General features: G+C 65.3%; 56 protein-coding genes (2 of these 56 running past the window's edge). 28 read left to right on the plus strand and 28 right to left on the minus strand.

Going from position 1 to position 56,694, the window contains the following annotated elements; genetic code table 11:
* Window positions 1-462, minus strand: the 5' end (the start) of a protein-coding gene (gene hisS / locus LWC34_RS43965) for a histidine--tRNA ligase (RefSeq protein WP_233734039.1). It extends 801 nt beyond the left edge of the window; 462 of the gene's 1,263 nt are visible here — the first part of the coding sequence; its start codon is at window positions 460-462; its stop codon lies beyond the left edge, outside the window.
* 83 nt (window positions 463-545) lie between these two features.
* Here hisS and ligD point away from each other — a divergent pair, with 83 nt between their 5' ends.
* Window positions 546-1,550 carry a non-homologous end-joining DNA ligase gene (gene ligD, locus LWC34_RS43970; RefSeq protein WP_233731245.1) on the plus strand — a complete coding sequence of 335 codons (1,005 nt, stop codon included), beginning with the start codon at window positions 546-548 and terminating at the stop codon, window positions 1,548-1,550.
* 2 nt (window positions 1,551-1,552) lie between these two features.
* Here the strand turns inward: ligD and LWC34_RS43975 are convergent, their stop codons facing one another.
* A complete protein-coding gene (locus LWC34_RS43975; RefSeq protein WP_233734040.1) occupies window positions 1,553-1,813 on the minus strand; it encodes a metallothionein in 261 nt (86 codons plus the stop codon).
* A 267-nt stretch (window positions 1,814-2,080) separates the two neighbouring features.
* Here LWC34_RS43975 and LWC34_RS43980 point away from each other — a divergent pair, with 267 nt between their 5' ends.
* Complete coding sequence (locus LWC34_RS43980) at window positions 2,081-3,067, plus strand: ABC transporter substrate-binding protein (protein WP_233731246.1); 987 nt, start codon at window positions 2,081-2,083, stop codon at window positions 3,065-3,067.
* A gap of 42 nt (window positions 3,068-3,109) precedes the next feature.
* On the opposite strand, the gene LWC34_RS43985 is transcribed toward LWC34_RS43980, so the two are convergent.
* Both LWC34_RS43985 and LWC34_RS43990 read right to left on the minus strand, forming a co-directional pair.
* Window positions 3,110-3,847, minus strand: coding sequence for a class I SAM-dependent methyltransferase (locus LWC34_RS43985; protein ID WP_233731247.1), 738 nt, complete (start codon window positions 3,845-3,847; stop codon window positions 3,110-3,112).
* Between the two features lie 81 nt (window positions 3,848-3,928).
* On the minus strand, window positions 3,929-4,918 hold the full coding sequence (locus tag LWC34_RS43990; RefSeq protein WP_233731248.1) for a PHP domain-containing protein: 990 nt from the start codon (window positions 4,916-4,918) through the stop codon (window positions 3,929-3,931).
* A gap of 33 nt (window positions 4,919-4,951) precedes the next feature.
* On the opposite strand from LWC34_RS43990, the gene LWC34_RS43995 reads away from it, so the two are divergent.
* The 3 genes from LWC34_RS43995 (at window position 4,952) to LWC34_RS59135 (ending at window position 6,628) form a co-directional block, all read left to right on the plus strand.
* The gene (locus LWC34_RS43995; protein ID WP_308200228.1) at window positions 4,952-5,176 is read left to right on the plus strand and encodes a DUF8847 domain-containing protein; all 225 of its coding nucleotides are present in this window, start codon (window positions 4,952-4,954) and stop codon (window positions 5,174-5,176) included.
* A gap of 202 nt (window positions 5,177-5,378) precedes the next feature.
* Window positions 5,379-5,963, plus strand: a complete 585-nt coding sequence (locus LWC34_RS44000; RefSeq protein ID WP_233731249.1) for a DUF3558 family protein — start codon at window positions 5,379-5,381, stop codon at window positions 5,961-5,963.
* Between the two features lie 125 nt (window positions 5,964-6,088).
* Window positions 6,089-6,628, plus strand: a complete 540-nt coding sequence (locus tag LWC34_RS59135) for a DUF3558 domain-containing protein (protein WP_372496831.1) — start codon at window positions 6,089-6,091, stop codon at window positions 6,626-6,628.
* On the opposite strand, the gene LWC34_RS44005 is transcribed toward LWC34_RS59135, so the two are convergent.
* Window positions 6,530-6,808, minus strand: a complete 279-nt coding sequence (locus LWC34_RS44005; RefSeq protein ID WP_233731250.1) for a hypothetical protein — start codon at window positions 6,806-6,808, stop codon at window positions 6,530-6,532. The genes LWC34_RS59135 and LWC34_RS44005 overlap by 99 nt on opposite strands.
* Before the next feature lie 205 nt (window positions 6,809-7,013).
* Complete coding sequence (locus tag LWC34_RS44010) at window positions 7,014-8,471, minus strand: IS1380 family transposase (protein ID WP_233722402.1); 1,458 nt, start codon at window positions 8,469-8,471, stop codon at window positions 7,014-7,016.
* 324 nt (window positions 8,472-8,795) lie between these two features.
* Between LWC34_RS44010 and LWC34_RS44015 the strand changes: the two genes are divergently transcribed.
* The 3 genes from LWC34_RS44015 to LWC34_RS44020 all read left to right on the plus strand — a co-directional run bounded on the left by LWC34_RS44015 (window position 8,796) and on the right by LWC34_RS44020 (window position 11,436).
* Window positions 8,796-9,230 (plus strand): hypothetical protein, encoded by a 435-nt coding sequence (locus LWC34_RS44015; protein WP_233731251.1) that lies wholly within the window; start codon window positions 8,796-8,798, stop codon window positions 9,228-9,230.
* Window positions 9,231-9,303: 73 nt separating this feature from the next.
* Window positions 9,304-9,867, plus strand: a complete 564-nt coding sequence (locus LWC34_RS59140; RefSeq protein ID WP_372496832.1) for a DUF3558 family protein — start codon at window positions 9,304-9,306, stop codon at window positions 9,865-9,867.
* Between the two features lie 6 nt (window positions 9,868-9,873).
* Window positions 9,874-11,436: a hypothetical protein gene (locus tag LWC34_RS44020; RefSeq protein ID WP_233731252.1), complete on the plus strand. Its 1,563-nt coding sequence runs from the start codon at window positions 9,874-9,876 to the stop codon at window positions 11,434-11,436.
* Here LWC34_RS44020 and LWC34_RS44025 read toward each other — a convergent pair.
* The gene (locus tag LWC34_RS44025; RefSeq protein ID WP_233731253.1) at window positions 11,433-12,344 is read right to left on the minus strand and encodes an EamA family transporter; all 912 of its coding nucleotides are present in this window, start codon (window positions 12,342-12,344) and stop codon (window positions 11,433-11,435) included. The two genes, LWC34_RS44020 and LWC34_RS44025, sit on opposite strands and share 4 nt — an antisense overlap.
* A 118-nt stretch (window positions 12,345-12,462) precedes the next feature.
* Here LWC34_RS44025 and LWC34_RS44030 point away from each other — a divergent pair, with 118 nt between their 5' ends.
* Window positions 12,463-14,016, plus strand: a complete 1,554-nt coding sequence (locus LWC34_RS44030; RefSeq protein ID WP_233731254.1) for an alpha/beta hydrolase — start codon at window positions 12,463-12,465, stop codon at window positions 14,014-14,016.
* On the opposite strand, the gene LWC34_RS44035 is transcribed toward LWC34_RS44030, so the two are convergent.
* The 3 genes from LWC34_RS44035 to LWC34_RS44045 are packed head-to-tail and all read right to left on the minus strand — an operon-like array spanning window position 14,017 to window position 16,841.
* The gene (locus LWC34_RS44035; RefSeq protein ID WP_233731255.1) at window positions 14,017-14,997 is read right to left on the minus strand and encodes an LLM class flavin-dependent oxidoreductase; all 981 of its coding nucleotides are present in this window, start codon (window positions 14,995-14,997) and stop codon (window positions 14,017-14,019) included.
* A gap of 29 nt (window positions 14,998-15,026) precedes the next feature.
* A complete protein-coding gene (locus LWC34_RS44040; RefSeq protein ID WP_233734044.1) occupies window positions 15,027-16,079 on the minus strand; it encodes an ATP-dependent DNA ligase in 1,053 nt (350 codons plus the stop codon).
* Window positions 16,080-16,103: 24 nt separating this feature from the next.
* Entirely contained in the window at window positions 16,104-16,841 is a 738-nt protein-coding gene (locus LWC34_RS44045) for a pyrimidine reductase family protein (protein ID WP_233731256.1), read from the minus strand.
* 24 nt (window positions 16,842-16,865) lie between these two features.
* On the opposite strand from LWC34_RS44045, the gene zapE reads away from it, so the two are divergent.
* Together zapE and LWC34_RS44055 are read left to right on the plus strand one after the other, a co-directional pair.
* Complete coding sequence (zapE, locus tag LWC34_RS44050) at window positions 16,866-17,891, plus strand: cell division protein ZapE (protein ID WP_233731257.1); 1,026 nt, start codon at window positions 16,866-16,868, stop codon at window positions 17,889-17,891.
* Window positions 17,892-18,272: 381 nt separating this feature from the next.
* Window positions 18,273-19,268, plus strand: coding sequence for an ABC transporter substrate-binding protein (locus tag LWC34_RS44055; RefSeq protein WP_233731258.1), 996 nt, complete (start codon window positions 18,273-18,275; stop codon window positions 19,266-19,268).
* Between the two features lie 57 nt (window positions 19,269-19,325).
* Here LWC34_RS44055 and LWC34_RS44060 read toward each other — a convergent pair whose 3' ends face one another.
* Window positions 19,326-19,529, minus strand: coding sequence for a hypothetical protein (locus tag LWC34_RS44060; RefSeq protein ID WP_233731259.1), 204 nt, complete (start codon window positions 19,527-19,529; stop codon window positions 19,326-19,328).
* A 327-nt stretch (window positions 19,530-19,856) separates the two neighbouring features.
* On the minus strand, window positions 19,857-21,575 hold the full coding sequence (locus LWC34_RS44065; protein WP_233731260.1) for an acyl-CoA dehydrogenase family protein: 1,719 nt from the start codon (window positions 21,573-21,575) through the stop codon (window positions 19,857-19,859).
* Between the two features lie 86 nt (window positions 21,576-21,661).
* Between LWC34_RS44065 and LWC34_RS44070 the strand changes: the two genes are divergently transcribed.
* Window positions 21,662-22,243, plus strand: coding sequence for a TetR/AcrR family transcriptional regulator (locus tag LWC34_RS44070; RefSeq protein ID WP_233731261.1), 582 nt, complete (start codon window positions 21,662-21,664; stop codon window positions 22,241-22,243).
* 44 nt (window positions 22,244-22,287) lie between these two features.
* Here LWC34_RS44070 and LWC34_RS58385 read toward each other — a convergent pair whose 3' ends face one another.
* Window positions 22,288-22,962: a phosphatase PAP2 family protein gene (locus tag LWC34_RS58385; RefSeq protein ID WP_233731262.1), complete on the minus strand. Its 675-nt coding sequence runs from the start codon at window positions 22,960-22,962 to the stop codon at window positions 22,288-22,290.
* A gap of 64 nt (window positions 22,963-23,026) precedes the next feature.
* Here LWC34_RS58385 and LWC34_RS44080 point away from each other — a divergent pair, with 64 nt between their 5' ends.
* The 3 genes from LWC34_RS44080 to LWC34_RS44090 are packed head-to-tail and all read left to right on the plus strand — an operon-like array spanning window position 23,027 to window position 26,813.
* Window positions 23,027-24,646, plus strand: coding sequence for an ATP-binding cassette domain-containing protein (locus tag LWC34_RS44080; protein ID WP_233731263.1), 1,620 nt, complete (start codon window positions 23,027-23,029; stop codon window positions 24,644-24,646).
* Entirely contained in the window at window positions 24,643-26,112 is a 1,470-nt protein-coding gene (locus tag LWC34_RS44085) for a phytoene desaturase family protein (RefSeq protein WP_233731264.1), read from the plus strand. Before LWC34_RS44080 ends, LWC34_RS44085 begins: the two co-directional genes overlap by 4 nt.
* 29 nt (window positions 26,113-26,141) lie before the next feature.
* Window positions 26,142-26,813, plus strand: coding sequence for a hypothetical protein (locus tag LWC34_RS44090; protein ID WP_233731265.1), 672 nt, complete (start codon window positions 26,142-26,144; stop codon window positions 26,811-26,813).
* On the opposite strand, the gene LWC34_RS44095 is transcribed toward LWC34_RS44090, so the two are convergent.
* Window positions 26,803-27,330, minus strand: a complete 528-nt coding sequence (locus LWC34_RS44095) for a hypothetical protein (protein ID WP_233731266.1) — start codon at window positions 27,328-27,330, stop codon at window positions 26,803-26,805. The two genes, LWC34_RS44090 and LWC34_RS44095, sit on opposite strands and share 11 nt — an antisense overlap.
* A gap of 125 nt (window positions 27,331-27,455) precedes the next feature.
* On the opposite strand from LWC34_RS44095, the gene LWC34_RS44100 reads away from it, so the two are divergent.
* Complete coding sequence (locus LWC34_RS44100) at window positions 27,456-28,175, plus strand: AfsR/SARP family transcriptional regulator (protein WP_233731267.1); 720 nt, start codon at window positions 27,456-27,458, stop codon at window positions 28,173-28,175.
* Here the strand turns inward: LWC34_RS44100 and LWC34_RS44105 are convergent.
* Window positions 28,159-28,986 carry a polyphosphate kinase 2 family protein gene (locus LWC34_RS44105; RefSeq protein ID WP_233731268.1) on the minus strand — a complete coding sequence of 276 codons (828 nt, stop codon included), beginning with the start codon at window positions 28,984-28,986 and terminating at the stop codon, window positions 28,159-28,161. The two genes, LWC34_RS44100 and LWC34_RS44105, sit on opposite strands and share 17 nt — an antisense overlap.
* A 130-nt stretch (window positions 28,987-29,116) precedes the next feature.
* On the opposite strand from LWC34_RS44105, the gene rocD reads away from it, so the two are divergent.
* On the plus strand, window positions 29,117-30,322 hold the full coding sequence (rocD, locus tag LWC34_RS44110) for an ornithine--oxo-acid transaminase (protein ID WP_233731269.1): 1,206 nt from the start codon (window positions 29,117-29,119) through the stop codon (window positions 30,320-30,322).
* Window positions 30,323-30,382: 60 nt separating this feature from the next.
* Here the strand turns inward: rocD and LWC34_RS44115 are convergent, their stop codons facing one another.
* The 5 genes from LWC34_RS44115 to LWC34_RS44135 all read right to left on the minus strand — a co-directional run bounded on the left by LWC34_RS44115 (window position 30,383) and on the right by LWC34_RS44135 (window position 36,177).
* Window positions 30,383-31,372: a TIGR03842 family LLM class F420-dependent oxidoreductase gene (locus tag LWC34_RS44115; protein WP_233731270.1), complete on the minus strand. Its 990-nt coding sequence runs from the start codon at window positions 31,370-31,372 to the stop codon at window positions 30,383-30,385.
* Window positions 31,373-31,381: 9 nt separating this feature from the next.
* On the minus strand, window positions 31,382-32,776 hold the full coding sequence (gene hydA / locus LWC34_RS44120) for a dihydropyrimidinase (protein ID WP_233731271.1): 1,395 nt from the start codon (window positions 32,774-32,776) through the stop codon (window positions 31,382-31,384).
* Window positions 32,776-33,618 (minus strand): nitrilase-related carbon-nitrogen hydrolase, encoded by an 843-nt coding sequence (locus LWC34_RS44125; protein WP_233731272.1) that lies wholly within the window; start codon window positions 33,616-33,618, stop codon window positions 32,776-32,778. The genes hydA and LWC34_RS44125 overlap by 1 nt, the downstream gene beginning before the upstream one ends.
* Window positions 33,569-35,122: an NCS1 family nucleobase:cation symporter-1 gene (locus LWC34_RS44130; protein WP_233731273.1), complete on the minus strand. Its 1,554-nt coding sequence runs from the start codon at window positions 35,120-35,122 to the stop codon at window positions 33,569-33,571. The genes LWC34_RS44125 and LWC34_RS44130 overlap by 50 nt, the downstream gene beginning before the upstream one ends.
* Window positions 35,123-35,319: 197 nt before the next feature.
* The gene (locus LWC34_RS44135; RefSeq protein ID WP_233731274.1) at window positions 35,320-36,177 is read right to left on the minus strand and encodes a hypothetical protein; all 858 of its coding nucleotides are present in this window, start codon (window positions 36,175-36,177) and stop codon (window positions 35,320-35,322) included.
* Between the two features lie 192 nt (window positions 36,178-36,369).
* Here LWC34_RS44135 and LWC34_RS44140 point away from each other — a divergent pair, with 192 nt between their 5' ends.
* Window positions 36,370-37,821, plus strand: a complete 1,452-nt coding sequence (locus LWC34_RS44140; RefSeq protein ID WP_233731275.1) for a S1 family peptidase — start codon at window positions 36,370-36,372, stop codon at window positions 37,819-37,821.
* A 55-nt stretch (window positions 37,822-37,876) separates the two neighbouring features.
* On the opposite strand, the gene LWC34_RS44145 is transcribed toward LWC34_RS44140, so the two are convergent.
* Window positions 37,877-38,284: an SSI family serine proteinase inhibitor gene (locus tag LWC34_RS44145; protein ID WP_233731276.1), complete on the minus strand. Its 408-nt coding sequence runs from the start codon at window positions 38,282-38,284 to the stop codon at window positions 37,877-37,879.
* A 35-nt stretch (window positions 38,285-38,319) separates the two neighbouring features.
* On the minus strand, window positions 38,320-39,945 hold the full coding sequence (locus LWC34_RS44150; protein ID WP_233731277.1) for a PucR family transcriptional regulator: 1,626 nt from the start codon (window positions 39,943-39,945) through the stop codon (window positions 38,320-38,322).
* A gap of 122 nt (window positions 39,946-40,067) precedes the next feature.
* Between LWC34_RS44150 and LWC34_RS44155 the strand changes: the two genes are divergently transcribed.
* The 3 genes from LWC34_RS44155 to LWC34_RS44165 are packed head-to-tail and all read left to right on the plus strand — an operon-like array spanning window position 40,068 to window position 43,182.
* Window positions 40,068-41,372, plus strand: a complete 1,305-nt coding sequence (locus tag LWC34_RS44155) for an aspartate aminotransferase family protein (RefSeq protein ID WP_233734046.1) — start codon at window positions 40,068-40,070, stop codon at window positions 41,370-41,372.
* Window positions 41,369-42,865, plus strand: a complete 1,497-nt coding sequence (locus LWC34_RS44160; RefSeq protein ID WP_233731278.1) for a CoA-acylating methylmalonate-semialdehyde dehydrogenase — start codon at window positions 41,369-41,371, stop codon at window positions 42,863-42,865. The genes LWC34_RS44155 and LWC34_RS44160 overlap by 4 nt, the downstream gene beginning before the upstream one ends.
* A 2-nt stretch (window positions 42,866-42,867) precedes the next feature.
* Window positions 42,868-43,182: an EthD domain-containing protein gene (locus LWC34_RS44165; protein WP_233731279.1), complete on the plus strand. Its 315-nt coding sequence runs from the start codon at window positions 42,868-42,870 to the stop codon at window positions 43,180-43,182.
* Here LWC34_RS44165 and LWC34_RS44170 read toward each other — a convergent pair.
* The 4 genes from LWC34_RS44170 to LWC34_RS44180 form a co-directional block, all read right to left on the minus strand.
* The gene (locus LWC34_RS44170) at window positions 43,179-44,300 is read right to left on the minus strand and encodes a M50 family metallopeptidase (RefSeq protein ID WP_233731280.1); all 1,122 of its coding nucleotides are present in this window, start codon (window positions 44,298-44,300) and stop codon (window positions 43,179-43,181) included. The genes LWC34_RS44165 and LWC34_RS44170 overlap by 4 nt on opposite strands.
* A gap of 19 nt (window positions 44,301-44,319) precedes the next feature.
* Window positions 44,320-44,445 (minus strand): hypothetical protein, encoded by a 126-nt coding sequence (locus LWC34_RS57450; RefSeq protein WP_284051882.1) that lies wholly within the window; start codon window positions 44,443-44,445, stop codon window positions 44,320-44,322.
* Between the two features lie 71 nt (window positions 44,446-44,516).
* A complete protein-coding gene (locus tag LWC34_RS44175; RefSeq protein ID WP_233731281.1) occupies window positions 44,517-44,819 on the minus strand; it encodes a hypothetical protein in 303 nt (100 codons plus the stop codon).
* A gap of 64 nt (window positions 44,820-44,883) precedes the next feature.
* Window positions 44,884-45,759, minus strand: coding sequence for an IS5 family transposase (locus LWC34_RS44180; protein WP_233731282.1), 876 nt, complete (start codon window positions 45,757-45,759; stop codon window positions 44,884-44,886).
* A gap of 69 nt (window positions 45,760-45,828) precedes the next feature.
* On the opposite strand from LWC34_RS44180, the gene LWC34_RS44185 reads away from it, so the two are divergent.
* Window positions 45,829-46,470, plus strand: a complete 642-nt coding sequence (locus LWC34_RS44185; RefSeq protein WP_233731283.1) for a sialidase/neuraminidase family protein — start codon at window positions 45,829-45,831, stop codon at window positions 46,468-46,470.
* Window positions 46,471-46,536: 66 nt separating this feature from the next.
* On the opposite strand, the gene LWC34_RS44190 is transcribed toward LWC34_RS44185, so the two are convergent.
* Window positions 46,537-47,499: a S1C family serine protease gene (locus tag LWC34_RS44190; protein ID WP_233731284.1), complete on the minus strand. Its 963-nt coding sequence runs from the start codon at window positions 47,497-47,499 to the stop codon at window positions 46,537-46,539.
* Between the two features lie 79 nt (window positions 47,500-47,578).
* Here LWC34_RS44190 and LWC34_RS44195 point away from each other — a divergent pair, with 79 nt between their 5' ends.
* The 6 genes from LWC34_RS44195 (at window position 47,579) to LWC34_RS44215 (ending at window position 53,938) form a co-directional block, all read left to right on the plus strand.
* Window positions 47,579-49,666 carry a S9 family peptidase gene (locus LWC34_RS44195; protein WP_233731285.1) on the plus strand — a complete coding sequence of 696 codons (2,088 nt, stop codon included), beginning with the start codon at window positions 47,579-47,581 and terminating at the stop codon, window positions 49,664-49,666.
* 23 nt (window positions 49,667-49,689) lie between these two features.
* Complete coding sequence (locus LWC34_RS44200; protein ID WP_233731286.1) at window positions 49,690-50,640, plus strand: LLM class F420-dependent oxidoreductase; 951 nt, start codon at window positions 49,690-49,692, stop codon at window positions 50,638-50,640.
* Window positions 50,637-51,515 carry a pyridoxal-dependent decarboxylase gene (locus LWC34_RS44205; protein WP_233731287.1) on the plus strand — a complete coding sequence of 293 codons (879 nt, stop codon included), beginning with the start codon at window positions 50,637-50,639 and terminating at the stop codon, window positions 51,513-51,515. The genes LWC34_RS44200 and LWC34_RS44205 overlap by 4 nt, the downstream gene beginning before the upstream one ends.
* An 80-nt stretch (window positions 51,516-51,595) precedes the next feature.
* A complete protein-coding gene (locus LWC34_RS57455) occupies window positions 51,596-51,721 on the plus strand; it encodes a hypothetical protein (RefSeq protein WP_255356715.1) in 126 nt (41 codons plus the stop codon).
* The gene (locus LWC34_RS44210; RefSeq protein ID WP_233731288.1) at window positions 51,722-52,912 is read left to right on the plus strand and encodes a cupin domain-containing protein; all 1,191 of its coding nucleotides are present in this window, start codon (window positions 51,722-51,724) and stop codon (window positions 52,910-52,912) included. It abuts the gene before it with no gap.
* A 57-nt stretch (window positions 52,913-52,969) separates the two neighbouring features.
* On the plus strand, window positions 52,970-53,938 hold the full coding sequence (locus tag LWC34_RS44215; RefSeq protein ID WP_233731289.1) for a ferredoxin family protein: 969 nt from the start codon (window positions 52,970-52,972) through the stop codon (window positions 53,936-53,938).
* Here the strand turns inward: LWC34_RS44215 and LWC34_RS44220 are convergent.
* Window positions 53,930-56,694, minus strand: partial view of a cation-translocating P-type ATPase gene (locus LWC34_RS44220; RefSeq protein WP_233731290.1) — the 3' portion only. The gene runs 1,423 nt beyond the window's last position; only the last 2,765 of its 4,188 coding nucleotides appear in the window; its start codon lies off the right edge, out of view; its stop codon occupies window positions 53,930-53,932. The two genes, LWC34_RS44215 and LWC34_RS44220, sit on opposite strands and share 9 nt — an antisense overlap.

The raw sequence follows: 56,694 nt of genomic DNA on the forward strand, positions 1-56,694 counted from the left end.
GGTCGTCGCCTCGATCAGCTCAGCCTCGGCGAGCACGGACTCCTCGCCGATCAGGTCGATGTCGCACTGGTTGAACTGGCGGTAGCGGTCCTTCTGCGGCCGCTCAGCGCGCCACACCGGGCCGAACTGGAAGGACCGGAACGGGACCGGCAGGGCGGCGTGGTTGTTGCCGTAGAAGCGCGTCAGCGGGACCGTGAGGTCGAACCGCAGCCCGAGATCGGCCAGCTGGTCGAGGCTGTCCGGGAACTCGGTCAGGCCACGGCGGAGGATCTTGAAGATCAGCTTCTCGTTCTCGCCGCCCTGGCCACCGGTCAGCCTGGCGATGTCCTCCAGCGCGGGCGTCTCGATGCGCTGGTAGCCGTACCGGTGGTAGACCTCGGTGATCCGGGCCAGGACATGATCGCGCACGGCGACAGTCGCGGGCAGCAGGTCACGAGTGCCCCTTGCGGGGCTGTTGTCCATCTTCACCGGTAGTCCTCATCTCGCGGATAGGTCCTTTAAAACTACCGGGCGCATGCGAGCGGATTACCGCCTAGGGTTGCCGCATGGCGTCGAAGGCGATCGAGCTGACAGTCGGCGAGCGGGCCGTGCGCGTGTCCAATCCGGACAAGGTCTATTTCCCGGAACGCGGGATCACCAAGCGGCAGGTGGTCGAGTACTACATCTCGGTGGCCGAGCCGTTGCTGAAAGTGTTGCGCGACAGGCCAACGACCCTGAAACGCTACGTCGACGGCGTGACTGGGGAGGCGTTCTACCAGAAGCGCGTGCCCAAGGGCGCGCCTGACTGGGTTTCCACCGCGACGATCAAATTCCCGTCCGGGCGGCCAGCCGACGAGGTGTGTCCCACCGAGATCGCCGTAATTCCGTGGGCGTCGAACCTTGGGACGTTCGATTTCCACCCGTGGCCGGTGCGCCGTCCCGACGTTGACCATCCGGACGAGCTGCGCGTGGACTTGGACCCGCAGCCGGGCACGGATTTCTCCGACGCGGTGAAGGTCGCGGGCGTACTGCGGGAAGTGTTGGCGGACAACGGGTTGACTGGGTATCCGAAGACTTCCGGCGGGCGCGGGATCCATGTGCTGGTGCGGATCCGGCCTTCGTGGGACTTCATCGACGTGCGGCATGCCGTGATCGGCTTGGCTCGTGAAGTGGAGCGTCGGATTCCTTCGCTGGCAACGACTGCGTGGTGGAAGGAGGAACGCGGCGAGCGCGTGTTCCTTGACTTCAACCAGGCGGCCAGGGACCGGACGATCGCTTCGGCCTGGTCGGTGCGTGGCACGCCGCGGGCGACCGTGTCGATGCCCCTGACGTGGGATCAACTGTCCGATGTGGATCCCGACGACTTCGACATCTTCACCGTGCCGGATTTGCTTGCGTCGCGCGGAGACGCGCACGCGGACATCGACTCCGAGGTCTTCGGGATCGAGTCGTTGCTCGAGCTGTACGCCAGCGATTCACGCGGCGAGATGCCCTACCCGCCGGATTATCCGAAAATGCCGGGCGAGCCGAAGCGCGTACAGCCGTCGCGGGCCCGCCCGGACACGGACTGACTTTATCCAGGCAGGGCGCCGACGGTGTCCCTGATTTGCGTGCCGAGGCCGCTCGAGCCCTGGCGCGCACAGTGCGCACAGCAGAAGAACCGGCCTTCCACCTCGACGCCGTGGCCAAGAATCCGGCATTCGCAGTGCTCGCAGCGTGGTGCCAGTTTCTGGATCGCGCACTCGAAACTGTCGAACGTGTAGACGTCGCCGGTCACGGTCCGGACTTCGAACGCCATCCAGTACTCGTTGCCGCAGACGTCGCACTTCGCCAACTCATGCATGCCGCCGAGGGTGCGCGCTGGTTGCCCGGTCGGCAACTCGAGACCCGATCGGCGAGACGGCAATCAATGAATCAATGGCAATGATTGACGCGGCAAACAATAAGAAATTTCATATACCGTCACACTGTATATCGTGTGTGCGAGAAATTGGCGTACTGCATTTGGCGGCTTTCAATGCAATCGTGTGCCGCTACTCTTCGGCGCTACTTGAACGATGCCGTGCCGCGCTGATGAGAATCATTGAGAGGACAACTTCACATGCGTCGGAAACGACTTGCCGTGACCGGCCTGGTAATGGCCTTTGTCGCGGCAACAGCGGGCTGCAGTGCGCTCGGTGAATCCGCCCCGTCACCGGAGGATCCGGCTGGTGGACTGGAGAAAACCACGATCAAGGTGGCCGAACTCAAGATCATCGACGCCGCCCCGATTCACCTGGCCATCGACAACGGGCATTTCAAGTCGGAAGGCCTGAACGTCGAGCTGAGTATGGGCGGGAAAGGATCGGTGAACATCGACAATGTCATCGGTGGCACGATCGACATCGGACTGAGCAGTTACCCGCCAGCCATCATGCCGGTGGCCAAGAAAGTGGCCGAGCTGAAGGTGGTCACGGACGCGATCACGACATCGGAGAACCTTTTCCTGCTGGTCGTCAAGAAAGACGGCCCGATCAAGCAGGTCAAGGACCTGATCGGCAAGAAGATCGCGGTCAGCTCGCAGGGCGGGATCGGGGAGCTCGCCCTGCGGACCCAGCTGAAGATCAACGGCGTCGACATCACCAAGGAGCAGTACATCTCGATGCCGTTCGCGGACATGCCGAACGCGTTGAAGAACGACAACGTGCAGGCGGCGATCATGAACGAGCCGTTCCTGACCCAGACGTTGCAGAACGAAGGCGTCAGCAAGCTGTTGTCGCCGTTCAGCGGGTCGACGGCGAACTTCCCGACGTCGGGCTGGATCGCGTCGAAGAAGTTCGTCGAGGCGAATCCGAAGACCGTCGCGGCATTTCAGCGCGCCATGGCCAAGGCCGTCGCGGACGCCCAGCAGCGTAAGGTCGTCGAGGAAGCGGTGACGAAATACGTTGGCGTGCCACCGAATGTGGCGTCGCTGATGACGTTGCCGACCTTCCCGTCGAGTACGGACGCCACCCGGTTCCAGCGGGTCGTCGACCTGATGGTGGAAACCGGCGAGCTCAGAGCGGATCAGCGGATCGACATGAACACGATGGTGATCGACGGGAAGTAGCCACGGGAGCCGGGGAGATGGGCGTGCTCCCCGGCATTCCGGTCAAGCAAGGCGGTACGTGCGGTAAAGCGTGGCAACGAAAGGAACGCCGAGCGTCGGCGTGCCCCGATCCGCGGCACGGTCAGCGAAATGGCCGTAAAGCTTGTCCAGCAAGGCCTCTCGCTCATCGTCGGCAAGGGAGATGATCGCGCTGTAAGTGCTGTGCATCGCGCAGATCTCCTGCGGTGTCATCTCCCGTTCGTAGCCGATGACATGTTTCTCGACCGGGCCGAACGGCAAATCCTCCGGCAACTTCATCTTGTTCAGCGGCCGCGATGGGTTGTGCGCGGAGAAGATGACGTCCTGCACTTCGTCGAGCCACATGTCGCTCGGGCCGCGATCATGCCAGGAAACGCCAAGAACCCCGCCGGGTTTGAGACAGCGTGCCGCTTCCGCGCCCGCTTTGGCCGGATCGAACCAATGCCACGCGTTGCTCGTCAACACGGCGTCGGCGCTCGCGGTGGAAACCGGCAAATGCTCGGAGCTGCCAAGGTGCACGGTGGCATCGGGAAACCGTGCTCGCAACCACCCGCACATCTGCTCGTCCGGGTCGACCGCGATCACCTTCGCGGCGCGCTCGAGCAATATCCGCGTCAGATGTCCAGTGCCCGCGCCAACATCGACAACGACAGCGCTGTCGGCAGGCAACAACCATTCGACGGCGAGTTCTGGTACGGCCGGACGATGCTGGTCGTAGTGTGCGGGATCGACCCCGAAAACCAATCCAGGCTGGGCCGTCATCACAGGAATCCTCCAGTCGGTCTTCAGCGGCACCCGACACTAGCGGTGCGACATTCACCGCCGGTACGGCCGATTGCCGTATTAACCAACCGGATTGGAGCGTGCGTTGATGACTCGCTCAACGGGAACACCACACTTCTCAGCCCGTTCGCACCCCTGTATCAGCCAATCAAGCTGACCGGGCGCGTGCGCGTCGGTGTCGATGGCGAACTCACAACCGATCTCGACAGCCAATTTCAGCAGCCGCAACGGCGGATCAAGCCGTTCAGGCCGCGAGTTGACCTCGACGGCGACATTGTTCTCCAGGCAAGCCTCGAAGACAGCCTTGGCATCGAATGTCGACTCTGGCCGATTCCGTTTGGCGGTGCGCATCCGCCCAGTGCAGTGACCGAGAATGGTGGTGTGCGGATTGCTGACGGCCTTGATCATCCGTTTGGTCATCTGCGCGGATGGCATGCGTAGCTCGGAATGAACACTCGCGACGACGATGTCGAGGCGTGCCAGCAGTTCCTCCTCCTGGTCGAGGTTGCTATCAAGCAAGATGTCGACCTCGATACCGGTGAGGATGCGAAACGGCTTGAGGTCCTCGTTCAACTCGGCGACGACATCCAGCTGTTGGCGCAGACGTTCCGCGGAAAGTCCGTTGGCGACAGTGAGTCGCGGGGAGTGGTCGGTGAGAGCCATCCACTCGTGGCCGAGCTCGATGGCCACCTCAGCCATCTCCCGGATAGTGCTGCCCCCGTCAGACCAATCGGAATGGACGTGACAGTCGCCCTTGAGAGCGGCCCGCAACTCCTGCCCGCCATTGACCGGCAAAGTCGCCTCAGCAATGAGCTTGCTGAGATAATCAGGCTCACGGCCGGCGACAGCATCGGCGATGACCCCAGCGGTGGACTTGCCGATGCCCGGCAGTTGGGTGAGCGTGCCACGCTTGGCCCGCGTTTGGACTTCCTCAGCGGGCAACTCGGCGACGACAGCGGCCGCCTTACGGAAGGCCTGCACCTTGTAGGTGGGCTCCCCATTGCGTTCGAGGTAGAAGCCGATCAGACGAAGTGCCTTCGCGGGATCCATGCGTACATCATCGTCCTTAGTACGATGGAACGAGTGCACTTGGTGGAGGGAGAGCCGATGTCGCAGGACTACGTCGTGCGCTACGTCGGCGGTCCGCTCGACGGCCGCGTGGACACGTTGGCGAAACTGCCCGCGACCCTGAAGGAAACGGTCACGCACGTGCACCTGCACGGCGGGCCGAAGATCGTGCACCATTACGACCTGCACTACGCGGTCGAGTACGGCTGCGAATACCGGTTGCGCGGCGACGTCGAGTAATCACCCAATCGTGCGACCTTCCTGACTTCCCAGCCGGTGCGACCACGCCTTGGTACGTTCCCCTGCGTGAAGGGGAGATTTCTCGCTGTGGCGACCGGTTGGCTGTAGCAGGTGGCACGGCTGCGCCGGTGCTCGCCACTGAGGAAGCGACCTCATGGAGGCCAAGTTGTCAGGCGGAACCTGACTGGAATGGTGCACAGCTGTGAAGACATCGGTGCTGGTAACCGCGACAGTATTTGCACTGCTGTGGAGTGTTACCGCATGTTCGACCGTCACGAACGGTTTGCCTCTACCGGCTGATGCGCCATCCGGCACCAGCCGCCCGAAGATCCCCGGTAGCGGTGGTGGCTTGGGCAATCAGACTACTTCAGCCGACCCGCAGCCAGCTGACAGCCCGATGCGGGATGTTGATCCATGCACTCTTCTCACCTCAGCGGAAACAACGACGCTCGCAGTGGGTCCCGGACGGCTGGAAAAAGGTCTGAGCACTGATCGAGGATGTGCTTATAGCTCGCTGGACAAAGGTGAATATACCGTGCAAGTGAATGTGTTTGACACACTCGGCATCAAGGATGTGCAGTCGACGGGGCCGATAAAGTCGATCCCGAACGTCGGCAAGCATAAGGCGGTCGAGTATTCGTACGGGACGGGTTGCGCGATAGCACTGGAAGTAACGGCGGCTTCGCGATCCGATGTCTACGTCGCTTCAGGAAATGACACTCAACGGGCGTGTCAGATCGCAACGCAAGTCGCTCACATGGTCGAGCCGAAGTTGCCGCCGAGCTGATCAGGCAAAGGCGCTTTGTGATATCTCGAGACGCGGCCAATTATCTTGAGGAAGTGCATCAACGAGTGAACGCTCTTCGAACACGTCGGCGTGCCGCCGCGGTTTCCGCAGTTGCGGCACTTGTTATGGGCGTCGTCGCGTGCAACGCGGAGACGGCAGGAACACCCACCGCCTCTCTGAACACACCCGCGGCGCGGCCGACAGTTCCTGGCGAGTCCAAGTCGGGCACCACCACGACATCTCGACCCGATACTGGTAGCAACTTACTAGAGGGCATAGATCCGTGTTCGCTGTTGTCAGCGTCTGAGCGGGCGCAAGTGGGCGTCGCGGAGGGGCAGCCACGGGACACCGTGTTGGACACAACTCGAAGCTGTGAGTTCGTGGCATCCGGGGAGTTCAACCTCCGAGTGAACACGTTTGGCGCTCGGGGCATCAAGGACGTCGTGGCGAACCGGGGTGAAATCAAGCCAACGCCGAAGGTCGGCCGACACGATGCGGTGCAGTCATTCGGCGGGATCAATTCATGCGCGATCACCATTGCCATTTCAGATACCTCTCGCGTTGACTCAGTCGCTGCCCACAACCGAGAAGGCGACGCCAAGTCTTGTGAAATCGCCTTGCAGGTGGTTCGCTTGATCGAGCCGAAGCTGCCAGGTGGAAACTGAATGCCATGCCACCGGAACATCAGAACAGAACCGGGATGCAACATCCTGTATCACGGGCCACGGCTGGGCAACAGTATCGACAACCGACGCATGAACCCGGTAAAAGAAATGGTGGGATTTCAAACCGGTCGTCATCAAGTCGCGGCCGACATCGGCCTCGTCCATATCAACCTTGCTCACGGATGCACCAGCCTCCTACCCCACGAGGGCACAAGTGTCTAGCCTTGATCATTCACGTGGGTGACGTGTCCGCCTGTGCCGGTTCGGATGTTGATCTTGAGTTGGTTGCTGTGTGGTGATGGTCAGGGTTCGAGCCCGGCCGCCGGTGTTGGCTGGGCGCCGGGTTGGGGGGCGGGCCTTTCAGGTCGAGGGGCAGGGACAGGGGTCATCGAGTTGGTGGTGGCAGGGCCAGCGCTGCCCGGAGGCAGGCGGCGAGAGGGTCGGCCCAGGGCCAGGTTTCCGGGATTTTGATCTTGCGTTTGCGTTGGCCGCGGACGATGCGGGCGGCGGTGTGCAGTAGCCGGTAGCGCAGGGTTTTGGGTTCGGCTTTGGCGAGGGTGCCCTCAAGGCAGAGCAGGCGCAGCCAGGCGAGCAGGTCGATGGCGATGGTGGCGGCCAGACACCAGGCCCGGTTGATCTCGATCTTGGTGGAGGGCAGGTGACCGAGGCCGGTTTGCTTGCCGCAGCGGACGTGGTCCTCGACTCGGGCGTGCGGGCGGTGACGGGCTTCCAGGAACTGGACGGTGGCGCCCGAACCGCTGCCCGGGGTGTTGGTGGCCACCAGTTGGTAGCGCCAGCCGTCGGCTTCTTCGAACAGGGACAACTGTGCGCCGGGGTGGGGTTTCTCACGACGACAGATGATCCGCAGATCGGCCGGCCAGTTCTCCAGTTGGTCCCCGTCGGGGTGGTGACGTAGTAGCGCGGTCAGTTCCACCACGCCGGCTTTGTCCAGCGGCCGAGGATCGCCGTGGTGATCGAGCACTGCCTGCCATGCCTTCGCGGGGACACGGCCGATCGCGGCTCGTTCCCGCGCACCGAGTTCCCAGCCGACGCTGTAGTGCGCCTGCCTGCCTGGCTTGGCGTTCAGCGCGGTGATGTACTTGATGAGACCGTGGGAGGCGCCCGCGCCGTCCACGGTGACTAGAAGGTTCCTTCGATGTTTCGCCGGGATCTGGGCGATCGCGGCGTCGAGGACCTCGAGGTGATCAGCTGTCGTGTTGGATCCGGCGCTTCCTGTGCGCAGCAACAGGGCCAGCGATTCGCCGGTGTTGTCACACATGGCCAGCAGCGGATGATGACCGAAGCTGCCCTTGTAGGTTCCCGCGGCGAGTTGTTTGTCCGAGTGCGCGATCACCAGCGAACCATCCAACCGGACCACCACGGTCGTGCCCAGATCACGGTCGGCCACCCGCGACGGCGGAATCCGGCCGTGCCGTCGCTCGATCAACGACCACACATGCTCGCGGATCCGGGCACGCACACGGGCGATCTTGTTGCGCTGCACCTGACCGACCGCGTCCAACGTGCGCCACAACGTCGGATCTGAGGCGACCGGCCCGAACAGTTCGGCCTGATCGCGCAGGACAGCCAGATCCGACAGGACCCGCCCGCCGTCAGCGATCAACACCGCGGTGTCGGCGAACACCCGGCCACGGTCATGCACCGGCATGAACCCACGCCGCGCCATCGCCCGCGACAAGCCTTCCGTCAACCCGGTGCGGTCGGCCAGCAACCGCACCGCCGCGGTCCCGGCATGACTGACCACGCCACGCCCACCGACTTCTACCGCCAGATCCCGCGACCACCCAGTAACATCCACGTCGAAAGTGCTCCAGAGCTTCATGGGTAAGAACAGGCATTAGCAACCTCATCTTCCCAGCTCAGGAGCACTTTTCCCTGTTCCGACACGGCGCCCGAATCAAGATCGCCATGAATACTCAGGGCTAGGAGGACTACCGCTCCACCTGGGGCCGAGCATCGCGCCTGTGCCGTCCACAATGGGGCGCAACCAGGTCGTTTCGCTCGTCTTCACACTGGGCTGATCGTCAATCCAGGTGATTCGCCTGGTCGTGGGAACCGTTCCCGCCCCAGTTCCGTCACAGTCGAGACGGGCCACGTCACCCCTTGATACCGTGGCCCGGGGAGGCCGGACGAGGGGAACGACGGCATGTACGTGGACGAAGGCGGCGGTGGCGGCCAGCGATCGGTCGATTGGGGCGACATCGGCAAGGGCATCGGCAGCATCGGCGCCAGCATGGACGCGTTCGCCGGTGCGGCAGCCAGCGGCGGCTTCGAAGTCAACGAGACTGGCGGCCAGGCGCTGCTCAACGCCATTCGGGGAATGAAGCGATGGGTGGACCGCCAGCAAATGGGACTCCTGGACATCGCCCAGAGATTGCCTTTGGGTGGCAGTCATGCCGCGCAGGTGATTTCACCATATGTGCAGCAGGTGGCGATCGATGATCAAGGTTTCCTGACTCAACTGGCGCAGTTCAGCGAGTCCCTCGAAAAAGCTGAAAAAGGCATTGAAACCGCCATGGCCAACTATCGGGCCACCGAGGAAGCCAAGCGTTCCGCGTTTCGCGGGATTGAGCCAGTGTGAATATTTGGACTCGACAACGAGGAAGAACTGCGGACACGTGAAGCTTTCATTGAAGAGTTCGGTCTTGGCGACGGTGGCCGTCGCGACGCTTACTGCGAGCTTGTCCGCGTGTACGGACCAACGGGAAGGTTTGCCGACACCTGGTGGTTCGTCGTCAGGTACTACTCGGCCAAGCATCCCGGGCGGGGGCGGGACGTCCGGAACCCGGACTCCGTCTAGCGGCGCGTCACCCAGCGGTAACCCGATACGCGACGTCGATACATGTGCCCTGCTCAACTCCGCTGACCAAGCGACCCTTGGAATTGAGGCCGGTAGCCCGAAAAGCGGTCAGACGGACGTAGACAAGGGCTGCATCTGGGATTCGAAGGATGTCGGGGAGTTCGGCGTTCAAGTGAATGCTTATGGTGACCGGGGTCTCAAGGACGTGCAGTCGACCGGAGAAGTGAAGCAAATTCCGGCGGTCGGTAAGCATAACGCGGTGCAGTACCTGTATGGCAAGGCATGTGCGGTAAGTCTAGCTATAACGGAGTCTGCGCGTGTTGACGCGACTTCCTCGTCGGGTAATGACTCCCAGCGGGCGTGTCAAATTGCGACGCAAGTGGCGCAGATGATCGAACCCAAGTTGCCGGGGAGCTGAGGAGTCATGGCACCGAAGCATTCGCAACCGGAATACAACCCTGGCATGCAGACGGCGTACTACCCGCCGAACTACCGTGGGAACACACACGGTGTCGAGATGCGAGGGCAATCCGACAGTCGTGGCCAGGTGCAGACGCAGGTTGAGCATGACGTCGACCGTGAGATCGATGGCAAGCCCTTGTGGCCGCGCATCATCGCCGTGATCTCGCGGGAAGGCACGGTGCGGAGCCGAGTCGACCAGCAGATGGCAGATCAAGCCAAGGCGCTCTCACAGGGTGTGGAGACGCGGCCGGCGCCGATGCTGCAGTGCTCGAACTACCAGCAGTACGAGCACAACGCTCTTGAGGACATGGTCAAGAAGGGTGTGAACGCCGGGGACGTCGGCAAGGTCGGATCGATGTGGCTCGATGCGGGCAACGAGATGGTCCGTTTCCAGACCGACGTCGTGAAGGCCATTGGCAACAGCGAGGCTGACTGGCGCGGTGCGGCGGGGAATGCGGCACGCACCTTCATGGCGGACGTTGGTAACTGGGTTGGCAAGGCGGGGCAGAGTGCGCAGCTTGCGGGCACGCAGACCCAGCAGTATTCGGCAGCCTTGGAGAAGGCGAAGAACTCCATGCCGCCGCCGGTCGACTTCAATGTGGACGCGGCGAACGCGGACCTTGGCCAGACGACGAATCCCTTTGCCTACGCCGTCAAATACGGCGCCTACATGGCGAAGTACAACCAGCAGCAGGAAGCCAAGCAAGAGGCTGTGCGGGTTGTAGGCACATACGACAGCGCTCTCGGCAGCGCCAGCACGATGCCTGCGTTCGCTGCTCCGCCGGCGATGGCGGGTTCTGGGAACCCGCCTCCGCCTCTGCCCCCGGAGCCTCCTCCGCCAGGACCTGGGCCCGGTGGTGGTCCTGGTGGCGGCCCAGGAGGTGGGCCGGGCGGTGGCCCTGGCAGGGGCCCCGGGTTTGGGCCCGGTGGTGGTCCGGGCGGTACCGGTGTAGGCGGTACGGGCCAAGGCTCAGGTTCAGGGACCGGACAAGGGTCGGGTACTGGAATAGGCACCGGAAGCGGTGTCCGCGGCCCGGGGAGTGGCACGAGCGGCCAAGGCTTCACGGGCGGCCCGAACAAGGGCGGCAACTTCGGCAACAACCAAGGCGGTTACGACCCGTCCACGGGCATGCCGCCGGGCTTCATCCCGGCTGGCGGTGGCCCTGGGATGGGGGGCGACACGACCCGAGGTGGTGGCGGCCGTGGCTTTGGGGGTGGTGGAGCGGGCGGCGGCCTGGGTGGTGGAGGTACCGGCGGTGCTGGCCGTGGCGGGTTTGGGCCTGGTGGCGGACCGGCGGCCGGTGTCGGTGGTTACGCCGCTGAGCAGGCAGCAGGTGGCGGTCGTGGTGGAGCCGCGGGCGCCAGGGGTGCTGCGGGTATGGGTGGAATGGGCGGTATGGGTGCAGGCCGGGGTGAGGGTGGCGAGGACGAAGAACACCAGCGTCCGTCGTACCTCGTTGAGCCTGACCCCGACAGCATGTTCGGAACCGACGAAATGACTGCGCCGCCGGTAATTGGCGGCTAGACGTCTGGGCGGGCGCTGCGTGTGGCGCCCGCCGAGGCGACCACGACGCTCAGCACCGCGACCCACTGCAACACGTGCAGCGACTCCTTAAGTACGAGCAGGCCAACGAGCGCTGCCACCGCGGGTTCGAGGCTCATGAGAATCCCGAACACCCGCGGCGGGATCTTGCGCAGCGCCTCCAACTCCAGCGAATACGGAATCACCGACGACAACAGGGCCACGCCAAGCCCTACCACCAACACCCACGGCTGCAACAGCGACGTCCCGCTATCAGCCGCGCCAAACGGCACGGCCACGAGCGCCGCGAAGACCATGCCGACTGCGAGCCCGTTGCCTTCCGACGTGTGACGCCCCAAAGCAGCACCGAGCAGGATGTACGCACCCCAGCAAGCACCCGCGGCTAGAGCGAACAAGAAGCCGACGAGGTCAATGTCCCCACGGCCTTCCATCAACAACACCACACCACCCGCGGCCAGCAGTGCCCACAAGGCGTCAAGCCAACGCCGTGACCCGGCCAGCGCCACCGCCAACGGGCCAAGGAACTCGACGGTCACCGCGATACCCAACGGGATTCGTTCCAAAGCCAGGTAGAAACACAGGTTCATGGTGCCGAGCACCACGCCGTAGCTGACAACCACAGCCCACGCACGGCGGTCCATACGCAGTGACGGCCGCCATAGCAGCAGCAAAATGGCTGCGGCGAAGAACAGCCGTAGCGTCACGGTCCCTGTGCTGCCGACAGCGCTGAAGAGGTTTTTGGCCAGTGCCGCGCCTACTTGGACGCTGACGATCCCCAGCAGCACTTGTGTCGATGGTGGGATTGCCCCAATTGTCCGGCCTGCTAGGGCTAACAGGTTGAACCGGGGGAAGGGGCCGCGTCCGGCTCGGTCGACGTGCATCGTGGCCATGCTCCGGATGGTGCGTGATCCGCTACCTCCAAGTCATATTGTTTCCAGATTCTGGGACGGGGGTACCAGTCAGCACCCCTCACGGCGGCCTCACGAACCTCATGCGAGGCTCACGAACATGGGCACCTTGGCGCGTCGGGGGATTTTGCTGCTCGCGGCAGTTGCCTCCATCACCACCGCGTGCACGGCCGCGCCCTCGCAGCGGCCAGCGATCGTGGTCAACGACGGTCCTCTCGGGAGCGTCACACCACCGCAGCCTGTGCCCTCGCAGGTACCGCTGCCGCCCCTTGAAGAGCCGACGCGCTCCACTATCCCGTGGATCGAGTGCGACGACGTCATCAAGAACCGCCTGACCATCTACAACGTGCCCGCTGTCGCCATGCAGTGTGCGCGCGTGCAGACCATCTTGGACTCGCCGAGTCTGCCTGGCCGCAGCCCGATGCGGTTGATGGTGCTCAAGGCGGGCACGGGCAAGACGCCGATTGTCGTTGTCTCCGACATCCAGGGCGAACCGGGCACGATCAAGGCCGCGCGCCTCGCGTCGACCCTGCCGCCCGAGTTTCTGACCAAGTTCTCCTTGATCGGCGTTGACCGCCGGGGTTCGGGCAGCTCCGAGCCGGTTCGCTGCGTCCAGGACGACGTCCGGCTGGACATCGTCGACTCCGACCCGGCCGCCGAGGACCTCGAAGACCTGCTTGACGTTGTCCGCCAGGCAGGCCAGCAGTGCATCATCGCGCTGGAGAACCGGCTGTACGCGATGGACACCTGGCGTACCGCCGCGGACCTTGAGAAGGTCCGTGAAGCCCTTGGGCTGCAACGGTTGAGCGCGATCGGTATCGGCGAAGGCTCGCGGGTCCTCGGTGTTTACGGCGACCGGTTCCCCGATCGCGTTGGCCGCATGGTGTTCGATGGCCTGCCAGACCCGAGTGGCGACTCGATGGTCACGATGGACGGAGCCGCGAGCGGCGCCGAGGCCACGTTCGAAGAGTTCGCCAAAGACTGTGTCGCAAGGAACTGTGTTCTTGGCCCGGATCCTAAACAGACATTCCTCGACCTGATCCGGAAACTGCGCGCGAGCCCGATTCCCAGCGTTGACGCGGGATTGACGGCGGGCAGCGCGACGCGTGCGGTGCTCATCGGCCTGGCGAACCGGTCTGGCTGGCCCGCGTTGGCCGACGCGATCGCCAAGGCAAGGGACAACGACGGCAACGCGTTGGTCAACTACATCAAGCCGCTTGTCAACGACAGCAGGGAACAGCCGACCGCGTTGGACGTCGGGCTCGTGACCGGATGCAACGACACGAAGACCCGGCTGGCCGTCGAGCGCCTCAACTCCATTGGTCGTGAGTGGCGTACGCGGTATCCGTTGTTCGGCGGCGTGATGGCGCAGAACCTCGTGCTGTGCAGCGCGTGGTCAGTCGCCGCGCAGCCGCCGCTGGCGATCAACGGCCGCGGGTTGCCGCCGATTGTCGTTGTCAGTACAGCGAATGACCCGGTGACTCCGCAGGCTGGGACTGAGCGTGCCGCGCAGCAGTTGCCGAGCGCGGTGCTGATTTCCTGGCAGGGCGGGGGCCATGGCGCGCTGGGCCTGTCGTCGTGTGCCACGGATGCCACGCGGGCTTTCCTTGGTGACGGCAAAGTTCCCGCCGCGGGCATGGCCTGCCCGCCCTGATCAGAACAGATCGGCGATCAGTTCGTAGGAACGCACGCGGTCGGCTGGCGAGTGCACCATCGTCGTGATCATCAGCTCGTCGGCCTCGGTCTCCGTCAGCAGCTTCTCGATGCCGCGCTGGACGGTCTCCGGGCTGCCGATGATCTGGTTGGACTGCCGGTCCTCGATGATCAGCCGCTCGACATCGCTGTACGGATAAGCCGCGGCCTCTTCGGGCGTGGCGATCAGCCCTGGCCGCCCGGACCGCAGCCGCAGGAACGACAAAGCGCCAGGTCCGGCCAGGTACTGGGCTTGCTCGTCGGTCTCGGCGCAGATCACGCCCGCGGCCACCATGGCGTACGGCTTCTCCAACACCGCTGAGGGCCGGAAGTTCTGCCGGTACAAGGCAAGCGCTGGCAACGTGTTCTGTGCGCTGAAGTGGTGGGCGAACGCGAACGGCATCCCCAGCATCCCGGAAAGCTGTGCGCTGTAACCACTTGAGCCCAGCAGCCAGATCGGCGGTTTGTTCCCGGCCGCGGGCACGGCGGCGATTCCCTCGGAGTCGCCGGAGAAGTACGAAATCAGCTCGCCTAGCTGCTCGGGGAAGTCATCCGCCGACAGCGGCGCGGGGGAGCGGCGCAACGCGTGCGCGGTACGCGGATCAGTGCCGGGTGCGCGGCCAAGGCCGAGGTCGATCCGGCCGGGGTGCAGGGCTTCGAGCATGCCGAACTGCTCCGCGACCACGAGCGGGGCGTGGTTGGGCAGCATCACACCACCGGAGCCGACCCGCATCCGTGACGTGGCCGACGCCACGTGCGCGATCAGGACGGGCGGCGCGGAGCTGGCGACGCCGGGCATGTTGTGGTGCTCGGCCACCCAGAACCGGTGATAGCCCAGCTCCTCGGTTCGTCGGGCGAGGTCGATCGAGGCGCGCAGAGCTTGGGCTGACGTCTGTCCTTCGCCGACCGTGGCGAGGTCCAGCACCGAGTAAGGGATGGCCATATCCGACCTAACCGGCGGGTGACTCCGTTTTATTCCCTGGACTTGACCTCGCCGCGGAGAACCGCGTCCAGGTCGTAACGGGCAGGTTCTTCCAACTGCGTGTAGTCGCACGACGACGGCTCACGGTCCGGCCGCCAGCGCTTGAACTGCGCGGTGTGCCGGAACCGGCTCGGATAGCCGCCCTCGGTGTGCTCGTAGCCGACCTCGACCACACGCTCCAACCGGAACGGCACCCACTCGGCCTGTGCGCTGCGCCACCGGTTGATCTCGCCGGGAACCCTTGTGCCCTCAGCGATCTCACCGACCCACGGGTGGTTTTCGTCTCCACCGGGAATCAGATACGCCAGCTCAGCCGCGAGTTCACGGCGACGCTCGGCCGGGAACGACCCGACCACGCCAACGCTGTGCAGGGTGCCATTGTGGTCGTACAAACCGAGCAGCAAAGACCCCACGGACGTGCCCGGCTCGGTGTCCTTGTACCAGCGGATTCCAGCGACCACACAGTCAGCGGTCCTGGAATGCTTGAACTTCAGCATCGACCGTTTGTCCGGTGTGTACGGTCCCTGCGCCGCTTTGCCGACCACGCCGTCCAATCCGGCGCCTTCGAACAGCGTGAACCACTCCCTGGCCAGGTCGGCGTCCTGGGTCGCGGGCGTCAGGCTGACCGCGTCGGTGCCGGACACCAGGTCGACGAGGATGTCCCGGCGCTTCACACCCGGCTCTTCAAGCACCTCGCCGGACGGGACCTGCAGCACGTCGAACGCCACAAAGGTCGCGGGTGTGGTCTCCGCCAACATGTTCACGCGACTGGCCGCCGGGTGGATACGTTCGGACAGCGCGTCGAAATCCAGCCGCCCGTTGCGGCCGACGACCAGTTCACCGTCCAGCACGACGCCAGATGGCAGCCCTTCCCGAAGCCGGGCGACCATTTCGGGAAAGTACCTGTTCAGCGGCTTCGTGGACCGCGACTGCAGTACGACGTCGTCGCCATCGCGGAACACCAGGCAACGAAACCCGTCCCACTTCGGCTCGAAGATCAGGTCAGCGCCGTCGGGGATGCTGCCCGCGGCCTTGGCGAGCATGGGTTTGACCGGTGGAGTCAGCACTCAGCGACGATAGGCCAGCATCAGGAAGTCGTCATCCCGCAACGCCGCCGCCAGGCGCATGCGCCGCGCTTCGGCCAGCACCGGCCCGGCCGAGATCCGGCCGGAGTCGCCCGCCGTGAGCTGGGGCGACAGGGTCAGGTTGAGCTGGTCGACCAGGTTGGCGGCGATCATGCCGCCGAACAGCCGTGGCCCGCCCTCGCAATTGACCCGGTTCAGCCCGCGTTTGCCCAGTTCAGCAAGGGCCAGGTTGAGATCGACGTGCTCATCGCCGACGACAACGACCTCGGCGCCCGCGTCGGTCAGCGCCTGCTTGCCGGGCGCGGCCTCGGACGTGAACAGGATCGGCGGCACGAGCGTGTCGGTGATCAGCAGCGAGTCAGGGGTGATCGAGCACTTCCCGGTCACCACCGCGACCGGTGGCAGCGGCGCGAGGCCGAGCCGTTCGCGGCGTTCCGCGCGTACCTCGTTGCGCTTGAGGCCGCGATAACGCTCGATCAACGCGGTCGTCGCGCCGACCAGGATCACGTCGGCGAGGTCACGCTGCAAGTGGAAGACCTTCTGATCGCCGGGCCCGGACAGCTCGGCCGACCTGCCTGCCACGGTCACCGCGCCGTCCAGGCTGGAGACGAAGTTCACCTGGACGAACGGCCGATCCAGCTCGGCCGGATAGTCGTAGAGCTGCTCGAGCGCGCTGTCGGTGAGCTCGTAGGCGTCGGGATCCGGCCAGAGGGTCTGCACGGATGCAATGAGACCATGCCGGGCATGCCCGCTCCACGCCTGGTAGACCGCCGTCCGGAGATCGCAGCGGAGGAGTTGGTCGCCGAACTGGTTCCGCCGCCCAGGTTCGCCGATGTCCGGTTCGATACGTACGTTCCGAACCCCGACGAGCCCAGCCAGGCCGCGGCCGTGGTGGCCGCGCAGGCGTTCGCGCAGCGTGTCGGCGTGGTGCGCAGGCGAGGCCTGCTCAACCGGGTCTTCAGCAAGCCGTTGCCGGAGCCCGCGCCGGGGCTGTACCTCGATGGCGGTTTCGGCGTCGGGAAAACCCACCTGCTGGCCTCCTTGTGGCATGCCGTGCCCTTCGAGGCGAAGGCGTACGGCACGTTCGTGGAGATCACGAACCTCGTTGGCGCGCTTGGCTTTCCTGAGGCAGTGCGGCGGTTGTCCACGCAGAAGCTGCTCGCGATCGACGAGTTCGAACTGGACGATCCCGGCGATACGACCCTGGTCACCAGGCTGCTGACCGAGCTCACCGACGCGGGCGTGTACGTGGCCACTACGTCGAACACATTGCCGGACAAGCTGGGCGAAGGCCGGTTCGCGGCGCAGGACTTCATCAGGGAGATCCGCACGCTCTCGGAACGGTTCACCGTGGTTCGAGTGGACGGTCCGGACTACCGGCACCGAGGCCTGCCCGACGCGCCGGATCCGCCGACTGACGCGCAGATCGACCAGCGCGCCGCGGCGATCCCCGGCGCCACCGTGGACGACTTCGACGAGCTGTGCGCGCATTTGGCGAAGCTGCATCCGTCGCGCTACGGCAAACTCGTCGCCGGTTTGCCGGCCGTGTTCATCAAAGGCCTGCACGCGGTGCCCAATCAGGACGTCGGGCTGCGCATGGTCGCATTGGCCGACCGGTTGTACGACCGCGCGGTGCCGGTCGCGGTGTCCGGCGAATCGTTGTCGATGTTGTATACCGACGAGATGCTGCGCGGCGGTTACCGCAAGAAGTATCTGCGTTCGATCAGCAGGCTGACCGCTCTGGCTCGGGACGCCGGTTTTCAGCGGTGAGGGTCGAAGTGCCGCCATTTGCCCAATCGGGCGCGTTGTGGGTTTCATCGCACCCCAACAATTGATCACGAAATGCGGCATAGAGTGTCTGTGCGGTTACTCGATCAACCGTGCCAGTTGATCTGTTTCGTTATACCGAATCACTTCGGAAAGTTTCCAACGAAGATCATCGGCAGGCGCTGACATGCACAGATGGGATTCTGTTGCGCCTCATGATGTTCGTGTGTTAGTACTCACGGACCAGCATGAGTGAGCTGCATGGCTCCGTCCGATAGTGGGTTACCGGCAGTTAGCCTGTCGTTTAAGGTCCCGGGCACGCCCGATGCTGGCGTAATTCGAGGGGGTCAGTACGAAATTGAGGAACGTGTGTTGAGACGGTCCATGGAAACCGTACGTCAAACGAGCACGTTGAGCCGCAGGACGCTGCTCGCTGGTATGGGCGCGTTCGCGCTGAGTGCCTGTACCGATTCGTCGTCGACGCCGGCGAATCCGGCACCTGAGGTCCCGCGGATCCGCCTTGGTGTGCTGGAAGTAACCGATACCGCTCCACTGTTCGTCGCTCAGCGTGAGGGAATCTTCGAGAAATACGGTCTCAAGCCGGAGTTCGTCACCATGGAGCTCACCGGCGACCAGCGGCCGAACCTGGAACTGGGTGGCCAGGCCGACGTGACCTTCGACAGCTGGGTCACGATCTTCCTCAACATCACCGACGGCGCCGACTGGGTTGTGCTCGGCGAGGCATACCAGGCAGCGCCGCGGACAACCGGACTGGTCATCGGGCAGACCGGGATCAACCGGCTGCGCAGCGTCGCGGACCTGCGGGGCAAGCAGATCGGCGTGAACAACAAGCGCGGCCTCGGCGTGTTGCTGACCAACAGTTTGCTGCGGCTCAACGGGATGCAGCCGACCGACGTGACCTACGTCGAGCGGCCGTTCGACCAGTTGGCCAAGGCAGTCGTGGACGGCGAAGTGTCCGCGGCGTGGATGGTCGAGCCGTACATGACGCGCTCCCAGATCGAAACCAAGTGCGTGCTGTTCGCCGACACGGCCGTCGGCCCGACCGCGGACTTCCCGCAGTCCGGCTACGCCTGCTCGCGCACGTTCGCGCGCAACAACCCCAACACGGTCCGGGCGTTCCAGTTGGCGCTCGCCGAGGCGCAGCAGCGCGCGCTGGACCGTTCCCTGGTCGAGGAAGTGCTGCCGGAGTACATCAAGGTGAGCAAGAACGTGGCGCAGCTGATGAGCATGGGCGCGTACCCCAGCACCACGCTGGCTGTGCGGCCGCAGCGCGTCGCCGACCTGATGCTGGAGCAGCAGTTCCTGAAGAGCAGAATCGACGTGACCGCACGCATGGCGACAGCGAACCCGCCGTCCTGACAGCAGGCAAAACAAATGAGCACGGCGTGATCGCCGTGCTCATTTTGCTTGTGGCGCCTACCTCTTGCGGCGGTTGGCGTTGACCAGAGTCCACACCGATACCGGTTGCCTGGTCTCGTCCGTGCTGGACGACGCGGGCGCGGCCGGTGGCTCCTGCGAGCGCTCCACTCGCGAGCGAGGTTTGGGCGGCGGACTGTCTGCGACGGCTCGTCGTGAGCTTAGTTCTTGGCGGAGTTGGTCGTAGATCGGTGTATCAGTCACCGCCGTCCTTCCGTCGCCGTGGTCGATGCCACAAGATTACGCCCGGTGCGCAAGTCCCTTCACAGCGCCACCCCCATAAGTCGGAGTCGGCGTCAATCCGCCACTCGGCCGTAGCTCAGTTGGAGTACGCACGCGCCTCCGCGGGAGACCTCGGCACGTCATCGGGTTTGCGAGGCTGTAACTCGGCCGCGGTCACGCACTCGGCCCAGTGTCGATTCTTCCTCCTGCGGCGAAGCTGGCCATAGGCCGAACATCTCGTAACACTTCAGCACCGTGGGTCAGCCGGATAGCTGTGTCGCAGGAATGTTCGCGCCGTGGTGCTCGCACTCATGGCTTCATCTCGTACACACCGGCCAACGCGACCACCTGCTCCCACACCTGGTCGAACGAAGAACTGACAGGCTTACGGACCGCCCCAAGCGCCCATTCCTGCTGCGCCTGGGTCGAGCTGCGTTTGCCGTGCAACGCGACCGCGTGCCCGGAGAAGTCGCGGACCAGCACCTCGAACACGGCACCGAGCACGTCCTCGTCCAGCCCGATGATCTCGGCCTGCTCGAGGATCAGCTGCCCGTAGACGATCAGCGTGAACAGCTCGCCCAGGGTGAGCGTGAAGTCCAGATCCCCCTGCTGTTCCGGCGTGGGCGGCGCGTTCTGGATCAGCTGGGCGAACGACTCGGCCTGCTCGGTGAACTGCGCGACCGTCGGCACGTGCGCGAACTTGCGGTACGCGCCGTGCCAGTCGTGGAACCGGATCTTGCCCAGTCCGCGCGCCGGGCCCTGTCGGAACAGGAACTCGTCGTCCGCGCTGTCGGTACGCGTTGGCACGGCCGGATAGTCCTGCGGCTGGAACAGGTACGCGGGCATGAACTTCAGGATCAGCGCGAGGTTGACCGCGACGGTTCCTTCAAGCTTGGGCAGGCCGGTGACGTCGGATTTGGCGACCGTCGTGAAGCTGTCGGACTCGAAACCCTTGGCCGCCACGACATCGCCGAGCAATGCGATCACTTTCTCGGCCTCGGTGGTGACCTTCATCTTCGTGATCGGGTTGTACAGCAGGTAGCGGCGGTCTTCGGCGTTCGCGCTGCGGAAGTAGTCCACGGCCCGGTCGGAGAACAGCCGCATCCCGATCAGCCGCGTGTACGCCTCGACGAACCCAGTCCGCACGTGCGTGAAGTTGGTGACTGGCTTGCCGTACAGGATCCTGTTGTGCGCGTGGGTGATCGCTTCGTACAGCGCGTGGGTGGCCAGGCCGATCCCGCCGAAGCACAGGTTGAACTTGCCGATGTTCACCGTGTTCAGCGCGGCGGAGAAGGCTGCTTCACCCGTGTGCAGGATGTCTTGTGCGGCAACGGGATAGTCCGACAGTTCGAACTGGGAGACGTACATCTGCGCGGGCACGACGTTGCGCACGAGGAGGTAGTTGGGGTGCGTTGAGTCGGCGGCGAAGAACACGTACTGGTCCGGGCCCTCGACGCCGGCGATCCGGCCGAACACCGACACCGTGGTCGCGCAGTCGCCGTTGCCGATGTAGTACTTGCCGCCGTTGGCGCGGTAGCCGCCTTCGCCGTCCGGCGTCAGGACCATGTCGGAGGCGTAGATGTCGGCGCCATGCTCCTTTTCGGACAGCCCGAACGCGGCGACCTGGCCCCGGGCCAGCTCACTGGCGGCGCGCTGGCGTGCCACGGCGTTGTCGCTCTGCCACACGGGCCCGAGGCCGAGCACGGTGACCTGCCACGGGTACCAGTAGTTGATCCCGTAGAAACCGAGCACCTCTGACATGGCCGCGATGCGCGCGGTGTCCCAGCGTTTGTCCGGGTTGCCGTCGGCGTCACGGGCGGGCGTGAGGAACGTGGCGAAGACGTCGTTCTCGCCGACGAAGTCGAGAAAATCCTGGTAACGCACCTTGCCATGGAAGTCGGCCAGCAGCTTGCGCTTGCCCCGTGACTCGAACCAGTCGATGGTCGCCCGCAGCAGCCGCTTGGTCTCTGGATCGAACTGACCAGGATCGTAGCGGTGCGGATGCAGCAACAGGTCGGTGCTGGGCATGTCGAGCCTCCCGGGCAGGCAATACTACTGACAAGTAGTAATAAACTACTGTAGGGTAACTTTGTCCAGAGGGCGGTGAGAAAACGGTGTTGAGTTCACAGCGCAAGCGTCGCCCATATGCGCCGCGCGTGCCCGCCGAGCAGCGCCGCGAACAGCTGCTGGACGCCGCCCTGCGCGTGGTCGTCACCCAAGGGCACAGCGCAGCGACCATGGACGCGGTCGCCGAGCAGGCAGGCGTCACGAAACCGGTCGTCTACAGCCAGTTCCGCAGCCGCAACGAGCTACTGACCGCCCTGCTGCGCCGTGAACAGCGCGGGGCCTTCCAGCAGGTGGAGAAGATCCTGCCGACGCGGCTCACCCGGGATCAGGTCGCCGGGATGCTCAATGACTTCCTCGAAGCGGTACAACAGGCCCCGGACCGGTGGCACTGCATTGTCATGCCCGTCGCCGACATGCCGACGGAGTTCCACGATGCCCGCGCGCGGGCGCACGCGCTCGCGCTGCGCCAGGTCGAGCAGCTGCTGGAGGCCGATCTCGACACCGAGATCATCGCCCACGCCGTGGTCGCGCTGTTCGAGACGGCCGCCCGGTTGGTGCTCACCGATCCCGAGCGCTACCAGCCAGGACGATTCGTCACCGCGATCCGGGCGGCTATCGGGCTCCGCTAGTGTCGTGTGATCCTGTTCCCTTTAGCAAGGCCAAGGGAACAGGGTCACGCGGCACTCGCCACGGGCTCCTCAGATTCAACGTGCTCACGTGAGCGCCGGTCCGCGACACGGTCGATCACGAGCGCGGTCGTCAGCACGACTGCGACGGCCACGCCCGCGCCGCCGAAAGTGTCAGTGACGTAGTGGAACTTCATGCCGACCAGAGCCGTCGTGCCGATGCCCGCGATCAACAAGGCGCCCACGACGGCCAGGATCGTCCACGACCGCCGCGTGGACACGGTGGCCAGCACGAGCACGGTCAGCACGGCCACCATGCCGGTGGTGTGCCCGCTGGGATACGCCAGCGAACCGTTGTTGATGGTCCGGTCGAACAGCGGTTTGAGGATCGGGCTGCTGAGCAGTGAGGCCAGCGACGGGCCCGCGACCGCGAGGATGGCCAACCGGGGCCGGTGGCGGGCGATCGCGACCATCACGATCAGGCCGATCACGACGACCAGAAGGACAGGCTCAGTGGGCACGAGCATCGCCTGCAGCAGCCCGCGTTCGCCGACGAACTGCTTGTACACCGCCCAGTAGACGTTCTCGTCGAACGCGCTGCCAGTGCGCTGACCGCTGAACAATAAGCCGAGTGCGGCGACGACAAGGCCACTCACCGAGGCGAGGGCGACGAAAAGCGGGACGAGTCCTGATGGGACAAGTCGGATGATCGTCGGCTGCACCGTTCCACTATGCCGGACGAAAACAGTTCGCGATCACCCCGGCACTCTGTGCACCATTCGTCGAATGGGGTTCCTCGACGCGAGCGCGCTCGCCTACCGCCTGCCCGACGGGCGAGAACTGTTCCGTGACGTCACGTTCCGGGCGAGCGCGGGATCGGTCGTGTCGATCGTCGGCGCGAACGGTGTCGGGAAGACCACACTGCTGAGAATCCTCGGTGGCGAGCTTTCGCCCATGGAAGGCGGTGTGCGCGTCGAAGGCGGCCTCGCGGTCATGCCGCAGTTCGTCGGCTCGGTCCGTGACGACCGGACCGTGCGCGATCTTCTCCTCGCTGCGGCGCCCGTGGCGTTGCAGAAGGCGGCGGCTGAGCTGGACGACGTCGAGCTCGTGCTGATGGAGGACGACAGCGAGCCGGTCCAGATGCGCTACGCCGAAGCGCTCGCCTCGTGGGGCGAGGTGGGTGGCTATACGGCGGAGGTTCTGTGGGACACGGTCACTGTGGCCGCTTTGGGGGTGCCGTATGACCGTGCGAAGTACCGCGGTGTGAAGACGCTGTCCGGTGGCGAGCAGAAGAGGCTTGTGCTGGAGGCGTTGCTGCGCGGGCCGGAGCAGGTGCTGTTGCTTGACGAGCCTGACAACTACCTGGACGTGCCCGGCAAGCGGTGGTTGGAGGAACGGCTCCGCGAAACACCCAAGGCTGTGTTGCTCGTCAGCCACGACCGGGAACTGTTGTCGGTTGCCGCGACTCACGTGGTCACGGTGGAAGGCGGCAGCGCGTGGGTACACCCCGGTGGCTTTCGCACGTGGCACGAGGCTAGGGAGGCGCGTTGGGAGCGTATTGCTGAGCAACGCACGCGCTGGGACGAGAAGCACGAGCAGCTGCGGCAGCTTGTGATCACGCTTCGGCAGCAGGCTACGTACAACGACGGCATGTCGTCGCGGTATCAGGCCGCGCAGACGCGGTTGCGTAAGTTCGAGGAGGCAGGCCCGCCGCCGTTGCCACCCAAGCAGGAGCGGCTCAAGCCACGGCTGCGCGGTGGCCGCACCGGGATCAGGGCGATCACCTGCGGGAACCTTGAGCTGATCGGCCTGATGAAACCCTTCGACCTGGAAATCTTCTTCGCTGACAGGGTCTGCGTGCTCGGCTCGAACGGCTCAGGCAAGAGCCATTTCCTGCGGCTACTCGCAGGCGACACCGTGGATCACAGCGGCGTGGCGCGGCTCGGGGCGCGGGTTGTGCCTGGGTTGTTCGCGCAGACGCATGAGCATCCGGACTGGGTTGGCCGGACGCTCGTGGACATCCTGTGGCACGGGGACGACACGCGGCCGGGCATCGACCGTGACCAGGCGATCGCCGCGCTGTCGAGGTATGGGCTGGCGGGGCAGAACGATCAACGGTTCGAGACTTTGTCTGGTGGTCAGCAGGCACGGTTGCAGGTGTTGCTGCTCGAGCTGTCCGGTGCGACGTTGCTGCTGTTGGACGAGCCGACCGACAACCTCGACCTGAACTCCGCGGAGGCTTTGCAGGCCGCGCTGGCGTTGTTCACGGGTACGGTCGTGGCGGTGACACACGACCGGTGGTTCGCACGGTCCTTCGACCGTTTCGTGCTGTTCCGCTCGGATGGCGAAGTGTCCGAAGTAGACGAGCCAGTCTGGGACGAGGAAAGGGTGCGAAGGGCACGATGAAAGATGCTGTCATCGTCGGCGGCGGGCACAACGGGCTGGTCGCGGCCGCTTATCTGGCACGGGCCGGGCTCTCGGTGCTCGTGCTGGAGCGGCGGGCCGAGGCTGGTGGCGCGGCCGTTTCCTTCCGTGCCTTCGATTCCGTCGATGTCCGGCTGTCGCGCTACTCCTACCTCGTCAGCCTCCTTCCTCGCAAGATCATCGACGACCTTGGGCTGCGGGTCGAGCTCCGGCGCCGCCGGATTTCCTCCTACACACCGGTCGGCGATGGCGGGTTGCTGGTTGACTCCGAGAACACCGCCGCACTCGGGGACGCCTGGCAGAAGTTCTACGCCATGACAGCCGAAGTCGCCGAGAAGGTCTTCCCGACCCTCACCGAACCGTTGCCCAGCAAGGACTCCCTGCGCGCGCGAATCAACGACGACCACGCCTGGAACGTCCTGTTCGAACGGCCGTTGAGTGAAGTCATCGAGTCGACCTTCGCCGACGACACCGTGCGCGGAGTCGTCCTGACCGACGCGCTCATCGGCACGTTCGCGCCAGCCGACGACCCACTGCTGCGACAGAACCGCTGCTTCCTGTACCACGTGATCGGCAACGGCACGGGCGACTGGGACGTGCCCGTCGGCGGCATGGGCGCGGTCACCGGCGAACTCGCCCGCGTCGCCCAAGCGGCGGGCGCGCAGATCGTCACCGGCGCCGAAGTCACCTCGATTGACCCGGATGGAGAGGTGACGTACCGCAAAGACGGGGCCACGAGAACTGTCTCAGGTGGACACGTCCTCGCCAACGTGTCGCCGCAAACGCTTGCCGCCCTACTGGGTGAAACGTCTGAAGCGCAACCGGAAGGCGCCCAACTCAAGGTGAACATGGTGTTGCGCAGGCTGCCCCGGCTCAAGGACAGCAGCGTCGACCCACGGGACGCCTTCGCTGGCACATTCCACGTCAACGAGGGCTATCGGCAGCTCGCCACGGCCTACGAAGAAGCCGCGCAAGGCCGGATTCCCAGCCTGCCGCCGTGCGAGATCTACTGCCATTCCCTGACCGACCCCTCGATCCTCGGACCTGAGGAGCAAGCCGCGGGCTACCAGACCCTGACCCTGTTCGGCCTGCACATGCCAGCCCGGCTTTTCCGCAAGGACAACGAGAAGGCCAGGGATGAGGCCCTGAAAGCCACATTGCACTCGTTGAACAGCGTTCTGGCTGAGTCCATTGAGGACTGTGTGGTCCCTGGCTGTATCGAGGCCAAAACGCCCGTCGACCTGGAGAACGAGCTGGGCCTGCCAGCCGGGCACATCTTCCACAGGGACCTGTCGTGGCCGTACGCCGACGAAGGCCAGGAAGGCACGTGGGGCGTGGAAACGAGACACGATCGGGTGCTTTTGTGCGGGGCTGGTGCCCGGCGTGGGGGCGGTGTCAGTGGAATTCCTGGGCACAATGCGGCGATGAAAGTACTGAGAAGTCGCTGAGACCCAGGGTTCCGTGGTACTCGTGACGCATGCAGCGGGACTACGTGGACAACTACTGCGAGCGGACCGACGGTTCGTTTTGGAGTGAACCGCTCAACGCCGTCAGCAACGTGTCCTTCCTGATCGCTTCGATCGCCGCGTGGCTCGTCATCCGCCGTACCGCCCGTGCTGTGGGCAAACCGGCTGTCGAGCTCTATGTGCTGCCCGTTTTGATCTTCGTGATCTTCTTCGGCAGCAGTGCCTTCCACACCACCGCGACCCGCTGGGGCCTTGCCCTGGACACTGGGTCGATCGGGGTGTTCATGCTGTACTTCATCGTCCTGTGGACCAGGCTCTACTGGGACGTGCCGTGGAAATGGGCCTGGGTCGCGGCGCCGATCTTCCTCGCGTGGACCGCGCTGATCAGTGTGCTGCCGATCGGGATGCCCGGCACGTACCTTGCCGCGGTGCTCGGTCTGCTCGTGCTGGCGGGCCTGCTGTTCTTCTCCAAGCACGCCGACCGCAAGCAGCACTGGCGTTGGTACCTGATCACCGCGCTCGTGTTTGCCGTCTCGCTGACGTCACGAACGCTCGATCAGCCGCTGTGTGCCGAGATTCCCATCGGCACGCACTACATCTGGCACACGCTCAACGGGGTTGTGCTGTACCTCGTCACACATGCGGCGATCGTGCGCTGGCGTCAGAAGATGGTCACGGGTTGATCAGATCGACGAAGTGCGTGTAGTCGTCGAGCTGGAACAGCGCGCCCCCGCCCGCGCCGACGATCTGTGCCTGCACCAGGATCGTGTACGAGCCTGGGCCGAGCCTCGTCACGCGGTGGATGCTGTGCTGCTCACGCGGCCCGCCCGATGGGCTGTCGAACGCGAAGTCCGTGCCGACCACTGGGCTGAACTCGACGGGCGCGCCGCCAGCCGGGATGTAGACGACCCGCACCGAGCACTGGTTCGCCGCAATGCACGACGACTCCGCGCCGAACGTCGACTCGACGATCCGCGCCTCGCCCGCGGGCACCGTGACGCCGATCGCGGTTGACGGGACGGTGTGCCACGTGGCCGCCAACGGGGTGTTCCAGAACGCGGTCTCGGTGATGTCGCGTTGAATGGTGGCCGTTGTGCCGCCGAAGAACGACGGGAACGCGTACGCGACGCCACCCATCGCCAACGCGCCAACCACGAGCGCGACCAACGCGACCGTGACCCGTTTCGTGAACTTACGCATCGGAAAGTCCTCCCTCGCTGTACGTGTCTGACAGCGGACAAGCCTCACCGCGCGGGTTTGAGTGGTCTTAAATGTACGTATCTCAGCGCGTTTTCCCGGCTCATTACTCGTCGGGGGTGACGCAGGTGGAAACCAATGTGCTGAGCCATGTCCGGATCGAAACCCTCGGCGGCTTCCGGGTGTTACGGGACAACGAGCCCGTGCCGATCGCGAAGTGGCCGTCCCGCAAGTCCCGTGATCTCGTCAAGATCGTCATCTGTCAGCGCGGCCGTCCGGTGCCACGCGAAACGCTGATGTGCTCGCTGTGGCCCGCAACGCCGTGCCGGAAACTCGGAAACCGTTTCTCGGTAGCACTTTGCACCGCACGTGCCATCCTCGGGCACGGCGGGTTGATCACCGAGAACGACTCCGTCCGACTTGACCAGACGGTGGTTCGCGTTGACGTGACGGCGTTTCTGCAAGCGGCGACGGCAGGATTGCGTGATCCACGGGACATCGCGGCACTGCTGGCCGCCGAATCGGCGTACAGAGGCGACTTCCTCGAAGAGGACCCGTACGAGGACTGGGCCGCTGAGCTGCGGGCCGAAGCGCGGCTGACGTACCTCCAAGTGGCCGCCGCGCTCACGGACCACTGCGCACGGGTCGGTGATCATGTCGCCGCGAGCCGGTACTGCCTACGCATCCTCGAACGCGACCGTTACGACGAAGCCGCGCATCTGGCGTTGGTACGCGCGCTCGTCGCGGTCGGCAGCCACGGCGAAGCACGCCGTCGTTATGGCACGTACGTCTCTCGGATGCGCGAGATCGACGTCGAACCCACGCCCTGGCTCAGGAAAGGGCCTTGACCCGCTTGAGTTCCTGCGCGACGTCGAAACCCGGCTCCGGGTACTGCGGATCCATCTCTTCCAGCGTTTCCAGGAGCAGTTGCGAGACGGCCCAGTTGCGGTACCACTTGTGGTCTGAGGGCACGACGTACCAAGGCGCCGCGTCCGTGTCGCACCGGGTGAGCGCCTCGGAGTACGCGGCCTGGTAGTCGTCCCACTTGGACCGGGCGTCGAGATCCGCCGGGTTGTACTTCCAGTGCTTCTGCGGACGCTCCAACCGCGCGATCAACCGCTTGCGCTGCTCCTCGGGGGAGATGTGCAGGAAGCACTTGATGATCGTCACGCCACTGTCGACCAGCTCCTGCTCGAACGCGTTGATCAGGGCGTAGCGCTCTTCCCACACGTCCTGCGGGACCAGGCTGTCGACCCGCGCGATGAGCACGTCCTCATAGTGCGAGCGGTCGAAAACGCCGATCATCCCCGGCGTCGGCAAGGCCTTGCGGACTCGCCACAGGAAGTCGTGCCGCAGCTCCGCGCGTGTCGGCTTCTTGAACGAATGGATCTTCAGGCCTTGCGGGTTGACCAGGCCGCAGGCGTGCCGGATCGTGCCGCCTTTGCCTGAGGTGTCCATTCCCTGCAGGACCAGCAGGACGCTGGCCGACGCGCCCGCGTAGAGCGCCTCCTGGAGACTGTCGAGCCGCTCCGCGGTGGTGACCAGCTGTTTCGCCGCGTTGGACTTCGAGGTCGGGCCGACCGGGAGGTCACCTGGTTTGATGCCGGACTTCTTGCCACGCTTCGGCCGCAGCGCTTCCCGGACGCTTCCCTTACCCATCCGGCGAGAATAACCGACCACGAGCCAGGACAATGATCAAACATCATCAAGCTCAAGCACGCAATGAATCGCCGCTACAAGCAACGACAGACGGGGCGAAAACATCGTCAACAGGCTTTAACCTTTCGATATGAGTGACGCCGCCACCACACCCGACTTCATCGCGCTCGACGACCGCTGGAGCGCGCACAACTATCACCCGCTGCCCGTGGTCCTCGCCGAGGGCGAAGGCGCGTGGATGACCGATGTGGACGGTCGGCGCTACCTCGACTTCCTCGCCGGGTACTCGGCGCTCAACTTCGGCCACCGGCACCCCGCGCTCATCGCCGCGGCCAAGGACCAGCTCGACCGGCTGACCCTGACCAGCAGGGCCTTCCACCACGACCAGTTCGGCCTGTTCTGCCGTGAGCTGGCCGAACTGACCGGCACCGAGATGGTCCTGCCAGCCAACTCCGGCGCAGAAGCGGTGGAATCAGCCGTCAAACTCGCCCGCAAGTGGGCGTATCAGGTCAAGGGCGTGCCGGACGGCACGGCCGAGATCATCGTGGCCGGGTCGAACTTCCACGGCCGCACGACCACGATCATCTCCTTCTCCACGGACTCGGACGCCCGCGACGACTTCGGCCCGTACACCCCCGGTTTCAAGATCGTTCCGTACGGCGACATCGATGCTTTGCGCTTGGCGATCACGGACCGCACGGCGGCCGTGCTGCTGGAGCCGATCCAGGGCGAGGCGGGCGTGATCGTCCCGCCGAAGGGCTACATGGCCGAGGTACGGCAGGTCTGCGACGAGACCAACACCCTGTTCATCGCCGATGAGATCCAGTCCGGCCTCGCGCGCACCGGTGCTTTGCTGGCGCTCGACCACGAAGGCGTGCGCGCGGACATGTACACCCTGGGCAAGGCACTGGGTGGCGGCATCATGCCCGTGTCGGCGGTTGTCGGCCGCCGCGACATCCTCGGCCTGCTCAAGCCCGGCGAGCACGGCTCGACCTTCGGCGGCAACCCGCTGGCCTGCGCGATCGGCCGTGCCGTGGTGAAGCTGCTGGCGACCGGCGAATTCCAGGAACGTTCCCGTGAGCTCGGCGCCTACCTGCACTCCAGGCTTCTGGAACTGGACGGTGTCGCCGAGGTCCGCGGCCGTGGCCTCTGGGCTGGCGTGCAGATCGCCGAAGGCGGCCCGAGCGGCTGGCAAGCCTCGATGGCCTTGGCCGAGCGTGGCGTGCTGTGCAAGCAGACCCAGGAGATGACCCTGCGCGTGGCCCCACCACTGGTGATCACCCGCGAGGAGATCGACTTCGGCGTCGAAGCGATGGCCGAAGTCCTGACGAATTAGCTTGTCCAACCTCGTGAGTGGTTATGAGGGCTAGAACCCTCATAACCACTCACGAGGTCTTTACAGCTTCTCGATGATCTTGCCGTAGGCGTCCAGGGTCTCGTCGCGCTGGTCGTGCATCAGGTACAGCGAGAACTGGTCCACGCCAAGCTCTTTGAGCTCCTGCAGCCGCTCGATGTGCGCGGACTCCGGGCCCACCAGGCAGAACCGGTCGACGATCTGGTCGGGCACGAAGTCGGTCGACGGATTGCCTGCCTTGCCGTGGTGCGAGTAGTCGTACTCCTGACGGCCCTTGATGTAGTCGGTCAGCTCGTGCGGCACCGGGCCGGAATCCCCATAGCGGGCAACAAGATCGGCAACGTGGTTGCCGACCATGCCGCCGAACCAGCGCAACTGGTCACGCTGGTGCGGGATGTCCTCGCCGACATACGCCGGAGCCGCGACGCACATCGTGATCGACGCCGGATCCCGGCCAGCAGCCTCAGCCGCGGCACGCACCGAACCGATGGTCCACCGGGTGATCGCAGGATCAGCCGTCTGCAGGATGAACCCGTCCGCATGCTCACCGACCAGCTGCAACGCCTTCGGCCCGTACGCAGCCATCCACATCGGCAGCTTGCCGTTACGCACCCATGGGATACGCACAGGCGTGCCGTGATGCTCGACCTCGCGGCCTTCGGCCAGCTCTTTGATCACGTGCATGGATTCGCGAACCGTCGCCAGCGACGCCGGTTTCTGGCCGATCACCCGGCGGGCCGAGTCGCCACGGCCCATCCCGCACACCGTCCGGTTGCCGAACATGTCGTTCAGCGTCGCGAACAACGATGCCGTCACCGACCAGTCGCGTGTGGACGGATTGGTCACCATCGGGCCGACGGTCAGGTTCTTCGTGGCCGCGAGGATCTGCGAGTAGATGACGAACGGTTCCTGCCACAGCACCACGGAGTCGAACGTCCACCCGTAGGTGAAGCCCCGCTCGTCGGCGGCCTTCATCAGGCGGACCACTTCGCTCGCGGGCGGGTCGGTCTGCAGTACGACGCCGATGTCCATTCAGGGCTCCTAGTTCAGGTACTGGCACAGCTCGCGGGACAGGAACTGGCCGTGCCCGGTCGAGCCGTGGAAGGCGTTGCCCTCCACCACAACCCGGCCGCGTGACAACACAGTGTCCACTTTGCCAGTGATCTGCATGCCCTCGTAGGCCGAGTAGTCCACGTTCATGTGATGTGTTTCGACCGAAAGGGTCTGCGTCGCCCGCGGGTCATACACCACGATGTCCGCGTCCGACCCTGGGGAAATGGTGCCCTTGCGCGGGTAGAGGCCGAACATCCGGGCAGGCGTCGTCGAGGTGATCTCGACCCACCGGGCCAACGAGATCTCCCCGGCGACCACCCCTTGGTGCAACAGGTCCATCCGGTGCTCGACGCCGGGAATCCCGTTCGGGATCTTGGAGAAGTCGCCGCGGCCGAGCTCTTTCTGCTCGTTGAAGCAGAAGGGGCAGTGGTCCGTGGACACCACCGAGAGATCGTTGGTACGCAACCCGTTCCACAGCGACGCCTGGTGTTCCTTGGGGCGCAGTGGGGGAGAGGCTACGTATTTGGCGCCTTCGAAGTCCGGCTTGGCCAGGTCCTCAATGGACAGGTACAGGTACTGCGGGCACGTCTCGGCGAAGACGTTCTGGCCCGTGTTGCGCGCGCCCGCGACGGCCGCAAGCGCTTCCGCGGCCGAGAGGTGCACGATGTACAGCGGGGAACCGGTCACCTTCGCCAGGGTGATCGCCCGTGACGTCGCCTCGCCCTCCAGCGCCGAGGGACGCGTCAGTCCATGTTGGACCGGGTCGGTCCGGCCTTCCTGCAAGGCCTGTGCGACCAGTTCGTCGATCGCGATGCCGTTCTCGGCGTGCATCATGATCAGGCCGCCGATGTTGGCCGCGCGTTGCATCGCGCGCAGGATCTCGCCGTCGGTCGCGTAGAACACGCCCGGGTAGGCCATGAACATTTTGAAGCTGTTCACGCCCTGGTCGATGCAGGTCTGCATCTCTTTCAAGGACGTGTCGTTCACGTCCGACACGATCATGTGGAAGCCGTAGTCGATGGCGCAGTTGCCGTCGGCCTTGCTGTGCCACTTGTCCAGAGTGGACTGCAGCGTGGTTCCCTTCGCCTGCACGGCGAAGTCGATGATCGTGGTCGTACCGCCCCACGCGGCCGCGGTCGTGCCGGTTTCGAACGTGTCGTGCGACGAGGTTCCGCCGAACGGCATTTCCATGTGCGTATGCCCGTCGATCCCGCCCGGCAGCACGTATTTGCCGGTCGCGTCGATCACTTTGTCGGCTTCCGAAGACAACACTGCTATCCCGGGCGCTGACAACGCGGCGATGGTCTCGCCGTCGACAAGAACGTCAGCCTGGACCGCGCCCGTCGAGCTGAGCACGGTCCCGCCGGTGATCATAATGCGCATCAGGGCTTCACCAGACCCTCGTACGTGTCCGGCCTGCGGTCACGGTAGAACTGCCAGAGGTTGCGGACCTCGGCGAGCTTGTCCATGTCCAGGTCACGGACGACCACTTCTTCCTCGGTGTCCGACGCGGCCTCGCCGACGAGCTGCCCGCGCGGGTCCACAAAGTACGACTGACCGTAGAAGTCGTTGTCACCCAATGGCTCCACGCCGACGCGGTTGATCGTGCCGACGTAGTACTCGTTGGCCACGGCCGCAGCGGGCTGTTCAAGCCGCCACAGGTACTCCGACAAGCCACGGCTCGTGGCAGACGGGTTGAACACGATCTGCGCGCCAGCCAAACCCAAGGCCCGCCAACCTTCCGGGAAGTGGCGCTCGTAGCAGATGTACACGCCGATCCGGCCGACCGCGGTGTCGAACACCGGGTAACCCAGGTTTCCTGGCCGGAAGTAGAACTTCTCCCAGAACCCCTTCACCTGCGGGATGTGGTTCTTGCGGTGCATGCCGAGGTACTTGCCGTCGGCGTCGATCACCGCGGCGGTGTTGAAGTAGACCCCGGGCTGCTCCTCCTCGTACATCGGCACGACGAGCACGACCCCGTGCTGCTTGGCGACCTCCTGCATCAGCTTGGTGGTCGGGCCGTCCGGGATCCGCTCGGTGTAGGAGTAGTAGTCCGCGTCCTGCACTTGACAGAAGTACGGCCCGTAGAACAGCTCCTGCAGGCAGACCACCTGCGCGCCCTGTGACGCCGCAGTCGCGATGCCCTCGACCGCGGCCGCGATCATCGACTCCTTGTCACCCGTCCACCGCTGCTGGATCAATCCGGCTCGTACGATCTGCGGCACTGGCTTCCTCCTCGGTGTTCCTGGTGTTCATGGACAGAAGTAGGTAGACCACGTAACCGACGACCGCGCCGATCACCCAGCTGTAGTCGTAAAGCGGCTTCAGGAAAGGAATGAGGCCGTCGGCGGGGAATGGTCCGCCGTACGCGCCACCGACCGCGAGCAGCCCGGCCAGCAGCGTCGCGAAGACCGCTTTCCAGTTCCAGCCCGCGTTGAACCAGTAGGCGCCTTCGCCGTCCTTGTACAGGTCGGCCAGCTTCAACCGGGTCTTGGCCAGCGTCCAGTACCCGGCGACGAACACGCCCGCGATCGCTGCGAGCAGGCCGCCGTAGAACCCGAGCCACGCGAAGATGTAGATGGTCGGGTCGGAAATCAGCCGCCACGGCTGGATCAGGATGCCGATCACACCGGTGATCAAGCCGCCCATCGCGAACGTGATCCGCCTCGGGAAAGCGTTGGAGAAGTCGTACGACGGACTGACCACATTGGCCGCCAGGTTCGCCGACACGGTCGCCAGCACCAGCGCGATCAACGCGATGACCACCAGGATCGGGCTGTCGAACCGGCTGGCCAGCTTCGCCGGATCCCAGATCGCCTCGCCGTACAGGGTGACCGCGCCGGACGTCGTCAGAATTGCCACGATCGCGATGAACGACATCGTCGTCGGCAGGCCGAGAATCTGCCCGGTCACCTGCTTTTTCTGGCTGCCGCCGAACCGGGTGAAGTCCGGCATGTTCAGCGAAAGCGTCGACCAGAACGCGATCATGCCCATCAGCGCGGGCGCGAACACCTTCCAGAAGTCCCCGCCCCAGCCCAGTTTGGACGGCTCGGACAGGATCGGGCCGAAGCCGCCAGCCTTGATCACCACATAGGCCAGCAGGATCAGGAAGCCGATCGACACCAGCGGCGCGGTCCAGTTCTCGAACCGGCGGATCGCCTCCATCCCGCGCCAGATGATCAGCATCTGCACGATCCAGAACAGCCCGAAGCACAGCCACAGCGTCCACGGCTGCCCGCCGACCTGAGCCGCGTTGATCCAGCCGTCGCCAGCCAGCTTGCCGACGATGACGAACAGCGCTTCGCCACCCACCCACGTCTGAATACCGAACCACGCGCACGCGATGAACGCACGCAACAACGCCGCGAGGTTGGCGCCGCGAATGCCGTAGAAGGCGCGGGCGAAGACCGGGAACGGGATGCCGTACTTGGTGCCGGAGTGGCTGTTGAGCAGCATCGGGATCAGCACGATCAAGTTGCCTAGCGTGATCGTCAGGAACGCCTGCAGCCAGTCCATTCCCAGCGCGATCAAGGACGCGGCCAGCGTGTAGCTGGGGATGTTGTGGGCCATGCCCATCCACAGCGCGAAGTAGTTGTAGGTGCTCCAGCGCCTGCCTTCGACCGGCACCGGCGCGAGCTCCGGGTTGTAGAAACGGCTGCCCGCGATGGCCGAGGAGTCGATCAGATCCACGCGGCCGTCGGGATGGGTCATCTGGGGCGATCCGGCCATAGGTCACTCCGCGTCGTGGGGTCGGCTGAGGTACGGGTCAGCTGGGCCATCGGTTCTCTTGGCGAGCGTGGGCTATCTATCCGGGCATCTCATCGCGGCCTTCCGGCACACGGCAGAGGCATTGTGTTCACCGTTGCGCCGCAATCTGGACAGTATGTCGGTTGCGGTCCGATCTTTCGACCGGATCGCGGCGGCCGCTAGGCGGTCGCGCAGATCGCGTAACCGCTGACGGACCATTCGTTGGGGATGGCCCCAAGCTCATGGACGCCCACATTGGCTTCGGTGGATTCCGGGCGCAGACTCACGAAACCAAGACGGGATCGAGTGCTCCCGGTGTGCAGCTTTCCGGTGATCGCGCCACCGGTACCGAGCAGTTGCTTGCCACTTGGGCACCTGGGTGTGACGGTCTTGCTTGTCGTGGAGTCCGTGACGCTCGTGTGCTCGATCGTGGACAGCCCAGGAATCGGGTCGGCGCACACCGCGAACGCGCTCGCAGTCCAGCCGAAGCCGGCGCCGATACCACCGAACAAAGACGCTGTCACGGACGTCGGTGCCGCGGTCGGGCCGCCATCCGGAACGAGGCCGACCATCTGGATGTAGGGAGCTCCCACCATGGCCACGGCGCCGGCGCCGACCACCTGCTTGCCGGTGGGGCACGTCGCGGTGATGTGCTTGTGGCTCTGGATGGTGGATGGGGACTTCGCCTCCACCACGACGAGCCCGGGTAGCGGGTCGGCACACACCGCGTATGCCGTGACGCTCCAGTTCCCGGTGAAGTCCGTACTTGTGGATTCGGCGGCTTGGACGCGGACCGACCGGATCGCGGTCGGCGAGTCACCCATCGGCCTCACCGCGCCGATCGCCACCGCGCCGTGGCCGCCGACGACCTCGCCGCCCATGCTGACCAGCAGCTTGTCGTCCGGGCACGTCGCGGTGACAAATCTGTGCTCCTCCGAGTTGGTCGGGCTGGTGGCCTCGACCCGTTGCAGGCCTGGGATCGCGGCACTCGCCGGCGCCGCTAGTCCTGCCAGGACAAGGACCGCTGTGCCGGCCATCGTCACAAGTCTTGTGGTGATTGACATTCCGGCACGGTAGGACCGGACGGCCCCGGCGCGGCCGGGCGGACGAGCGGTGATTGGGCGGGTATCAACGACCCTTATGGGCAAAACCGTCTCGGCCGGGCGGATGTGCCTGGTTACGTTGGTGCCTGCCGTATCCCGAACCCTGCATCCAAAGGAGATCACGGCATGTCGCACTACCCCTATGCGTCCAGGACGGCGGCGGTAACGATCGCGTTTCTCGCGATCACCGCGCTGTCCTGGACAGCGGACGCCGCTCCGGTTCCGGTGACCCCGGACCTCGCACCGGAAATGTATACAGCCATCCAGCGGGACCTCGGGCTGACTCCCGAGCATGCCCGTGCCCGGCTCGCGGCCGACAAGCACGCGAGCGACACCGGAAACAGCCTGCGTAAGCACATGTCGGCCACCTTCGGCGGCGCGTGGATCGACGCGGGCAGGCTCGTTGTCGGCGTGACCGACAGCAAGTCCGCCGACGCCGTGCGCGCGGCAGGCGGCCAAGCGCGCCTGGTTTTCCGCACCGAAGGGCAGTTGGACGCCGTGAAGTCCAAACTGGACGCCAACGCGGCGATGGCTCCTTCGACAGTGCCAGGTTGGTACGTCGACCCAGCAAGCAACAGCGTGGTCATCAAGTCGCGGCCGTCCGATTACCGCGGCGCTTATCGGTTCGCTTCGCTTTCCGGAGCGGACATGGCCGCGATCCGAGTGGAAGCCAGCGACGAATCGCCGCGGCCGTTGATCGACGTGATCGGCGGGAACGCCTACTACATCGGCAGCGGAACACGCTGTTCGGTTGGCTTCTCGGTGAACGGCGGATTCGTGACCGCCGGGCACTGCGGCCAGACGGGAGCGTCCACGAGCCAGCCAAGCGGAACGTTCCGTGGCTCGAGCTTCCCCGGCAACGACTACGCCTGGGTGCAGGTCGCAGCGGGCAACACGCCCCGCGGCCTGGTGAACAACTACCAGGGCGGAACGGTGTCTGTCGCCGGTTCGCAGGACGCGGCCGTCGGCGCGACCGTGTGCCGGTCCGGTTCGACGACCGGATGGCACTGCGGCACGATCCGTGCGCGCAACACCTCGGTCACCTATCCCCAGGGGACGGTGTCCGGCCTGATCCAGACCAACGTGTGCGCCGAGCCTGGCGACTCCGGTGGCTCGCTGCTGGCCGGGACGCAGGCGCAGGGCGTGACCTCTGGTGGTTCGGGCAACTGCAGTTCCGGCGGGACGACGTACTTCCAGCCGGTCAACGAGATCCTGCAGACCTATGGGCTGACCCTGGTCACCGGCGGTGGCGGGCCTGGTCCCGGCACCTGCCAGAACCCGCAGAACACGTACAACGGGTCGCTCACGTCGAACCAGAGCGCGTACCAGCCGAACGGAGGTTCGTACACATCGAACACTTCGGGTGCGCACGTCGGCTGCCTGAATGGCCCGTCGGGTACGGATTTCGACCTGTACCTGGAAAAGCAGAACGGTTCAACGTGGACAGTCGTGGCCAAGTCCGACAGCCCGCAGAACACGGAAACCATTAACTACAACGGAACCGCGGGCACCTACCGGTACCGCGTGCACGCGTACAGCGGCTCCGGCACCTACACCCTAGGCGTCTCAAAGCCCTAGAAAACCCTCGTGAGTGGTTAGCCGTGTTCTAACACGGCTAACCACTCACGAGCTTTTACCAGCGGAAAACGTCGTTGCTTTCGGCCGCGGCCACGCAGGCGTTGGCGTACTTGAACTCGAAGTCCACGCGCTTGCCCTTGTAGCGACCGGTTGCCTTGGCGGTGACCGGGTCGTAGATCATCGGGCAGACCGCGGTACCGGACGGCTGGAGCTTGGTGAAGTCGCCGCCGACCTCGTCGATCGCCATGCAGGCGCGCTCCCTGCGCGGGTGTGAACCGGACACGTTGTCCGGGTCGTCACAGCCCAGGGTGCGGGTGTCCGGAACGATTAGCGTGTGCTCGTCTTGCATCGACAGAACCAGGGTCGGCAACGCGGGCGCGGCGGACGCTGGTGCGATCAGCAACGCGGCCGCCAGCGCTGACACGCATGCGCCGACAGCGATGGGTTTGAGGGAAGACTGCATACCCGCGTTATCGGCTCGTTAAACGTGACCCTGTGTTACTCGGTCGGGTGATGTGCCTGCACATCCAGGGTCAGTAATGCCACATAGAGCGACAGCATCGATTCAGGGTCTTCCAGCGATACCCCGAGGACCTGCTCGATCCGGGAAAGCTGTTGGTAGTACGCGGTTCTGGACATATGCGCGGCCGCGGCGGCCGCTGACTTGTTGCCGCCCTGTTCGCAGTAGTGCCTGAGGGTTTCCACCAGGCGGCTGCCGTGTGCGGCGTCCCGCGTCAGCAAGGGGCCGAGTTCGCGGTCGGTGAATGCCGTGACGCGTTCGTCGTTGGCCAGCAAATGCAGCAGGCCACGCAGTCGCACGTCGTCAAGCCGGTGGTACAGACGGTCCGAAGTGGACCGTAGCGCCGCGTCGGCGACATGCGCGGCTTCGACCATGGTCCGACGGGCGCCAGTGACTCCGTCCGCGGTCGTCCCGACGGCGACAACAACCGGCTGGGCGCGTGGCGTGGCGCCAGCGGCCTGGTGCACCTCCTTGGCCAGTTTCCGCAGCACGTTGGCGACTTCTGCTTGGGGCGGCAGGGAAAGCAACGCGCGCACGCTCGTGTCGTCGACAACACCTACCAACGCGGCCGTCTGCGCGCGCCGGGCCGCGAGGGCTGTGGCCTCGGCGAGGTCGCGCAGCACCTCCTGTGTAGCCATCGCGGGCGCGGGGTTTACCCCAGTTCGCGGCCGTACGGCGACACCCACAAGCCTGCGGTGTTCCAACGGCACGCCCAAAGCAGCCGATCGCGCGTTGATATCGGCGCCAGGGGTGGACAGCATCTCCGTCAGCAGCGTGCGGTGCGCGTGCCGTTCCAGGCCTTCGCGGTCACGCGCGACCAACCGGTGTACGGCCAGCGCGGACGCGGCGCGCTCGGCCACCACGATGTGCCGGTGTGGCGGAGGCTCCGGACACAGCATCACCAGCCTGCCCCAGTCGTTGCCCCGCGCGCCCACGACCGTCACGAGCCAGCCCGCCTCGGCGTCGTAGCTGGTCCGCTCGGTGAGCTGGACTGCCCGCGAGCGTCGTGCCCAGTCGCGCAGTAGCTCGCTCGGGTTCCCACCAGCCGTGTCGTACGCGAGCACGTCGTGCGAGAGCGTCTCCAGAACAACAGGCCGTTCGGCCGTACGCGCAACCTCCCGTAGGACCTCCGCGGGCTCCGCGCCCGCGACGGTCAACGCGGTGAACGTCTCGTGCACCTGCTCGGCCGCGCGCAACTCCGCGACCTGGGCGTCCACGATGAGCCCAACCACGGCCTCGGTCACGTTGACGAACCGCGTCTCCTCGGACAACGTCACCAGCGGTACGCCTCGGCGTTCCGCGGCGGCGACAAACGCTTGCGGCAGCTTGTCGCTCCAGTGTCGCAGCAGCTCAACCACGATGCCCGCGACGCCGACATCCGCCAGTTCGTCCACGTACCTCGTCAGGCCGTCAGGCTCGTCCGGCAGCGCGATTCCGGTGGTCAGCACGAGCTCGCCACCACGCAGCAGAGGCGCGATGTCGGCAACCTCGGCCACGTGCACCCAGCGCACACGCCGGTCCAACCCGCCATGGGCCGCTACGACGCGCGGCTTGCCCTCCCGGATTACCGGCAGGGCCAGCGCGTCGGCGACCGTGGGGTACACGAACACAATGTAAGGCTTCGCCGCGATTTCGAGTACAGGTTGTCCGTAGTGGTGCCTGGTCGGTTACCAGCAGACTCGACCGCAGGAACCCGCGGATCCCGGAGGTTGCTGTGCCCGATTCAGTGCCCAAGGACGACCTGCTGCAGCGGCACCGTGCGGTGTTGCCGAGCTGGCTGGCGCTGTACTACGCCGATCCGATCGAGATCGTCGGCGGCAAAGGCCGCCGCGTGACCGACTCGCAAGGGCGGGAGTACCTCGACTTCTTCGCGGGCATCCTGACCAACGCGATCGGCTACGACATCGACGAGATCAGCGACGCGATCCGCGCGCAGGTCGACTCGGGCGTCCTGCACACGTCGACGCTGTACCTGATCCGCAAGCAGGTCGAGCTGGCCGAGAAGATCGCCGAGGTGTCCGGGATCCCGGACGCGAAGGTCTTCTTCACCAACTCGGGCACCGAAGCCAACGAGGCCGCGCTGCTGCTGGCCACGCAGTACCGCAAGAGCGACCAGGTGCTGGCGCTGCGCAACTCGTACCACGGCAGGACTTTCGCGGCGATGGGCATCACCGGCAACCGGGGCTGGTCGGCCAGTTCCCTGTCGCCGCTGAAGGTCAGCTACGTGCACGGCGGCTACCGGATGCGCGGCCCGTTCGCCACGTACAACGATGCCGACTACATCGCCGCGTGCATCGAGGATTTGCGGGAGATCCTCGAAGTCACCACGGCCGGTGACGTCGCCTGCATGATCGCCGAGCCGATCCAGGGCGTCGGCGGGTTCAACGTCCCGCCGGACGGCCTGTTCGGCGAGATGAAGAAGGTACTGGACGAGTACGGGATCCTGTTCATCTCCGATGAGGTGCAGACCGGCTGGGGACGTACCGGCGAGCACTTCTGGGGCATCCAGGCGCACGGTGTCGTGCCGGACGCGATGACCTTCGCCAAGGGCCTTGGCAACGGCCTCGCGATCGGCGGCGTGGTCGCCCGTGGGGACCTGATGGACTGCCTCAAGGCGAACTCGATCTCCACCTTCGGCGGCAACCCGGTCTCCACCGCCGGTGCGAAGGCCGCGCTGGATTACTTGCTGGACAAGGACTTGCAGGCGAACGCGGCCAAACTCGGCAGCATGCTGATCAACGGGCTGCGTGACGTCTCGGCTGAGAACCCTGTGGTGGCCGACGTACGTGGCAAGGGCCTGATGATCGGTCTTGAACTGGTCGGCCCGGACGGCCGTTCACCGAGCCCCGCGGCCGCGGCCCGGATGCTCGAAGAGACGAAGGCGCGCGGGCTGCTGGTCGGCAAGGGCGGTCTGCACAACAACGTGGTCCGGCTGGCGCCGCCGCTGACCCTGACCGAGGACGAGGCCGAGGAAGGCCTTGCCATCCTGCGCGAGTCGATTTCCGTGGTGGACAAGGAGAACAAGGCGTGACGTCGAGGATCACCCATTGGATCAACGGCAAGCCGTGGGACGGCCCAGCCGCGCGGACCGGTGACGTCTACGACCCGGCGACCGGTCAGGTCAGCGGGCACGTCGACTTCGCATCGCAGTCCGAAGTGGACGCGGCGGTGGCGGCAGCGGCGGCTGCTTTCCCGGCGTGGCGCGACGCTTCGCTGGCCAAACGGTCCAATGTGCTCTTCAAGTTCCGTGAACTGCTGGCCGCACGCAAAAGCGAGCTCGCCGCGATCGTGACCGCGGAGCACGGCAAGGTGCTCGACGACGCCGCGGGCGAGGTCCAGCGTGCGCTCGAAGCCGTGGAGTTCGCCTGTGGCATCCCGCATCTGCTCAAGGGCGGCTTCAGCGAGAACGTGTCCACGAAGGTGGACGTGTACTCGATCCAGCAGCCCCTTGGCGTGGTCGCGGTGATCTCGCCGTTCAACTTCCCCGCGATGGTCCCGTTGTGGTTCATCCCCAACGCGATCGCGTGCGGGAACACGGTTGTACTCAAGCCTTCGGAGAAGGATCCGTCGGCCTCGATTTTCATCGCTGAGTTGTTGGCAGAGGCTGGCTTGCCCGACGGTGTGCTGAACGTGCTGCACGGCGACAAGGTCGCGGTCGACGGTCTGCTGGAACACCGCGCCGTGAAGGCTGTCTCGTTTGTCGGATCGACGCCAATTGCTCGGTATGTCTACGAAACCGGGACCCGGCACGGCAAGCGCGTGCAGGCATTGGGCGGGGCGAAGAACCACATGGTCGTCCTGCCGGACGCGGACCTGGACCTGGCAGCCGACGCGGCCGTGTCCGCCGGGTTCGGTTCGGCGGGGGAACGGTGCATGGCTATCTCGGTGGTCGTCGCGGTTGACCCGATCGGTGACGAACTGGTCGAGAAGATCGCCTCCCGGATGGCTGCGTTGCACATCGGAGACGGCAGGCGCACGGGGTGTGAGATGGGCCCGTTGGTGACTCGCGCGCACCGCGATCGCGTCGAGTCCTATGTGGAGGCGGGTGTGGCATCGGGGGCCACACTGGCCGTCGACGGGCGTGGTCACCCGGTCGACGGGGCGGTCGAGGGTTTCTGGCTCGGCCCGACCCTGTTCGACCGGGTGAACACAGACATGTCGATCTATACGGACGAAATCTTCGGCCCAGTGCTGTCAGTCGTCCGCTCGCCCTCGTACGACGAAGCACTGGAACTGGTGAACAGCAACCCGTACGGCAACGGAACGGCCATTTTCACCAACGATGGCGGGGCCGCGCGCCGATTCCAGAACGAGGTCGAAGTCGGCATGGTCGGCGTGAACGTGCCAATCCCGGTGCCTGTCGGCTACTACTCGTTCGGCGGGTGGAAGGACTCGTTGTTCGGCGACACGCACGCGTATGGGACGCATGGAATCCACTTCTTCACCAGGTCCAAAGTGGTCACGAACAGGTGGCTCGACCCATCGCACGGCGGCGTGAACCTGGGTTTCCCGCGTAACGTGTAGGCATGCTGAAGGTGATGGCTTTCCTGGTCCGCAAGCCTGGGCTCACGATGGACGAATTCGTGGACTATTACGAGAACAACCATGTCCCGCTCATCGTGAGCCATGGCAACGGCCTGCTTGGCTACAAACGCAACTACATCCGCGACGAATTAGCCGGTTTCGACGCGGTCAGCGAGTTCTCCTTCACCGACCTGAACGCCTACAAAGCGTGGGCAGCGGCCATGTACTCGCCGGAAACCGGCGTCGAGAAGGACGAAGCGAACTTCCTCGACCGCCCAAAGACCCGGGCTTGCGTGGTCGAGGAACACGTCAGCTAGGTCAGGCGGATGGGGTTGACGATGTCAGCCGTGACCGTCAGTGCCACGAACAGGCCGCCGACGACCACCAGAGCCATAGTCACTGTGGCAAGGCGGTTGTAGTCGACCGGGCCGAGCGCGGGGCGGCCACGCGCTTGACGGATCCGGTCGCGAACCTTCTCGTACCACGTGACGGCGATGTGACCGCCATCCAACGGAAGCAGCGGCAGCAGGTTGAACACGCCGAGGAAGAAGTTCAAGCCTGCCAACAACATCACGAACACCGACCACAAGCCTGCCTCGGCCGCCTCGCCGCCGAGCCTGCTCGCACCCACCACGCTTATCGGCGTGTTCTGGTCACGTTCGCCACCGAACACCGCGTGCACCAACGCCGGGACACGTTGCGGCATTTCGATCAGGCGCTGGAATGTCTGTGCGAACATCTGGCCAGTGAAGGCGGTGGACGCGCCCACCGCGTCGATTGGGTTGTACTGCAGATTCGTCTGGATTCCGGCGCCGATCACGCCGATTTCGCCGACGCCTTCCCGGAACACTCGCGGGATGTTCACGGTGAACGTCAAAGTCTCGTCACCGCGTTGGACTTCCATCGGCGTCGGGCCGGACTGGACACGGACGACGGCCACCATTTCCTGCCAGTTCGGGGTTTGCTGCCCGGCCACCGACAGGACTTGGTCGCCTGGCTGGATACCCGCCGCGGCCGCCGCACCGCCGGATGTGTCGCCAAGAATGGGTTTGTTGGTCGTGTTGGGCAGACCCATGGTCGCGGCCATCACGTAGAGGATCAGGAAACCGAGCACGAAATGCGTCAGTGGTCCTGCCGCCATCACCGCGGTGCGCTGCCAGGTTCTGAAACGCCACATCGGGCGCTCGTCCTTGACCCGGTCGTCCAGGGTTGTCATGCCGGAGATGTCGCAGAAACCGCCCATTGGTACGGCCTTCAGGCCGTACTCGATCCCCTTGCGGTGGAATGAAAACACCGTTGGGCCCATGCCGACGAAGAACCTGCGCACCTTCATCCCGAAGGCGCGCGCGGTCAACATGTGCCCCGCTTCGTGCAGGGCGAGCGAGAGGCATACGCAGAGGGCGAACAGTGCGATGCCAGCGATGTAGGCGACCACGGGCAGACTGTCTCAGTTCTCAGGTGAAGCTGGTGTTCGGGAACTCGGCCCGCCCAGAAGCCCCTGGCGCCAGCCGCGGCTTGGCCTCGGCTCGGTGCATGATCGGCAGGTTGAACGCTTCGAAAAGGATTCTGGATCGATTCATTACCGGAAACCTTCGAGGATCCCCGCGACCTAGGGCCTGTTTTGGAAATCTCGTTGGTTAGGTCTGGCTGGTCACGGTGAAGGGAACTGGCCAGCCAGCCAGATGGTGAGGTCTTTGGCGATCTGGTTGCGGTCAGCACTGGTGGTCCGCGTGGGTTCCTGTTGGTCGGGGTGGTGTCGTTCGACCTCGTAGGTGTCGTCGTCGAGCAGGGACACGGAGGCGTACCAGCCCGCGTCCATGTCAGCGGGGTTGACCGTCAGGAAGGTGTTCTCGGGGTGGGCGAGGTCGGTGATGAGCATGAACAGAGCGTCTTCGGAGGGGTCCTCGATGTGGTCGCCGTTCTCGGTGTCGGCGATGTAGTAGTCGGCGGTCATCCCCAGGTCTCTCCCGATGTGCGAACCAGTGGGACGCCAGGATCGCACGCTGGCGTGGCGCTGGTCAGAGCCACTCGTTGATCGCGGCAACGGTGACGGTGGCCTCGTAGCGAACGGCCAGCTTGTCGTAGCGAGTGGCCACGGCCCGGTTGCGTTTGAGCCGGTTGATGCCGCACTCGACCGAGTGCCGTTGCTTGTAGACCTCGTGGTCGAACGCGGGAGGGCGACCGCCGTGCCTACCTCGATTCTTGCGGTGGCGGATCTGGTCGGCCTTCTCCGGGATGGTGCATCGAATCCCTCGGCGGCGCAGGTAGGCGCGGTTGGCGCGAGAGCCGTACGCCTTGTCGGCTAACACTTGGTCTGGACGGGTCCGCGGCCTGCCCGGACCGATCCGCGGCACACTGATCTGTTCCAGGACCGGCTGGAACTGCGGTGAGTCGCCCCGTTGCCCAGCGGTGACCACCACTGACAACGGCTTTTGTCCCTGTTCGGTTGCCAGATGCAGCTTCGTGGTCCGCCCACCTCGTGACCGGCCGATCCCGTGATCAGCCGGCTCGATGTCCACCCCGCCCGGCGATTCCCGCTGCAGATCTCCCTGATTTCGTGCGCCAGCGGCGTGCTGGTGCACGCGTGCGACCGTGGAGTCCACGCTGATGTCCCAGGTGATTAATCCGGCCGCGTCGGCCTGGGCCTGAAACTGGGACAGGATTTGCTTCCAGGTTCCGTCTCGTTGCCAGCGCCGGAACAGCCCATACACTGTCTGCCAGGGGCCGTAGCGACCGGGCAGATCACGCCACTGGATGCCGGTGCGGACCCGAAAACGGATCCCGTCGATGAGCTGTCGTTTCGGATGCTTGGGTGGCCGACCGGGCTTCTTGCCCTTGGGTAGCACCGCCTCCAGCTTCGTCCACTGCTCGTCCGTCAGATCGCCACGGCCCACCCCAAGATCGTTTCAAATCTAGATCAACTTCTAAAACAGGCCCTAGGTGAGGGCAGACAGGGGGGAAGCGTGACGGAGTCCGACTGGTTCGCCACCTTGTACCGCGGCGCGTACCAAGAGCTGGTGCTGGCGGTGTTCGCGCTGACCAGGGATCGGGCGCAGCCGGTACCCGCGGCTGACGGCAGTTGGTGGGTATCCGTGCGGGACCCGGCAACGTACCGGATGTCACTGGCGACGATCCGCGATGGCCGGACCTGGACAGTCAGCCAGCTACTCAAGGACCCGGCCAACGAAGTCGGATTCATCAGAGAGGTCACGGTCGTCAGCAGCAATGGTGTGCTCTACGCCCTTGGGCACAGCTCAGTTTCCACCCTTGGCGCGCCATCGGCAGCCTTCTTCTCGTTCTACCGCAGCATGGATGGCGGTCACAGCTGGGAGTTGACGTATGACGCCGGGGTGCCGCGGGTGGTGCACTCGGTCTCACCGACTCCGGTGGTCATCTCGGCCGGTGACATCATCGTGTCCACACCGGACGCTCCGCAACGGGTGCTGGTGAGCAAGGACGGTGGCCGGAGTTTCCAGCCAGCTATGCGGCCGGAACTGGATTGGGTCAGCTGGACGAGAGCGGGCTACCTGAATACGAGAACCGGCCCGACACCAACGCATTGGCTGTCTGAGGACGGAATCAACTGGCGGAAACTGGGAGAGTGACCACGTGCCGACGCGTCCGCTGTGCTCGGCGGACGCGTCCCGTTTAGCTGTGCGCTTTCCAGTCGATCACCTCCCGAGGATCTGGTTGACCACGGTCTTGGCGTCGTTGATCGGGATCGAGAAACCGATGCCGACGCTGCCGGCCCTTCCGTCCGGTGTGGACACTGGCGAGTAGATCGCCGAGTTGATGCCGATGATCTCACCGTTCGAGTTCACCAACGGCCCACCCGAGTTGCCTTGGTTGATCGATGCGTCGGTCTGAATCGCCTTGTACTGCGTGGATTCGTTGCTGGTGCTGGCGAACGGGTTGCCGCCTTCGTTGTCGGAGATGTTCACGGGACGGTTGAGCGCGCTGACGATGCCAGTGGTCACGGTGCCCTGCAAGCCTCCGGGTGAGCCGATCGCCACGACCGCGTCACCGATCTTGACCTGGCTGGAGTCGCCAAGAGTCGCCGGGGGCAACCCGCTGACGCCCTGCAGCTGCAGGACTGCCAGGTCAGAAGCCGCGTCCGTGCCCACGACCCGTGCCGGAACCGTACGGCCGTCGTTCAACGTCACAGTCACGGTTGCCCGCGAGCCGCCTGCCACCACGTGGTTGTTCGTCAGGACCTGGCCGTCGGCGGTCAGGATCACGCCGGAACCGATGCCTTGTTCCTGCGCGGTCTGCACGTTCACCTGGACCACACTTGGCAGCACCTTGCTGGCGATCGCGCTGACGTCAGTGGGCGTGTTGTTGCCAACGCTCTGGGAGATCGATGTCGACGTCGGCAGCAGCGAACCGCTGTCATTGCCGCCGATCAGGCTGCCGGTCACGCCTCCGACCAGCCCGGCGGCCACCACGGCCGCGATGGACAGGGACACAGCTCCCTTGCTGAAGCGGCGCGGCTTGCCGGGCCCGGCCAGTGCGGGCGGGACCGGGCCTCCCGTCGGTGGTAGTCCACCGCCGTACGCAGGCGGCGGCGTCGAAGCCGGGTACTGCGCCGGACCGTAGTACGGGTACTGCTGCTGGGGTTTCTGTGTCTGCGTCATGCTAGTAACTCTGCTGGGCTTGCATGAGAACAGCCTGAGGATCAGCAATAAGGTTTCCAAGAAAGGCTAGGGTCTGCCTGTGACTCGCGAGACATCGTTCCTGCAGATGCAAGCCCGCACCCAGCGCTTCACGCTCGGGATCCCCAAGGAGATCAAGGTCGCGCCGGACGGGACCAGGGTGCTGTTCCTGCGATCACCGTCCGGTGAGGAGCGCAGGCACAGCCTCTGGCAGCTCGATCTGGCCACCGGTAAAGAGTCTGTGCTGGCCGATCCGGCGGTGCTGCTGGCCGACGGGGACGAGGAGCTGACAGCCGAGGAACGCGCGCGTCGCGAGCGCACCCGGTCACAGGCCAGTGGGATCGTCGGCAACGCGACCGACAGCGAAGCGCGGATTGTCGCATTCGCCCTGTCCGGTCGTCTGTACGTCACGGACGCGCTGACCGGCGAGACGAAACTCCTGGAAACAGCGACACCGGTGTACGACCCGCGCCCGAACCCGACCGGCACGCACATCGCCTACGTCTGCGAGAACGCATTGCGTGTGGTGAATGTGGACGGTACGGGCGACCGCGCGCTGGCCGAGCCGGAAGGCGAGAACCGCGCCTACGGTCTCGCGGAGTTCATCGCGGCCGAGGAGATGAACCGGTCACGGGGTTACTGGTGGTCGCCAGACGGGCAACGCCTGTGTGTCACACATACCGACCGTTCGCCCGTGCATCTATGGCATATATCGGATCCGGCGAATCCGGCCGCTGAGCCGCACATCGTGCACTACCCGGCCGCTGGCACACCGAACGTCAAGGTCCAGCTGTTGGTGCTCGGCCTTGACGGCTCGCGGGTCCCGGTCGACTGGACCGGCACGGAGTATCTGGCGAACGTCCACTGGTCGGCCGGTGGCCCGCCGTTGATCTCGGTGTTCACCCGTGACCAGCGGACCATGCAGATCCGGACGGTCGATCCCGACACTGGCGAAACCGAGTTGCTGCACGAGCAGACCGACCCACATTGGGTGGACATCGTGACCGGCGTTCCGGCATGGACATCCGACGGCAGGCTGGTCAGGGTCGTGGCCGGCGAGCACGCCTATCGCCTTGTCGTGGACGGCAAACAGGTCACGGACCTTCCGTTGCAGGTGCGTTCGGTGCTCGACACCGGCGATGACGTGCTGTTCACCGCGTCCGCTGAGGACCCGACCAGGGTGCACGTCTACCGGGCAGGCGCCGACGGCGTCACCCAGCTGTCCTCTGTGGACGGTGTTTCGTCGGCGGCGAGGGCTGGCGATATCACCGTGCTGACATCGTGGCGAATGGACGTCGCCGGTCCGGACGTGGCTGTGCTGCGCAAGGACGAGCCGATCGGGAAGGTCGACTCCCTCGCGCTGGCGCCGACGCTGGAACCAACGGTCATCGAGTTGACCCTCGGCGAGCGCAAGTTGCGTGGTGCCTTGATGTTCCCGGCAGGTCACGAGCCTGGTAGCGGCAAACTGCCCGTCCTGCTCGACCCGTACGGCGGTCCGCACGCGCAACGGGTGCTGGCCTCCCGTAACGCCTATCTGACCTCACAATGGTTGGCGGATCAGGGTTTCGCGGTCCTTGTGGTCGACGGTCGCGGCACGCCGGGCCGTGGGCCGGCGTGGGAGCGGGAGATCGCCTTCGACCTGGCCGACGTCACGCTGATCGACCAGATCGACGGCTTGCACGCGGCCGCGGCGCTGTACCCGGACCTCGACCTGTCCAGGGTGGGCATCCGGGGCTGGTCCTACGGCGGATATCTGGCGGCACTCGCCGTATTGCGCAGGCCTGATGTGTTCCACGCGGCGATCGCGGGCGCACCCGTGACCGACTGGACGCTGTACGACACGTTCTACACCGAGCGTTACCTCGGCCATCCGGAAACTCACCCAGAGGTGTACGAGCGCAACGCGCTTCCGCCGGACGCACCGAATCTGGAACGGCCGCTCATGCTCATCCACGGGATGGCCGATGACAACGTCGTCCTAGCCCACTCCCTGCGGCTATCGTCCGCGCTCGTGGCCGCCGGACGACCGCACACACTGTTGCCGTTGCCGAACGTCTCGCACATGACGCCGCAGGACGAGTCGACCGCGGAGAATTTCCTGCTGTTGCAAACCACATGGCTACATGACGCTCTGGGTAAGGTCCGGTAGAGGCGATAGAAGGGAATATGTGAATGGGCCGCTGGGGCATCACGCTGCCGTTGACCGCAGTTCCGCTCGCCGAGCACGCTGACCTGGTCAGAGAGCTACCGGACCTGGGTTATACGGACGCATGGACCGCCGAGACAGCAGGCACGGACGCGTTCACACCACTCGCGTTGATCTCGCAGTGGGCGCCGCAGTTGCGGCTTGGCACGGCGATCGCCCCGGTCTACACGCGCGGCCCTGGCCTGCTCGCGATGACCGCGGCGACCATCGCCGAACTCGCGCCGGACAAGTTCGTGCTTGGCATCGGCACTTCGTCGCCGGTGATCGTGCGGGGCTGGAACGCGCAGGAGTTCACCGAGCCGTACGCGCGTACTCGGGACACGTTGCGGTTCCTGCGTTCCGCGTTCGACGGCAAGAAAGTGTCGGAGAAATATCCGACGTTCGAGATCTCGAAGTTCAAGCTTGAGCGCCCGCCGCAGCCGCCGCCCAAGATCATGCTGGCGGCGCTGCGACCGGGCATGCTCAAACTGGCCCGCAACGAGGCCGATGGTGCGATCACCAACTGGCTCGCGCCGTCCGACGTCCCGAAAGTCAGGGCTGAGGTCGGCGAGGGTTTCGAGCTTGTGGCGCGCGTGTTCGTCTGCCCGACCGAGGACGTCAACGCTGCCCGTGGCCTTGGCAGGCTGCTCATCAGCAGCTACCTGACCGTGCCGGTGTACGCGGCCTTCCACGACTGGCTCGGGCGTGAAGAGCTGCTCAAGCCGATGCACGAGGCGTGGGCCGCGGGCGATCGGCAGCGTGCCAACGAGGTGATCCCGGACGAAGTGGTGGATGACCTGATCGTGCACGGCAGTCCGGAACGCTGCCGGGAGATCATCAGCCAGTACGTCGAGTCCGGACTGGACACTCCGGTGATCAACGTGCTGCCAACCGGTGAAGACCCACGCAAGGTGGTCAGGGCGCTGGCGCCGGAATGACCGAACCGTCCGTGCAGACCGGCGTCGCGCGGCTGTGCTTCCCGCGTGGCGTGCCAGGCGCGGTGATCACGAACGGCGGCGCCGAATCCACTCTGCTTGGGATGGTGCTGGCGCGCAAAGACGCGGCGGACGCGCCCGTGCAGGTCGTCTGCGCGCGCAACGCCCTGCCGAGGTTGTCCGACGCGGTCGACCAGTTGGAACTGCCGCCGCCGGTCGTGCTCGACTCGATGACCCAGCTCGCGGAGGCATTGGCCGAGATCCGGACCGCGACCGTGGTCATCGCCTCGGCGGGAACGGCCGATACCGGTTCCATAGATCCGTTGCGGGACATCGGTCTTGTCTGCCGCAGGCGTGGAAGCTGGTTACACGTGGACGCCTCGGCCGGGGGAGCCGCGTTGTTCAGCGATCGCCTGCGACCGTTGCTCAACGGGCTCGACCTAGCCGATTCGGTGACGGTCGAATTGCCCGAACTGGGCGCTTCCACCGGTTTGCTAGCTGTGCGTGACGTGGGTTCCTTGACCGGCGTGCGCATGATGGGGCATCCAGAGGTGGCCGCGGTGTACCGCGCGTGCCGCGCGAACATCGGTCCGGCCGCCGAACGACGGTGTGACATGGCATCCGCGGTCGCCGAGGCTGTGCTGGCTCGGCCTTCCCTGCGTTTGTGGGAGCGCCCGGTGTTGGCGACGGTCGTCTTCCGTCCGACGGGTGCGACTGACGAAATGGTCGCCGACCTGGCTGGCAAGGGCCGTGAACTGACCACTGTGGATGGTCAGGTCTGGTTGCGGATCACCGTGACCGACCGGCCACTACGGGAATACCTGGAGTTGCTTGCGGTAGACCACGTCCGAGTGCTGGGAACCACCCCGAATGACTGATGAAACCGCCGCGTTGATCACGTAATCTGGCTGTTGTTTCACGCAGTGTCCGATCCGATCTAACACTCTGTGAGGTACGGATGGCTCAGGAACAGGCGAACACACCACCAGCCAGCGGCCTGCTGATCGGCGTCGAGCCGCTCACGACCGCGGTGGACCGTGGCAAGGCCAACGGTGCCGTGACCGACAACGACGGCAACGACTGAGTGGCTGCATCGCTCACCCTGGCTGACCTCGTGGCACCGTTCGAGGTCAGCCAGTTCCTTTCTTCGGTGCAGGGCAAGACCCACCGCCGGTTCCCTGGAGCGGCTGGCCGGTTCGCCTCCTTGATGCCGTGGTCGACGCTCAACGACGTGCTGCGTCACCACCGGCTGGACTTCCCCCGGTTGCGGCTCGCCCAAGACGGCGATGTCGTACCGGCCCACACGTACACCGAGATGGTCACGCCAAAGCGTGGTCCGCAGATCCCGAAACTGCTGTCCGCGCCGTTCACCGAGCACTTGCGTAACGGCGCCACCCTGGTGCTGGACGCAGTGCAGGAGCTCGTCGATCCGGTCGCTGACCTCACCGCGCGGCTCGAACACGACCTGCGCGAACGCGTGCAGGTGAACCTGTACGCGGGCTGGGGCAAGACGCACGGTTTCGACGTGCACTGGGACGACCACGACGCCTTCATCCTGCAGATCTCCGGCCGCAAACGGTGGCGCGTGCACGGTGCCACCCGGCCCGCGCCGCTGCACCGTGACGTGGAGCCGCCCGCGCAGCCGCCGGCTGAGCCACTTGAGGACTTCATCCTCGAAGAGGGCGACGCGCTGTACGTGCCGCGCGGTCATTGGCACGACGTGTCGGCCATTGGCGAGGAGTCGCTGCACCTGACCATCGGGTTCAACCCGGCGACCGGTGTCGACCTGGTCAACTGGCTGGCGGACCAACTGCGGGTCGAGGAATTGTTCCGCAGCGACCTGCCCAGGTTCGGCACGGAGGCGGAACGGCACGAACACGCCACGCGGATCAAGGCCGGGATCGAGGCATTGCTGACTCCGCACGTCATCGACCGGTTCCTGACCGATCGGGACGCGCACGGACCGGCACTGACCAAGATCGGCCTGCCGTGGGCGGCCACGTCGGACCTCTTGCCCCCGCAGGACACGGTCGCTGTCCAACTGCTCACCCCCCGTGCGGTGTTGCAGCATCAGGAATCCACAGTGACGCTGCTCGCATCCGGGAGCCGGTTCACGTTCGGCGCCGCGGCGGGACCTGTGCTGTCTGCGCTGCTCAGCGGGACACCCGTGTCGATCGAGACGCTCGTGGAGCTGGCCGAGGCGACCCTTGATCGGGCGACCGTACGTTTACTCCTCGGCGAATTGATCGCCCAAGGGCTGCTTGCTGTGGCGTAGGTATGTAAGATTAGGCATGCCTAAGATAAGCCGCCGCGTCAGGGGGTACTCGGTCACATGACCGCGCAACTCTCTGGCGCCGCAGCTCCGTCTGGGAAGCTGCCGGGCTGTGCCGTCGTGGCGCGGATGCTCGGCGGTTCACCAGCCGGCACTGCCGCGCATATGCGGGCCTGGCTGCTCATCGAGTTCCCCGGACCGTGGCCGTCGGACGCCCTCGAACAGGCCCTTGACGAGGCGTTTCCGCCCGCCCAGCGCGAGCGGCTTGAGAAGCTGCGCAGCCAGGGCCTGCGCCCGCTGCTGATCCGCCAGCCCGGCAGGCACACACGTGAGCCGAACCTGGCAGGCAGGCGAGCTTTCGTCGGTGGCACCTCCGGCCCGAACGGGCACTGGATGGAGTCGTTTCGCATCAACGACCTGCACGACCTCGCGGACCTCGACTTCGACGCGATCCTCGACGGCCGGGGCGGCATCGGAAAGCCCTACCAGGGCCCGATGTTCCTCGTTTGCACGCACGGCACCAAGGACATGTGCTGCGCGCTGCTCGGCAGGCCGCTCGCCAGCTCACTCGGCTCGACCTACCCGGGCCGTGCCTGGGAAGTCAGCCATGTCGGCGGTGACCGGTGGGCCGGAAACCTGCTGGTCGTCCCGGACGGTTTCCTGCATGGCCAGCTCGACCCGGACGAAGCCCGCGTCGTGGTGAAGGCCGCTTTGGCCGGTGAGGTCGACCCCGAACACCTGCGAGGCCGTACCGCCGCTGAGACCCAGTGGGCGCAGTACGCCGAGATCGCCGTCCGCAGGCACACCGGACTTCGTGGAATCGACGAGGTCGCCGCGGTCTCCGAGCGTGAAATCCCGTCTGACCTGGAGAACGAGGCGCGTGTGGTCACCGTCCGCGCAGCCCATGAGGCCTACGAGGTCACCATCTCCCGCCGCGCCGTGATCGGCCGCGGTCCCAGTCGCTGCAACGCGATGGTCGCGCCCGGTGGTTACATCACCGAGAAGATTTCTTTGGGAACATCACCCTGACGGCAACAACCGGCTGACGAGTGGGCTGGCCAGGTTGGCTGCGGCCGCACTGGACAGTGCGATGCCCCAGCCGATTGGGCCCAACGGGGTGCAGCCGAAGAACTGGCTGACGCCTGGGGTTTGGATCACGCCGCCGAGGATCGCGGCAGATCCCAGTCCTGCGGCCAGAACTGTGCGGTCTGTGCCGCCGGTGACCATGGTTTGTCCAAGTTGGGTCGCGACGAGCGCTGCCAATGCGACTGTGCTTGCTCTTTTTGCCCTGCCTGTGAATCGTGCTGCTGTCCACGCTGCCGACGCGCCAAGTGTCGTGGTGACGGCTCGTGCCGTGATGTCATGGCCGAGCGCGGTGCCGAGTGACGCGCTTGGTCCTTCTCGCAACAGATCGGGGACTGCTTCACTGTCTGGTTGGGACAGCGCGATGGCCAGTGCGGGCGCGAGGTCCGTCAACAGGTTAACCAGCAACAGTTGCCGGGCGCCCAAAGGTGACCGTCCGGTGAGGACGGACCCGAGCACGCTGAACGCGATCTCGCCCGCGTTGCCGCCCAACAGGATGCCGAGGGCTTCACGGACGGATGCCCACATCGCGCGGCCTTCGATCAACGCGGCGATGATCGTTTCCAGGCGGTCGTCGGTCACCACGAGATCGGCCGCGGCACGCGCGGCCGGAGTTCCCCGGCGCCCCAACGCGATTCCGACATCGGCGAGCCGGATCGCCGGGGCGTCGTTGGCTCCGTCGCCGGTCATCGCGACCACTCGGCCCATCTTGCGGTAGGCCTGGATGATCCGGACCTTCTGCGCCGGGCTGCAGCGGGCGATCACGTCGACGGTCGGCAGCAGCTCGGCCAGTTCGTCCTCGCCGAGGTCGTCGATCTCGGCCCCGGTGACCACAGTGGAATCGCCGGATCCGTTGACCTTGCTGGCAATGGCCTCACCTGTCGCCGGATGATCACCGGTGATCATCACGATCTGCACGCCCGCTTCCCGCAACGCGGCCGCGGCCGGTGGCGCGCTGTCGCGGATCGGGTCGCTCAATGCGACAAAGCCAAGAAGGGTCAGATCACGCACGTTCTCGTCGGTCACGTCGGACTCGGCAACCTGGCGCTCGGCGACAGCTAGGACTCGATGCCCTGCGGCGGCTAGCTTTTCTGCTCGCTTGAGCATGCCTCGCCGGTTGCGGCAACGCGGCAGGATCGTCTCAGGAGCGCCTTTCACACTCAGGATCAACTGCTTGCCGGACTTGCCCACAGTGGCGTGATAGCCACGGGAAGGCTCGAACGGCAACGCGGAAACCTTCTTCCAGCCGTTGATTTCGACTCGGGCATTCCGCGCTCCTTCCAGGACCGCGCGGTCGGTCTGGTGGGCCAGATCCTTCGGGTTGTCGGCGTGCGGTGTCGCTCGCAATGCCGCCACCAGCACTTCGTCCGGTTTTTGGCTGAGGGAATCGACTCGGCTGACGCTCAGTTTGCCTTCGGTCAGTGTTCCGGTCTTGTCAAAGCACAGCACATCCACCCGGCCGAGCGCCTCGATCGTCCTGGGATTGCGCACCAGAGCGCCCTTGTCCGCAAGGCGCCTTGCTGCCGCGAGCTGGGCGGCGTTCACCAGGAACGGCAGTCCTTCCGGGACGGACGCGACAGCCAAGTTCACCGCCGCACCGAGGCTTTCGCGCATGGGAACACCGTGCAGCAAGCCAGCGCCAGATACTGCTGCCGCCGACCCGATCGCAACGGGCAAGGCGTGCTTGGTCAGTTCGGCGAGCCTGGCTTCGACGCCCGTGACGGGCGTGTCCTTGTGCGCGGCAGCCATGCTACGACCGACTTCGGTGGCGTCTCCCACCGCAACGACAACGGCTTTCGCCTTGCCCGCCGCGATCGTGGTTCCTTCGTAGAGCATGGATGTCCGCTCAGCCAGCTCGGCCACGACCGGTGCGGGATCCTTGACAATCGGCAGGGATTCTCCGGTCAATGAGGACTCGTCGACCTCTAGGCCAGGGCCGTCCAACAACCGGCAGTCCGCGGGCACGACGTCCCCGGCCTTCAACGTGACCACGTCGCCGGTCACCAGCTCGTCGGCGTTGACACGTTTGCTTTGCCCGTCCCGCAAGACAGTCGTGCGAACAGCCGACCGGGAAAGCAGCTCTGCCAGCGACCGTTCGGTCCGTACCTGTTGAACGGCACCGATCAACGCTGAAACGCTGGTGATTCCGGCGACCAAGGCGGCGTCCGCGGGCGACCCGACGGCAGCCGACAGCGCCGCGCCGCCCGCGAGCACCGGTGTCAGGGGATTGGCCAGCTCGGCCAGGAACGCGTTGCCGAGTGACGTCTCCGGGACTTGGACGGCCGCACCGCGTTTCCTGCGCTTGACTTCGTCAGCGCTCAGGCCGTCCTTTTCGGACCGGATCATCTTCAGCACCATGTCCACCGGCATCAGGTGCCATGGCTGTGCCGAATCCGGCGCCTCACTTTTGCCACGCAGCCCCCGCGCCCGCCACACACCATCGGCGAATGCCAGTGCGGCGCCGCCGTTCACCGCGCGCGAGCTGCTCTCCGCTGGGCTGGCGCGACGTGAGTTCAGCGCACCGACGGCACCGATTCCGCTTGCTGCTTGGGCGAACCGGATACCATCCCGGTTCACCAGACGTGCCGCTTGGATGGCCTCGATCAGCAGGACGATCGTGTCCGAGTCGCTGCCAACCAACACATGCGCTCCCCAAGGCGGGGCCTCACCCGAATGCACGCCCACGCCGAAGTCCGCTGTGC

The organism is Kibdelosporangium philippinense (assembly GCF_021390435.2).
Lineage (GTDB): Bacteria > Actinomycetota > Actinomycetes > Mycobacteriales > Pseudonocardiaceae > Kibdelosporangium > Kibdelosporangium philippinense.

Coding starts and splice junctions, on each gene's coding strand:
- ligD (WP_233731245.1), top strand. CDS start 546: ATGGCGTCGAAGGCGATCGAGCTGACAGTCGGCGAGCGGGCCGTGCGC.
- LWC34_RS43980 (WP_233731246.1), top strand. CDS start 2,081: ATGCGTCGGAAACGACTTGCCGTGACCGGCCTGGTAATGGCCTTTGTC.
- LWC34_RS43985 (WP_233731247.1), bottom strand. CDS start 3,847: ATGACGGCCCAGCCTGGATTGGTTTTCGGGGTCGATCCCGCACACTAC.
- LWC34_RS43990 (WP_233731248.1), bottom strand. CDS start 4,918: ATGGATCCCGCGAAGGCACTTCGTCTGATCGGCTTCTACCTCGAACGC.
- LWC34_RS59135 (WP_372496831.1), top strand. CDS start 6,089: ATGGGCGTCGTCGCGTGCAACGCGGAGACGGCAGGAACACCCACCGCC.
- LWC34_RS44010 (WP_233722402.1), bottom strand. CDS start 8,471: ATGAAGCTCTGGAGCACTTTCGACGTGGATGTTACTGGGTGGTCGCGG.
- LWC34_RS44015 (WP_233731251.1), top strand. CDS start 8,796: ATGTACGTGGACGAAGGCGGCGGTGGCGGCCAGCGATCGGTCGATTGG.
- LWC34_RS44020 (WP_233731252.1), top strand. CDS start 9,874: ATGGCACCGAAGCATTCGCAACCGGAATACAACCCTGGCATGCAGACG.
- LWC34_RS44025 (WP_233731253.1), bottom strand. CDS start 12,344: ATGGCCACGATGCACGTCGACCGAGCCGGACGCGGCCCCTTCCCCCGG.
- LWC34_RS44030 (WP_233731254.1), top strand. CDS start 12,463: ATGGGCACCTTGGCGCGTCGGGGGATTTTGCTGCTCGCGGCAGTTGCC.
- LWC34_RS44035 (WP_233731255.1), bottom strand. CDS start 14,997: ATGGCCATCCCTTACTCGGTGCTGGACCTCGCCACGGTCGGCGAAGGA.
- LWC34_RS44040 (WP_233734044.1), bottom strand. CDS start 16,079: ATGCTCGCCAAGGCCGCGGGCAGCATCCCCGACGGCGCTGACCTGATC.
- zapE (WP_233731257.1), top strand. CDS start 16,866: ATGCCCGCTCCACGCCTGGTAGACCGCCGTCCGGAGATCGCAGCGGAG.
- LWC34_RS44055 (WP_233731258.1), top strand. CDS start 18,273: ATGGAAACCGTACGTCAAACGAGCACGTTGAGCCGCAGGACGCTGCTC.
- LWC34_RS44065 (WP_233731260.1), bottom strand. CDS start 21,575: ATGCCCAGCACCGACCTGTTGCTGCATCCGCACCGCTACGATCCTGGT.
- LWC34_RS44080 (WP_233731263.1), top strand. CDS start 23,027: ATGGGGTTCCTCGACGCGAGCGCGCTCGCCTACCGCCTGCCCGACGGG.
- LWC34_RS44085 (WP_233731264.1), top strand. CDS start 24,643: ATGAAAGATGCTGTCATCGTCGGCGGCGGGCACAACGGGCTGGTCGCG.
- LWC34_RS44090 (WP_233731265.1), top strand. CDS start 26,142: ATGCAGCGGGACTACGTGGACAACTACTGCGAGCGGACCGACGGTTCG.
- LWC34_RS44095 (WP_233731266.1), bottom strand. CDS start 27,330: ATGCGTAAGTTCACGAAACGGGTCACGGTCGCGTTGGTCGCGCTCGTG.
- LWC34_RS44105 (WP_233731268.1), bottom strand. CDS start 28,986: ATGGGTAAGGGAAGCGTCCGGGAAGCGCTGCGGCCGAAGCGTGGCAAG.
- rocD (WP_233731269.1), top strand. CDS start 29,117: ATGAGTGACGCCGCCACCACACCCGACTTCATCGCGCTCGACGACCGC.
- LWC34_RS44115 (WP_233731270.1), bottom strand. CDS start 31,372: ATGGACATCGGCGTCGTACTGCAGACCGACCCGCCCGCGAGCGAAGTG.
- hydA (WP_233731271.1), bottom strand. CDS start 32,776: ATGCGCATTATGATCACCGGCGGGACCGTGCTCAGCTCGACGGGCGCG.
- LWC34_RS44130 (WP_233731273.1), bottom strand. CDS start 35,122: ATGGCCGGATCGCCCCAGATGACCCATCCCGACGGCCGCGTGGATCTG.
- LWC34_RS44135 (WP_233731274.1), bottom strand. CDS start 36,177: ATGGCCGGCACAGCGGTCCTTGTCCTGGCAGGACTAGCGGCGCCGGCG.
- LWC34_RS44140 (WP_233731275.1), top strand. CDS start 36,370: ATGTCGCACTACCCCTATGCGTCCAGGACGGCGGCGGTAACGATCGCG.
- LWC34_RS44145 (WP_233731276.1), bottom strand. CDS start 38,284: ATGCAGTCTTCCCTCAAACCCATCGCTGTCGGCGCATGCGTGTCAGCG.
- LWC34_RS44165 (WP_233731279.1), top strand. CDS start 42,868: ATGCTGAAGGTGATGGCTTTCCTGGTCCGCAAGCCTGGGCTCACGATG.
- LWC34_RS57450 (WP_284051882.1), bottom strand. CDS start 44,445: ATGAATCGATCCAGAATCCTTTTCGAAGCGTTCAACCTGCCGATCATG.
- LWC34_RS44175 (WP_233731281.1), bottom strand. CDS start 44,819: ATGACCGCCGACTACTACATCGCCGACACCGAGAACGGCGACCACATC.
- LWC34_RS44190 (WP_233731284.1), bottom strand. CDS start 47,499: ATGACGCAGACACAGAAACCCCAGCAGCAGTACCCGTACTACGGTCCG.
- LWC34_RS44200 (WP_233731286.1), top strand. CDS start 49,690: ATGGGCCGCTGGGGCATCACGCTGCCGTTGACCGCAGTTCCGCTCGCC.
- LWC34_RS44205 (WP_233731287.1), top strand. CDS start 50,637: ATGACCGAACCGTCCGTGCAGACCGGCGTCGCGCGGCTGTGCTTCCCG.
- LWC34_RS57455 (WP_255356715.1), top strand. CDS start 51,596: ATGGCTCAGGAACAGGCGAACACACCACCAGCCAGCGGCCTGCTGATC.
- LWC34_RS44215 (WP_233731289.1), top strand. CDS start 52,970: ATGACCGCGCAACTCTCTGGCGCCGCAGCTCCGTCTGGGAAGCTGCCG.